Here is a 56,555-nt window from a genome sequence, read left to right as displayed (position 1 = left end):
GCCGGGCGGCGAGGAGGAGTTCCACGCCACCCTCGACCAGCTCGCCGGGCCGGACGTGGAGTGGGAGTTCCAGCACCGGGAGATCCCGCTCCAGGCGCCCGTCGACTCCCCGGCGTTCGCGGCCATGCGGGCGGCGATCGAGAAGTTCGATCCGACCGCGCACGTGGTGCCGTACTGCATGTCCGGCGGCACGGACGCCAAGCAGTTCTCCCGGCTCGGCATCGTCGGTTACGGCTTCTCGCCGCTCAAGCTGCCCGCAGGCTTCGACTACCAGGCCCTCTTCCACGGCGTGGACGAGCGGGTGCCGGTCGAGGCGCTGCACTTCGGCGTCCGCGTGCTCGACGACTTCCTGATGCGGGCGGGCCGCCCGAGCCCGCCCGCGGCCCGCCCACACCGTGCCTGAGCCCTGCTGAAGTCCCTGGCGCAGACCACTCGACCCGCACCGTCCCCCCTCTACAGGAGGCGTAGCCATCATGATGTCCACGGCGCCCTACGGAGCCTGGCCCTCCCCGATCGATGCCGCACTCGCCGCGTCGCGAGACGGCCGGCCCGACTTCCTGGGCACGGTCGGCGACGAAGTGTGGTGGATCGCGCCCCGCCCCGAGGAGGGCGGCCGGCGCGCCCTGATGCGACTGCGCGCCGACGGCGTCGAGGAGTCGCCGCTGGCCGCGCCCTGGAACATCCGCAGCAGGGTCATCGAGTACGGCGGCCGGCCGTGGGCGGGCGCGCCGCGTGAGCACGGCGGTCCGCTGATCGTCTTCAGCGACTTCGCCGACCAGCGGCTGTACGCCTACGAGCCGGACGGCCCGGACGGCGCCGCCCCCCGCCCCCTCACCCCCGTCTCGGCCGTCGGCGGCGGCCTGCGCTGGGTGGACCCGACCGTCCACCTGGACCGGGGCGAAGTCTGGTGCGTACTGGAGGAGTTCACCGGCGAGGCGCCGACCGACCTGCGCCGGGTGCTGGCGGCCGTACCGCTGGACGGCTCCGCCGCCGAGGACCGGGGCGCCGTCCGCGAACTGACCGACGACCGGCACCGGTTCGTCACCGGCGCCCGGCTCTCGCCCGACGGGCGGCAGGCGGCCTGGATCGCCTGGGACCACCCGCGGATGCCCTGGGACGGCACGGAGCTGCGCGTCGCGGAGGTCGCGGAGGGCGGTGGGTTCACGGGCGCGCGCACCGTCCTGGGCGGCCCCGGCGAGGCCGTCGCCCAGACCGAATGGACCGCCGACGGAACGCTGCTGGCCGCCACCGACCGCACCGGCTGGTGGAACCTGCACAGAGTCGACCCGGCCACCGGCGAAGCCGTCGCCGTCTGCCCGCGCGAGGAGGAGTTCGCCGGCCCCCTGTGGGCGATCGGCCAGCGCTGGTTCGCACCGCTGGAGAACGGGACGGTCGCCGTCGTCCACGGCCGCGGCACGACCTCGCTGGGCATACTCGACCCGCGGCGCGGCGAACTCGTCGACGCGCCGGGCCCCTGGACGGAGTGGGCCCCGACGCTGGCGGTCAGCGGCACCCGCGTCTTCGGCATCGCCGCCTCCCCCCGCACCGCCTACGAGATGGTGGAGCTCGACACCTGCACGGGCCGCAGCCGGGTCGCCGCCGCCGAGCACACCGATCCCGTGGACCGCGCCTACTACCCGGAGCCGCTGATCCGCGTCTTCACCGGGCCGGACGGCCGGGACATCCACGCCCACGTCCACCCGCCGCACAGCCCCGACCACGTGGGCCCCGCCGACGAGCTGCCGCCGTACGTGGTGTGGGCCCACGGCGGCCCCACCAGCCGCGTCCCGCTCGTGCTCGACCTGGAGATCGCCTACTTCACCTCCCGCGGCATCGGGGTCGTGGAGGTCAACTACGGCGGCTCGACGGGGTACGGGCGCGAGTACCGCAACCGGCTGCGCGAGAGCTGGGGCGTGGTCGACGTCGACGACTGCGCCGCGGTGGCCGAGGCGCTCGCCGACGAGGGCACCGCCGACCGGGCGCGGCTCGCCATCCGCGGCGGCAGCGCCGGCGGCTGGACGACGGCCGCCTCGCTCACCTCCACCGGCCTCTACGCCTGCGGCACCATCAGCTACCCCGTCCTGGACCTCGTCGGCTGGGCGTCCGACGGCACCCACGACTTCGAGTCGCAGTACCTGCACACCCTGATCGGCCCGCTCGCCGACGTGCCCGACCGCTACCGCGACCGCTCGCCGCTGCACCGCGCCGCCCGCCTCTCCTCGCCCTTCGTGCTCCTCCAGGGGCTGGACGACCCGATCTGCCCGCCGGTGCAGTGCGAGCGGTTCCTCGAAGCGCTCAAGGGGCGCGGCATCGCGCACGCGTACCTCGCCTTCGAGGGCGAGGGCCACGGCTTCCGCCGCGCCGACACCATGATCCGGGCGCTGGAGTCCGAACTCTCCCTGTACGCGCAGACCTTCGGCTTCGACGCCGAGGGCGTACCGGTGCTGCCGCTCGCCGAGTGAGGGCCTGAGCCGTCTCCCGGCCGGGTCGGCGCGCGTGCCGGTCATCGGGCGCCCGGCCAGGGAGACGGCACCGGCGCTGAGAGCCGTACGCACGCGTCGCGGCCGACGACCGGCCCCAACCGGTCGCCGGGCTCCGCGCTATGGATCCTGTTGCCGCCGCGCACCGTCGCTGACCTTGATCATGAGGGCGACGAGCAGCCAGTTCGCGACCATGGACGAGCCGCCCTGGGCCAGGAACGGGAGCGCCTTGCCGGTCAGCGGCATCAGGCCGGTGACACCGGCCGTCACCACGAAGACCTGGAGCGCGAGGGTGACGGCGAGGCCGAGGGCGAGAAGCTTGCCGAAGGGGTCGTTGGCGAGCAGGGAGGTGCGCAGGCCGCGCTGGATCAGCAGCGCGTAGAGCACGATCACGGCCATGGTCCCGGCCAGCCCCAGCTCCTCGCCGACGCTGGTCAGGATGAAGTCGGAGCGGCCCGCGAACTGGATCAGCTCCGGGTGGCCCAGCCCCAGGCCCGTACCGCTGACGCCGCCCGAGCCGAAGCTGAACAGCGCCTGCGCGGCCTGGTCGGAGATGAGGCCCGGCGGCCGCTTGTCGGGCGGCAGATAGATGTCGAAGGGGTGCAGCCAGGCGACGATACGGCCCTTGACGTGCGGCTCCGTCGAACCGACCGCGAACGCGCCGACCGAGGCCATCAGCACACCGCAGATCACCCAGCTGGTGCGTTCGGTGGCGGCGTAGAGCATCACCACGAAGAGGCCGAAGAAGATGAGCGAGGTGCCCAGGTCGCGCTCGAAGACGAGGACGAGGAGGCTGACGATCCAGATCGTGACGATCGGGGCGAGCTGCCGGCCCGGCGGCAGCCGCATGCCCAGGAAGCGGCGGCCCGTCAGGGTGAGCGTGTCCCGGTGCGTGACGAGATACCCGGCGAAGAAGATCGCGATCATGATCTTCACGAACTCGCCCGGCTGGAACGAGAGCGACCCCAGGTGCACCCACCGCTTCGCGCCGTAGGAGTCGCCCGGGAAGAGCGACGGGGCGATGAGCAGCACGAGCGCCGCCGCCATGGTCACGTAGATATAGCGCTGGAGCCGCCGGTAGTCCTTGAGGAACGCGATCACCGCGATGGCCACGCCGACGCCGACGACGGTCCATATCAGCTGGCCCGGCGCCATCGCGCCGGAGTGCCAGCGCTCCTTGTAGGAGTGGTCCAGCCGGTGGATGAGGACCAGCCCCAGCCCCGTCAGCAGCATCGCCAGCGGCAGGATGAGCGGATCGGCGCGCGCCGCGAACCGGCGCACCGCGATATGCGCCACCAGGGAGCAGCACGCCTGCGAGGCGACGAAGCCGGCCAGCCCCTCGGGGAGCGAGCCGGTCAGGCCGAGCCCCGCGTCGGTGTAGCCATACGTCACGATGAACAGGACGAAGAGCAGCAGCAGCGCCTCGGTGCGCCGGGGGCTCTCCGCCGTGGACGCGGCACGGCGCATGCGGCCCCGGTCCCCGTCGGCGGGGCCGGCGGCGGTGGTCGCGTCGCCGGAGGCGCCCGGGTCCGAGCCCGCGGCGGCGGTCACGGCCAAGGGCTCGGTGCTCCGTCCACGCACGGCGTCCTCCCGGTTCTGGCGGTAGTACGGCGCGCGGGAGCCACGGCCGTACGGGCATCTTCCGATCATGGCGGACGGCCGCTGAAGAGAACCTGAGGTTCCTGAGGGCGCCTTCAGGAAAGGGCGGGCCGCGCCCCCGGCCGGTCGGCCGCGCCGGTCGGGAAGAGGGCCACCAGCCGCGCACCGCGATCGCCGTCCGGCGCGGGCTCGACGCGCAGCGTCCCGCCGTGCGCCTGGGCGATCTCCCGGGCGATGGCGAGCCCCAGCCCGGTGCCGCCGCTGCCCCGGTCGCGGGCGGGGTGCAGCCGGGTGAAGCGCTCGAAGACCCGCTCCGCGGACCCGGGCGGAATGCCGGGCCCGTCGTCGGCCACCCTCAGCGACGCCTCGCCGGTCGCCGGGTCCAGGGCCGCGGAGATCCGTACGGCGGAACGCGCGTACCGCTGGGCGTTGTCGACGAGATTGGCGAGCAGCCGCTCCAACTGCGCCTGGTCGCCCCTGACCGGAACCGGCTCGTCGGCGGCGAGCGTGATGGGCACCCGCGGCGAGCGGCGCCGCGCGATCTCCTCGGCGGCCAGCAGCGCCAGGTCGACCGCCTGGTCCGGGCGCTGCACCCGGGCGTCGAGCCGGGCGAGCAGCAGCAGGTCCGTGATGATCTGCTGGAGCCGGTCGGCGTCGCCGAGCGCCTGCCGTACGGACGCGGCGAGCCGGGGGTCGCTGGAGCCGGCGAGCCCCACCTCCAGTTCGGCGCGCAGGGCCGCGATCGGGTTGCGCAGCTCGTGGGAGGCGTCGGCGACGAACTGCCGCTGCCGGCCGACCGCCTCCGCCAGCCGGTCGAGGGTGGCGTTGACGGTGCGGGCGAGCCGCGCGATCTCGTCGCCGCTGCCCGGGTCCGGGACCCGGCGGTCCAGTTCGCTGGCGGTGACGGCGGCCAGTTCGCCGCGGATGGCGGCGACGGGGCGCAGCGCGAGTCCGGTCACCGCCCAGGCGATGCCGACGGTCAGGGCGATCAGCAGGGGCGCGCCGATCAGCAGGGTCAGGGCGAGGGCGCTGGTGGCGTTGGAGACGTCGTTGAGGACGGTGATGCCGTAGACGTAGCGGTCGCCCCGCGGGGAGGGGGCCCGTACGACGACGGCCACGCTGCGCTGCCCGCCGGCGGCCTTCGCGCAGCACAGGACGCGGGTCGAGGAGTCCTGGCCGGCGGGCGGGCGGAAGTCCGCGAGGCCGGCGGAGCGGGCTGCCGGGTCGGGGCCGGTGCCCGCGAGCACCTGCCCGCGCGGGCCCAGGACGAAGACGGAGTCGACGCCGCCGTCGGGTTCGGGGAGACCGGCCGAGGGGTGGCCGCCGCCCGGCCCGGCGCCGAGCCCGGCGGCGGTCTTGCGGGCGGCCAGTTCGGTGCGTTCGGCGGCGTTGTCGAGGAGGTTGTGGCGCAGTACGAGATAGAGCCAGCCACCGCCGACGGCGAGGAGGATGGCCATGGTGAGGGCCGCGGCGACGGTGGCCCGGGCCCGTACGGTGCGGGGGAGGAACCGGCGGAACCGGCGGTGCGCCCGGTCAGCCGCCATCGGGCGTCACCCGGTAGCCGACGCCCCGCACGGTGCGGATGGCCCGGCGGCCGAAGGGTGCGTCGATCTTCTTGCGGAGCGAGCTGATGTAGACCTCGACGATATTGGGGTCGATGTCGCCGGGGGCGTCCCAGACCTCGTGCAGGATGTCCTGTTTGACCACCGGCCGGCCGCCGCCGGCCATCAGGCAGGTCAGGACGGCGAGTTCGCGGGCGGTCAGCTCGATCTCCTGCGTGCCGCGCCGGCAGGCGCGCGCGGCGACGTCCAGGACGAGGTCGCCGGCCTGGAGGGTCGCGGGCCGCTCCCGGCCGGCCCGGCGGCCGAGCGCGCGCAGCCGGGCCAGCAGGACCACGAAGGAGAAGGGCTTGGCGAGGTAGTCGTCGGCCCCGGCGTCGAGCCCCTCGGCCTCGTCGTACTCGCCGTCCTTCGCGGTGAGCATGAGGATCGGCGTGCGGTCCTTCAGCCGGCGCAGCCGTCCGCAGACCTCGTAGCCGTCGAGGCCGGGCAGCATCACGTCGAGGACGAGCGCGTCGTATCCCTGCGCCAGGGCGAGTTCCAGACCGCGCGGGCCGTCATGCGCGACGTCCACCCAGTGGCCCGCGGCGGCCAGGCCCCGCCGCAGGGTGTCGGCCAGCCGCTCTTCGTCCTCCACCACCAGAATGCGCACCCGCAAAGACTACATTCGGGTGGTCCGGGGGCCGGCGGTCGCGGGGGCGGGGGCGGGGGCGGGGGCGGTGGACGCACGGGCGGCGGGCACCACGACGGGGGAGCCGTCGCCGGGGGCCGCGAGGACGTCGGCGTCGATGCCGTACAACGTCCGTACCAGCGCGGCGTCGACGACCTCCCGGGACGGGCCGTCGGCGACGATCTCGCCGTCGCGCATGGCGACGATGGTGTCGGCGTAGCGGGCGGCGCTCATCAGGTCGTGCAGGACCATCACGACGGTGCGGCCCGCGGCGGCCACCGAGCGGACGAGCTCCAGGACCTCGACGGCGTGGCCGAGGTCGAGGGCGCTGGTCGGTTCGTCGAGGAGGACGAGGGGCGTCTCCTGGGCGAGGACCATGGCGAGCCAGCAGCGCTGGCGCTGGCCGCCGGAGAGGCGGTCGAGCCGGCGGCCGGCCAGTTCGGTGGTGCCGGTGGCGTCCAGGGCGGCGCGCACCGCCCGCTCGTCCTCGCGGGACCACTGGCGGAACAGCCCCTGGTGGGGGTGGCGCCCGTACCGTACGAGCCCGGCGACGGTGACCGCTTCGGGGGCCTGCGGGGCCTGCGGCAGCAGCGAGACGAGGTGTGCGGCCCGGCGCTGGTTCAGCTGCCAGATGTCGGCGCCGCCGACCGTCACCGTGCCGGACTCGGGCTGGTGGAGACGGGCGATGGTGCGCAGCAGGGTGGATTTGCCGCAGCCGTTGGGCCCGACGATGGCGACGACGCGGCCGGCCGGCACGGTGAGGTCGACGCCGCGGACGGCGAGATGGCCGGGGTAGCCCGCCTCGACCCGTTCGACGACGAGGTCGTGGGTGGTCTCAGCCACGGTCATGCCTTTCTGGAGGAGCGGCGGGAGGGTTTCGCGGCCCGCGAGCGGCCGTCGCCGCTGATCAGGACCCACAGCAGGAACGGTCCGCCGAGGACGCTGGTGACCACGCCGACCGGGATCTCGACGGGGGCGATGACGCGGCCGAGCGCGTCCGCCGCGGCGATGAGGGCCGCGCCCACCAGCGCGGAGCCCACGATGGGCACCCGGGTGGGGCCGCAGAGGCGGCTCGCGAGGATGGGGGAGGCCAGGGCCACGAAGGCGATCGGGCCGCCGATGCCCACCGCGACGCCGGCCAACGCGACGGCCAGGGCCAGGGTGAGGCCGCGTACGAGCCGGATGTTCACGCCGAGGGCGGCGGCCATGTCGTCGTCGAACCGCATCACGTCGAGGCGGCGGCCGGCGATGAGGGCGAGTGGGATGAGCACGACGAGGCAGAGCAGCAGCGGTCTGCCGACGCCGTAGTCGCGGCCGTTGAGGCTGCCGACGCTCCACAGGAAGACGCCGCCCGCGGTGTTGTCGTTCTGCCGGGACATCACCAGGTTGGTGATGGCGCCGATGAGAGTGGAGACGCCGATGCCGACGACCAGGACGCGGTAGCCGCGGGTGCCCGCCCCGCCCGCGCAGGCGACCACGACGACCGCGGCGGCGACCGCGCCGAGCGGGCCGAGCCACCAGTCGCCGACCATCGCGGTCGAGCTGCCGACCACGGAGGCGACGACGGCGGCGGTCGCGCCCTCGTTGACGCCGATGACGTCCGGGGTGGCGAGCCGGTTGCCGGCCAGGGTCTGGGTGAGGCAGCCGGAGACGCCCAGGGCCGCGCCGACCATCAGCCCGACGAGGACGCGCGGCAGCCGGAAGTCCTGGATCAGCATCACCGTCATGCGGTCGCCCGTGCCGAGCAGCCCGCCGAGAGTGTCGCCGGCGCTCAGCCCCGTCGAGCTGGCGAAGGTGGCGAGGGCGACGATGACGGCGATGACGAGCGCGAGGCCGACGCCGACGAGCGCGGTGCGGCGCGGGAAGAGCCAGGACAGGGTGCCGGTGCGGAGCACGACGCTGTCCGGCGGGGTGAGGGGTGTATCGGGCGCCGTACGGACCTCGGTGTGCGGCTCGGTCATGCGGAGGCCCCCGAAGCGCCGAGGCCGCTCATCCGGTTCGACCGGGCGATCCAGATCAGCAGCGGCCCGCCGAGCAGGGCGAGCAGCACGCTGACCGGGGTCTCCCAGGGGCGGATGACGACGCGCGCCAGGATGTCGGCGGCGATCATCACGTTGGCGCCGATGAGGGCGGAGAGCAGCAGTTGGGGCGCCATGCGGGGGCCGGTCACGGTCCGCGCCGCGTACGGGGCGAGCAGCCCGAGGAAGGCGATGGGCCCGGCGAGCGCCACGGCGGCCCCGGCGAGCAGCGTGACCGCGCCGGCCACCACCAGGCGGATCCGGCCCGGGTGGTGGCCGAGGGCGCGGGCGGTGTCGTCGCCGAGGGCGAGGGCGCCGAGCGGGCGGGCGGAGCCGAGCGCGACGAGGAGGCCGACGGCGACGAGCGGCGCCATGGTGAGCGCGGTGGAGGTCTCGATGCCGGCCAGCGAGCCGATGGTCCAGTAGCGGTACTCGTCGAAGGTGGCTTTGGCGCCGAGGAGTACGTACGAGGTCGCGCCGTGGAAGGTGGCGCCGAGTGCCGATCCGGCCAGTACGAGCCGCAGCGGCGAGGCGCTGGCGGCGCGGCCGGAGGCGGCGAGCAGCAGGACGACGGCGCTGGCGGCGAGTCCGCCCGCCAGGGCCCAGACGAGCATCGCGTAGGAGGAGTCGGCGCCGAAGTAGGTGAGGCCGATGACGACGCCGAGCGCCGCGCCCGAATTGACGCCCAGGAGCCCGGTCTCGGCGAGCGGGTTGCGGGTGACGGCCTGGAGGAGGGCGCCCGCGGTGCCGAGGGCGACGCCGACCAGGACGGCGGCGATGGTGCGCGGCACGCGTACGTCCATGACGGCCAGGTGGAGTTGGGCGTCGGCGCGGGCGGCGGGGTCGCCGAGGAGGAAGTCGAGCGCGCGGCCGATCGGCTGGCTGCCGGTGCCGATCAGCAGGGAGAGCAGGGCGAGCACCAGGAGCCCCAGGACGAGCGCGAGGGCCGTCCAGCGGACCCGGCCGCGCGAGCCGTCGGATATCGGGGGCTCGGGGTCGGGTGGCGCGGGGATCTGGGCCCCGCCCTCTTGCGCAACCAGCATGAGGTTAGCCTAACCTAATGCATGGTGGGGTCTCGGGCGGGTTGTGCCGACGTGTCCGACGCTCCGCCATGCCCTCGTGTCGCACGATGTGTTGTCCCACCTTCTTGTCCTCGAAATGTTGTCCCAGAGCTCGGAGATCCACACATGTCCTCCCCCCGTTCCTCGCGTACCCGGCTGACCGCGGCGACCGCCATAGCCGTCGCCGCCGCGCTCGCCCTCACCGCCTGCGGCTCGGACGGCAAGGACAAGACGGACAGCGCGAAGTCGGACGGCGCCAAGGGCGACCCCCGCCGGGTCACCGACGCCACCGGCGCGCAGGTGGAGGTTCCGGCCGCCCCCAAGAAGGTCGTCGTGCTCAGCGAGATGGACCTCGACAGCTCGCTCGCGCTGGGTGTGAAGCCGGTCGGCCTCACCGCCGGCCGCGGCCAGCAGGGCGCCCCGGAGTACCTCAAGGACAAGGCGCAGGGGATTCCGGTGGTCGGCGCGGTCACCGGGCCGGACGTCGAGAAGGTCCTCGCGGCCCAGCCGGACGTCATCCTGGCGGGCCAGATCAGCGACAAGCAGGTGCTCACGCAGATGCGGACCATCGCGCCGACGGTCGTGACGATCGGCAAGGACAAGGGCTGGAAGTCCGCGCTCTCCCTCACCGGCAAGATCCTCAACAAGGAAGCCGACGCGAAGAAGTTCCTCGCGGACTACGACAAGAAGGCCGGCGAGGTGAAGAAGGCGGTCGGCGCGAACGCCGGCAAGGCGGTCAGCGTCGCCCGCTACTCCGGCAAGGGCACGGCCGTCATGCAGCAGGGCGTCTTCATCAGCGACGTGCTGGGGGACCTGGGCTTCAAGCGCCCCGGCATCCAGAACCAGAAGGGCGCCGGTCACTCCACGCCGATCAGCGACGAGGACATCAAGCAGATCGACGCGGACTGGCTGTTCATCGGCACCCTCGCGGCCAAGGGCAAGGACGCGGACCTCTTCGAGGCGCTGAAGAAGAAGCCGGCGTACCAGCAGCTGGGCGCGGTCAAGGACGGTCACCTCACCGAGATCGACGGCTCGAAGTGGACGAGCCTGGGCGGTCCGCTGGCCGCCATGTCGGTGCTGGACGACATCCAGAAGGCCATGGCCAAGTGAGCTGACCGCGCCACGGGTTGGGGGAGTGGCGGAGCGCCGGTCGATGCGGCGCTCACCACGCCTCGCCGGACTCAGAGCCATGTTAGGTTAGCCTTACCTAACTTCCAGGAGGGGAAACCGTCGTGCAGCAGCCAGAACTCGCCGGACGCGTCGCGCTGGTCACCGGCGCCGGACAGGGCATCGGCGAGGCAGTCGTCCGCGCCCTGATCGAACGCGGAGCCCGGGTCGCGGCACTCGACGCGACCCCCGGCGGCATCAAGGCGCTCGAAGCCGAATTCGGCGCGGCACGCGTCACCGCCCACCTCGCCGACGTCACCGACAGCGCCGCCGTCGAGCGCGTCATGGACGACGTGGAACGCACCACCGGCCCCCTCGACATCCTCGTCAACGTCGCCGGGGTGCTGCACACCGCGCCCGTCGTCGACCTCACCGACGAGGACTGGAACGCCACCTTCGCCGTCAACACCACCGGCGTCTTCCACACCTCCCGCGCCGCCGCCCGCCGCATGAGCGAGCGCCGCGCCGGCTGCATGGTGACCGTCGGCTCCAACGCCGCCGGCGTGCCCCGCACCAGCATGGCCGCGTACGCCGCCTCCAAGGCCGCCGCCACCATGTTCACCAAGTGCCTCGGGCTGGAACTCGCCCGCACCGGCATCCGCTGCAACGTCGTCTCGCCCGGCTCCACGGACACCGCCATGCAGCGCGACATGTGGACCGACCCGCAGGCGCCGCTGCGCGTCATCGACGGCGACCCCTCCACCTACCGCGTCGGCATCCCGCTCGGCCGCATCGCCGAGCCCTCCGACATCGCCGACGCCGTGGCCTTCCTCGTCTCCGACCGGGCCCGCCACATCACCATGCACGACCTTTACGTCGACGGCGGCGCGACGCTGCGGGCCTGACGCCCCGTGATACCCGCCCGGCCGCTCCCGGCGGCCCCCGCCCACGACCCACTCCCGGCGGACCCGGAGCCCGATCGGCCCCGCGCCCGGCCCACCAGGACGCGGCCGGAGCCCACCGGCCCCGCCGCGGCGAGCACTTCCCCCACCCCAGCCGACGCCACGAGCGTCGGAGAGACGGAGCACCAGGTGACCAGGGCGCATGATGTCGCCGAGCGTCCGATACCCGGCACCGCCGGCGGCGGCACGGCCGCCCCGGCGGACCCGGAGCAGTCGGGCCCCGCCCCCGAGAGCGCGCACCGCCCGGCGGACGCCGGGGCCCCGCCCGCCCCCGCCGCGACCATCCGGTCCGCCGTGAGCCGCCCCGCCGCACCCGCCCGGCCGGCGACCGCACGGCCCCGCACCGCCGCACCCGGCACCGGCACCGTGGGCGTGGCCACCGGCCTCCTCGACGCCTACGCCCCCGGCGACGCCCGCTTCTTCGCCTCGCCCACCAGGACCCTGCTCACCCACGGCGTACGGGCCGAAGTGCCGCACGACGACCGGCCGCTGGCACACCGCGTCGCCGAGACGCTCGAAGCCCGGCGCGCCGCGGGCGACCCCGCCCCCCTCGTCGTCGGCGCCGTCCCCTTCGACCAGGACGCGCCCGCCGCCCTCGCCGTGCCCGAGACCGCCCGCTGGGCGCCGCCGCTCGCCGAGGACCCGCTGATCGCGCTCCCCGCCGCCGCCCCCGAGGCCACCCGCTGGCGGATCCGCCCCGTCCCCGAACCCGCCGCGTACGGCGACGCCGTCGCCGAGGCCGTACGCCGCATGCGGCGCGGCGACTTCAGCAAGGTCGTGCTCGCCCGCACCCTCGAACTCACCGCGCCCGAGGACCCCGACGCGCTGGACCTGCCCGGCCTCCTCCAGCGCCTGGCCCGCCGCGACCCCACCGGCTACACCTTCGCCGTACCCTCCGGCCCCGGCCGCACCCTGCTCGGCGCCAGCCCCGAACTGCTGGTCTCCCGCCGCGGCCACCGCCTGGTCGCGAACCCCCTCGCCGGCTCCGTGCCGCGCAGCGCCGACCTCGCCGAGGACGTACGCCGCGCCGCCGCGCTGCTGGAGTCCGCCAAGGACCTGCACGAGCACGCGGTCGTCGTCGACGCCGTACGCGACGCCCTCGCCCCGTACTGCGAGCACCTGGACGTACCCGCGCAGCCCACCCTCGTACGCACCGCCGCGATGTGGCACCTGTCCACCACCGTCAGCGGCCGGCTCGACGAACCCCGGGCCTCCGCGCTGGAACTGGCGTGCGCCCTGCACCCCACCCCCGCCGTCTGCGGCACCCCCACCGGCACCGCCCGCGACGTCATCCGCGAACTCGAACCCTTCGACCGCGGCATGTACAGCGGCGTGGTCGGCTGGGGCGACGCCGACGGCGACGGCGAATGGGTCGTCACCATCCGCTGCGCCGAGGCCGACCGCGGCGCACTGCGCCTCTACGCCGGCGCGGGTATCGTCGCAGCGTCCACGCCGGAAGCGGAGACCGCCGAGACCGGCGCCAAGTTCCGTACCTTCCTGCACGCCGTGGGGGCAGACCAGTGAGCCTCGAAACACCCGCGATACCGGACGCGCCGACCTGGCCCGCCGACTACGCGGAGCGCTACCGCGACGCCGGCTACTGGCGCGGCGAGACCTTCGGGTCGATGCTGCGCGAGCGCGCCCTCAACCACCCCGACCGGGTGGCGATCGTGGACCCCGCGGGCGACGGCCGCCGCTGGACGTACGGGGAGCTCGACGAGCGCGCCGACCGGCTCGCCGCCGGGCTCCTTGCCCGCGGCATCGCCAAGGGCGACCGCGTCGTCGTCCAGCTGCCCAACGTCGCCGAGTTCTTCCAGACCGTCTTCGCGCTCTTCAGGATCGGCGCGCTGCCCGTCTTCGCGCTGCCCGCCCACCGCGAGAGCGAGATCCGCTACTTCTGCGAGTTCACCGAGGCCGTCGCCTACGTCATCCCCGACGTCAACGCCGGCTTCGACCACCGCGAGCTGGCGACGAAGGTACGCGCCGACGTCCCCACCCTGCGCCATGTGTTCGTAGCGGGAGACCCCGGCGAGCACACCGCGCTCGCCGACGTGGAGCGCGAGCCCGTCGCCGTCGAGGACGGCCCCCGCCCCGACGACCTCGCCTTCCTCCAGCTCTCCGGCGGCTCCACCGGCGTCCCCAAGCTCATCCCGCGCACCCACGACGACTACATGTACTCGCTCTGGGGGTCGAACGAGATCTGCGCGGTCGACGAGGACAGCGTCTACCTCTGCGCGCTCCCCGCCGCCCACAACTTCCCCCTCAGCTCGCCCGGCACGCTCGGCGCCCTGTACGCCGGCGCCCGCGTCGTCCTCGCCCCGCAGCCCAGCCCCGACGTGGCCTTCCCGCTCATCGAGCGCGAAGGCGTCACGATCACCGGAGTGGTGCCGCCGCTCGCGATCGTCTGGACCGAGGCCGCCGCCACCACCCGCTCCGACCTGAGCAGCCTCGACGTGCTGCTCGTCGGCGGCGCGAAGTTCAGCGAGGAGGCCGCCCGGCGCGTCGGGCCCGCCATCGGCTGCACCCTCCAGCAGGTCTTCGGCATGGCGGAGGGGCTGGTCAACTACACCCGGCTGGACGACCCCCAGGAGACCATCGTCACCACCCAGGGCCGCCCGATCTCCGCCGACGACGAGATCCGCATCGTCGACGACGAGGACAACGACCTCCCCGCCGGCGGCACCGGCCACCTGCTGACCCGCGGCCCGTACACCATCCGCGGCTACTGGCGGGCCCCCGCCCACAACGCCAAGTCCTTCACCCGGGACGGCTTCTACCGCACCGGCGACGTGGTGCGCATGACCGAGGACGGCTACCTCGTCGTCGAGGGCCGGGCCAAGGACCAGATCAACCGGGGCGGCGAGAAGGTCGCCGCCGAGGAGATCGAGAACCACATACTCGCCCACCCCGCCGTCCACGACGTGGCCATCGTCTCCATGCCCGACGACTACCTCGGCGAGCGGACCTGCGCCTACGTCATGCTGCGCGACGGCGCCGAGCCGATCCGGTCCGTCGCCGTGAAAAAGTTCGTACGGGAGCGCGGGCTCGCCGCCTACAAGATCCCCGACCGTGTGGAGTTCGTCGACGCCTTCCCGCAGACGGGCATCGGCAAGATCTCCAAGAAGGACCTACGCGCCGCCATCGCCGAGCGGCTCAGAGCGCAGACCACCACGCGCTGAGCCCCCGGCCGGGCGCCCGTACCGCGCAGCGGGCCGGGCGCCCGGCGGCACCGCAGCGCACGACCCAGCACCTGAAAGGCACCCCCATGGCACTGCCGGCCATCGCCCCCTACCCGATGCCCACCGCGGCCGACCTCCCGGTGAACCGCGTCCAGTGGACCGTCGACCCCGACCGCGCCGTCCTGCTCGTCCACGACCTGCAGAACTACTTCCTGGACGCCTTCACCGCCGACGCGTCGCCGGTCACCGAACTCCTCGCGGGCGTCGAACGGCTGACGAAGGAGTGCCGGGAGCGCGGCGTCCCCGTCGTCTACTCGGCGCAGCCCGGCGGCCAGAGCCCCGACGAGCGCGGGCTCCAGCAGGACTTCTGGGGGCCGGGCCTGCCCGACGACGAGCGGCTGAAGGCCGTCGCCGACCGCGTCGCGCCCCAGGACGGCGACACGGTGCTGACCAAGTGGAAGTACAGCGCCTTCGTCCGCACCGACCTCGCCGAGCGGATGGCCACGCAGGGCCGCGACCAGATCGTCGTGGTCGGCGTGTACGCGCACATCGGCGTGCTGATGAGCGCCTGCGACGCGTGGATGCGCGACATCCAGGCGTTCCTCGTCGCCGACGCCGTGGCCGACTTCTCCGAGGCCGACCACCACATGGCGCTGCGCTGGGCCGCCGCCAAGTGCGCGGTCGTCACCACCGCCGACCGCATCTTCGAAGGACGCTGACCCCCATGGCGCTCACCATCCAGCAGATCCGGGCCGACGTGGCCGACGTGCTCGGCGAGGACCCCGCCGACATCCCCGACGACGAGAACCTCGTCGACTACGGCCTCGACTCCGTCCGCATCATGACCCTCATCGAGCGCTGGCGCCGCGACCACGGCGCCGAGGTCACCTTCGCCGACCTCGCCGAAGCGCCGGGGATCGACCGCTGGTGGGCGCTGCTGGGGGAGCCGGCATGACCGTACGCACCCCCGAGCGGACCCCGGCGACGCCCGCCGCCCCGGAGCCGGAGGGGCTCGCCCTCACCTCGGCCCAGGCGGGCATGTGGTTCGCCCAGGCCCTCGACCCCGACAGCCCGGCCCAGAACACCGCCGAGTGCATCGAGATCCACGGCCCCCTCGACCCGGCCCTGTTCGCCCAGGCCCTGCGCCGCACGGCCGGTGAGGCCGACGCGCTGTGCGTACGGCTCGTGGAGAGCGCCGACGGGCCCCGCCAGCTGCCGCTGACCTTCGCCCCCGTGCCCCGCGCCCTCGCGCCCGCCCCCCTCGCGGCAGCCGCCCCGTCCGCCGCCGGGACCTCCGCGCCCGGCGCCTCGGACGCCTTCCTCGGACTGCCCGTCGGCAGGCAGCGCGGCGCAGGGGACCACAGCTGCGAACTCCCCTTCCCGCTGCGGGTCTTCGACGCCCGCGGCGAGGCCGACCCCGACGCCGCCGCGCGCGCCTGGATGCGCGCGGACCTCGACGTCCCCTTCGACCTCGCCGCCGGACCCCTCTTCGCCCACGCCCTCTTCCGGGTGGCCGACGACCGCTGGCTCTGGTACCAGCGCGTCCACCACGCCGTCATGGACGGGTACGGCTACTCCCTCCTCGCCCGCCGCGTCGCCGAGACCGTGACCGCCCTCGCCGCCGGCGAGGACCCCGGCCCCAGCCCCTTCGGGCGCCTCGCCGAACTCGTCGCCGACGACGCCGAATACCGCGGCTCCGACGCGTACGAGAAGGACCGCGCCCACTGGACCGAGGCGTTCGCGGACCGGCCCGAGGCCCCCTCGCCGGCCGGGCGCACCGCGCTGCCGTCGCGCACCTTCCTGCGCCGCACCGCCCACCTCGCCCCGGAGGCCACCGAACGGCTCCGCGCCTTCGCCACCGCCGTACGGGCCACCTGGCCGGACGTCCTGCTCGCCGCGCAGGCCCTGTGCACCGCGCGCACCACCGGCGCCGGCGAGGTCGTGCTGGGCCTGCCGATGATGGGCCGGATGGGCTCCGTGGCGCTGCGCATCCCCGGCATGGTCATGAATGTGCTGCCGCTGCGGCTGACCGTCGGCTCTGAGGCGACCCTGGCCGAACTGACCCGCCAGGTCGTCCTCGCCATCCGGGCCGCCCGCCGCCACCAGCGCTACCGCTACGAGGACATCCGCCGCGACCTCGGCCTCCTCGGCGAGGGCCGGGCGCTGGTCGGACCCCTCGTCAACGTCATGCCCTTCGACTACGCGCTGACCTTCGCCGGCGCGCGCTCGGACGCCCACAACCTCTCGGCCGGCCCCGTCGACGACCTCACCGTCAACGTCTACGACCGCACCGACGGCCGCGGCCTGCGCATCGACTACGACGGCAACCCCGCCCTCTACACCGAGGACGGACTCGCCACCCACCAGCGGCGCTTCCTCGACCTGCTGACCCGTATCGCGGACAGCGACCCGCACACCCCGCTCGCCGCGTTCCCGCTCGCCACCGCCGAGGAGCGCGAGCAGATCCTCGGCGAGTTCAACGACACCGCGGTGGCCGTGCCGCCGACCACCCTCATCGGGCCCATCGAGTCCCGCGCGGCCCGCACCCCCGGCGCCACCGCCCTCGTCTTCGGCGCGGAGTCGCTCACCTACAGCGAACTGAACGCCCGCGCCAACCGCCTCGCCCGCCGCCTCGCCGCCCTCGGCGTCGGCCCCGGCAGCCTCGCCGCCGTCGCCGTGCCGCGCTCCGTCGACCTGGTGGTCGCGCTCCTCGCCGTCCTCAAGGTCGGCGGCGCCTACCTGCCGCTCGATCCGGACTACCCGGCCGACCGGCTCGCCTACACCCTGGACGACGCCGCGCCGGTCTGCGTCCTGACCGACGCCGCCACGCGCCCCGCGCTGCCCCCCACCGAGCTGCCCGTCCTCGTCCTCGACGACCCCGCCTTCCGCGCGGAGCTGGCCGGGTGCGCCGCCACCGACCCCGGCCGCGCGCTCACCCCGCAGCACCCCGCGTACGTCATCTACACCTCCGGCTCCACCGGCCGCCCCAAGGGCGTCGTCGTCCCGCACTCCGCGATCGACAACCGGCTGCGCTGGATGCAGGCCGAATACCGGCTCGCCCCCGACGACCGGGTGCTCCAGAAGACGCCGTCCGGATTCGACGTCTCCGTCTGGGAGTTCTTCTGGCCGCTGCGAGTGGGCGCGACCCTGGTGCTCGCCGAGCCCGGCGGCCACCAGGACCCCGCCTATCTGGCCCGTACGATCCGCGAACAGCGCATCACCACCGCGCACTTCGTGCCGTCGATGCTCCAGGTCTTCCTGACCGAGCCCGGAGCCGGCGCGTGCACGAGCCTGCGCCGCGTCTTCTGCAGCGGCGAGGCGCTGCCGCGCGAGTGCGCCGACCAGTTCCACCACCTGCTGCCCGGCGTACCGCTGCACAACCTGTACGGGCCGACCGAGGCCGCGGTCGACGTCACGTACCACGCCTGCGCGGCGGGCGAGGAAGGGCCCGTGCCCATCGGCAGGCCCGTCTGGAACACCCGGCTGTACGTCCTGGACGCGGCCCGCGGACTCTGCCCGCCCGGCGTGCCCGGCGAACTGCACCTCGCGGGCGCGCAGCTCGCCACGGGCTACCTCGGCCGCCCCGACCTGACCGCCGAGCGGTTCGTCGCCGACCCCTTCGGGGCGCCCGGCGACGTCATGTACGCGACCGGCGACCTCGCCCGCTGGCGCCCGGACGGCGGCGTCGAGTACCTCGGCCGCACCGACCACCAGGTCAAGCTGCGCGGCCTGCGCGTCGAACTCGGCGAGATAGAGGCGGTGCTGAGCGCCGACGAGTACGTCGCCGCGGCGTGCGTCCTGGTCCGCGAGGACACCCCCGGCGACCAGCGCCTGGTGGGTTATGTGACTCCGGCCTCGGTGGATGCCGCCGCCGAGGCCGGCCCGCTCGAAACCGCCGGCGCCGTCGACGTGGCCGCGGTGCGCGACCGCCTGGCCGCCCGGCTGCCCGACTACATGGTGCCCAGCGCCCTCCTGGTCCTGGACGGCTTCCCGCTCAGCGCCAACGGCAAGCTGGACCGCAAGGCGCTGCCCGCCCCCGAGATCGCCGCCACGGCCGGGCGACCGCCCCGCGACCACCGCGAGGAGACCCTGACCCAGCTCTTCGCGGAGGCGCTCGCGCTGCCCCGCGTCGGGGTCGACGACAGCTTCTTCGACCTCGGCGGCAACTCCCTGCTCGCCGCCCGGCTCGTCGCCCGGGTCCGGGACACCCTCGGCGCCCGGCTCGCCATCGGCGCGCTCTTCCAGGCCCCCACCCCCGCCGCGCTCGCCGAGCGGCTGCACGAGGCGGGCGACGCCGAACAGGCTCTGGACGTGGTGCTGCCGCTGCGTACGAGCGGCGGGCGCGCCCCGCTGTTCGTCGTGCACCCGGCGGGCGGCATCAGCTGGTGCTACTCCGGGCTCCTCGCCCATCTCGGCCCCGACCAGCCGGTGTACGGGCTCCAGGCGCGCGGCCTCACCCCCGCCACGGCCACAGGCCGGCTCCCCGCCACCATGGACGAGATGGCCGAGGACTACCTGGCCCATATCCGGGAGGTGCGGCCGCACGGCCCGTACCGCCTGCTGGGCTGGTCGGTGGGCGGCGTCATCGCGCACACCGTCGCCGTGCGGCTCCAGGAGGAGGGCGAGGAGGTCGAACTGCTCGCCATGCTCGACGCCTACCCGTCCGACCAGTGGCGCGGCCGGGCCGGGCCCAAGGAGGCGGACGCGCTCGGCGCGCTGCTGCGCATGGCGGGGTTCGAGTTCGACGCCTCCGGGACGCTCACCCGTGAGCAGGTCACCACGACGCTGCGCACCGAGGGCAGCGCACTGGCCAGCCTCTCCGACCACACCCTGACGGCCGTCGTCGACATCGTCGTCAACAACGCCACCCTGATGCGGGAACACCGCCACCGCGTCTTCGACGGCGACGCGCTCTTCTTCACCGCCACGGCGCCCCGCGCCGAGGACTGGCTGACGAGGGACGCCTGGCGGCCGTATGTCACCGGCAGTCTGATCAACCGCGACATCGACTGCCTGCACCCGCAGATGACGCAGCCGGGCCCGATCGCCGCGGTCGCCGAGGCGGTGGCCGGCCACCTGGGGGAGCGGGGCTGACACCCGCGCGCGCCGGTCCCCGACGCCGGTATCCGCGCGCGACGGTGCGCCGGTGCGTCATCCGTACGGGCCAACGCGCCGTCGCGCGGCGCGCGCGGAAGAGGCCGCCCAGCGGCCCCGCCGGGCGGAATGGCCGGCTCCGGCCCATCCTGGAGGCGGGCGGCAGGCCGCTGGGCCCGGACACGGGCCGTCGGCCCGCGGCCCGCGCTCCGACGGGAAGGGTCACGCGATGAGCTCCAAGACCTCGACGAAGACGAGCGGCGGTACCTCGGGCGGCCGGGTCAGGGAGCTGGCGACGCCGGGCCGCCTGGTGCTGCTGGTGATCGCGGTTCTCGCGATCGTCTTCGTCTTCGAGAACACCCGGCAGGTCAGGATCCGGCTGCTGCTGCCCGAGGTGACGGTCCCGCTGTGGATCGCGCTGGCCGTGATGCTGGTGATCGGCTGGCTGGTGGGCCGCTTCGTCACCTTCGGCCGCAAATAACGGGACTGACCGTAAAAGGAAGGGACGGCCCTCACCTCCAGCGGCACTGAGTGCCACACTGGATGTGTGCTGAAACGATCTATTGACGGAACGGCTCACGCCTGGGCGGCGCTCGGCGGGGACCCCGCCCTCCCGGCGACCATCAGCTACCAGGGCCCCGATGACGTGCTCCCCGCGCGGCTGCCCGTACGGGAACTCGCGCGCTCGACCGTGGCCGTCGCCTCGCTCGCCGCGGCCGAACTCTCCGCCGCCCGCGGCGGCGGGCCCCTCCCCGCCGTCCGGGTCGACGACGGAGCCGTGGCCACCGCGTTCGTCAGCGAGCGCCACCTGCGGATCGACGGCCGCGGCAGCTCGGTCTTCGCGCCCCTGTCCCGGTTCTGGCGCACCGCGGACGGCTGGCTGCGCACCCACGCCAACTACCCGCACCACCGCGCCCGGCTGGTCGCGGCCCTCGGCCTGGACGCCGCCGCGGACGACGAGCGGCTGGTCGAGCAGGCCGCCGCCGAACTCGCGGGCCGCGAGGCCGAGCAGGTGCAGGAAGCGGTCTACGCGGCGGGCGGGCTCGCCGTCGCCGTCAGGGGGCCGCGGAGCTGGGCCGAACACCCGCAGGGCGTGGCGGTCGCCGGCCGCCCCCTGCTGTCCCTGGACCGGATCGGCGAGGCCCCGGCCCGTACGCTCGCGCCCGCGCCGTCCCGGCCCGCCGAGGGGCTGCGCGTCCTCGACCTCACCCGCGTCATCGCCGGGCCCGTGGCCACCCGCACCCTCGCGCTGCTCGGCGCCGACGTACTGCGCGTCGACGCCCCGCGGCTCCCGGAGAGCCAGGCCGCCCACTCGGACACCGGCTTCGGCAAGCGGTCCACCGTCCTCGACCTCGGCGACACCGCTGACCGGACAGTCTTCGAAGAACTGCTGGCAACCGCCGATGTGGTCGTCACCGGCTACCGGCCGGGCGCGCTCGACCGGCACGGCCTCTCGCCCGAAGCGCTCGTCGAGCGCCGCCCCGGCCTGATCGTCGCCCAGCTCAGCGCCTGGGGCCCGGACGGCCCCTGGTGCGACCGGCGCGGCTTCGACTCCCTCGTGCAGGCCGCGAGCGGCATCGCCGCCATCGAGGCGGACCGGGACGGCCACCCCGGCGCGCTGCCCGCCCAGGCGCTCGACCACGGCACCGGATATCTGCTCGCCGCCGCCGTGCTGCGCGCGGCCACCCTCCGGCAGGCGTCGGGCGGCGCGTATCTGGCCCGCCTCGCGCTCGCGCGGACGGCGGCCTGGCTGGTCAATGACCTGAGGCCGGACGCCGGTGAGCCGACCGGCGCGTACGATCCCACGCGCCGGCTCGCCGAGGCCGACGGCCCGCTGGGGCGTGTGCGGTACGCGCTGCCGCCCGTCTCCTTCGACGGCGGCCCGCGCGACTTCCCCTCGCTGCCCGGGCTGTGGGGCACCGACAAACCCGCTTGGCGGTGATCGGGCTCCTTCCTAGGATGGTCCGATGTCCGACGACGCCTATCTCATGACCGGGCCCCAGGTGGGCATCCGCCGTATCGAGCACGGCGACGGGGAGCGGTTCACGGCCTTGGCGCGGGCCAGCGTCGAGCTGCACCACCCGTGGCTGACGCCGCCCACCACGGACGCGGCGTGGGAGACGTTCTTCGGCCGGCTGGACGTCCCCGACCGCGAGGGCTTCGTCGTCTGCGAGTCGGCGACGGGCGAGCCGGCCGGGTTCGTCAACATCAACAACATCGTCCACGGCCTCTTCCGGTGCGGGGCCGTGGGTTACGGCGCGTTCGCGCCCAGCGCGGGGCGCGGCCGTATGACCGAGGGCATGGGGCTCGTACTGCGCCACGCCTTCGGCCCGCTCGGCCTGCACCGGATCGAAGCGAACGTCCAGCCCGCCAATGAGCTCTCGCTGGCGCTCGTGAAGCGGCTCGGATTCCGGCTGGAGGGGTTCTCGCCGGACTTCCTCTTCATCGACGGCGCGTGGCGCGACCACGAACGCTGGGCCATCACCAGCGAGATGATCCCGGCGGGCCCGGCCCGGTAGCTCAGCTCCCCAGCAGGTGCACCAGCCCGTCGGCCAGCTCCGTGCGCCAGCACAGATAGTCGTGCCCGCCGTTGAACTCGCGGTAGCGCACATCGTGGCCGCCCGCCTCCAGCACGTCCCGCAGGTGGCGGTTGGCCGGGAGCAGCACCCATTCCTGTTCCCCGGCCGAGAGGTGGAAGCGCACCGGCAGCTTCTCCGCGGACGCCGCGATGACGCCCGTCAGCCACTGGGCGTCCGGGCCGTCGGGCCACCAGAAGGAGCCGGACTGGGCCAGCGCGTTGCCGAAGCGGTGCGGGGCGCGGACGGCGGCGTGGGCGGCCATCAGGCCGCCCAGGCTCTGCCCGGCCAGGACCGTACGGGCCGGGTCGGCCGTCAGCGGCCAGCGGGCCTCCGCCCACGGCAGCAGCTCGTCGGCGAGGAAGTCCACGAAGCCGTCGTTGCAGGTCAGCTCCGTCCAGCGGGCGTCGCTGCCCAGGGACTCCGGGAACAGCGCGAGCAGCGGCGGAACGCGGCCGTCCGCGATCAGGTTGTCGAGCAGCGTCGCGGTCCCCAGCCCCGGCTGCCACATCTCGCCGTCGAAGAGGACGAGTACGGGCAGGTCGCGGTGGCCGCCGCCGGGCGGCGCGTACGCCCGTACCCGCCGTTCGTTGCCGAGGACGCCGCTCGCGAACGTATGCGTGGACACCGTGCCGGCCGGCACGCCGGGGCGCGGCAGCCAGTCCGACTGGGCCGGCGCGTCGGGGAGTTCGACGACGGAGACCGGCTCGCCGCCCCACCGAGGGGGAAACGAACGGGGGTTGAGGGGGTCGCGGCGGCCCTGGCCGCGCAACCACGCACCGTACGAGCTGCCTTCGAGCTCCGGCGGCCCCTGCCCGTCGTCCACGCAGAGCGTGTAGGTGGCCCGCCAGTCGCGGCGCATCCGCACCGACCAGTGCCAGATGTCGGTGCCCGGCACGCGGTCCATGAGGTTGCGGTCGAGCGCGCGCGGGTCGGCGACCTTGTTCGGCAGCACCAGCACCGCGCGCGTCGCCTCCCGGCCCCGCCACAGGAAGGTGACCACCGCGTGGTCGGCCGAGCCGGCCGGATCGGGCTCGATCAGCGGCGTGCCCGGCAGCGCACGCCAGAATCCGGCCGCGTCCGGGTGCGGCCCGAGGGAGGCGATCAGCGGGCTGCTCGCGCGTTCCACGGGCGCGGGCCGGGGGATGGGCGGCGGGCGCTTGGCCGTACCGGTCGGCGGGGCGGACACCGGCATGAACACGACCTCCGGGGCGGGGCGAACGGGTTAGGTTCACCTTACCCGTTGTGCTCCAGGCGCCCCGGCGGCCTCATCGCCCGTTGCGGCCGACCTTCTTCACGTCCATGTCAGTGGCTTCGCAGTGCAGCTCCGCATAGCCGTAACCGGCCGCGTCGAGCGTCTGGACCGCCCGCTCCTCCGCGAGCAGCGACGCCAGATCGTCGCCCTCCTCGGAGTCGGCGGTGACCAGATAGCGGAAGGCGAAGGACGTCAGATCCGACTGGTACCGCAACGTCCCGCCCTCGGTGAACCGCCACCGCGTCGGTCCGTGCGCGTCCGCCTCGGCCAGCAGCCGCTCACGCGCCTGCGGGTCCAGGTGGTCGAACCGCCCCCGCACCGTCACCCGGTAGGTGTGTTCCGTCGCCACCGCTTCCCGCCCCTCGGGTTCTGGTTTCCTTGGATCTTGGCCCGGAACCCAGGCTAACCACCGCTCTTTGCGCAACCCTGACCGGGGGCGGCCCTGTTCACCGGCGCCGGAAGCGTGTTCCATGGTCATCGGGGGGCGCCGGGCACGGCGTGCCGGAGCGCCACCGCGAGGCGGCGCCAGACGAGGAGCGAGGTTGCCGTGGCCACGACCATCCGACGTGCCGTCCTGACCCTTCCCGCCGCACCGCTCGGGCCCGAGAACCCGCTGCCGGCCCTGCTGCCGCGCGGACCGCACGGCGAGGCGCACCGGCTCGACGCCCGGCAGCGCGCCGCCCTCCCCGCCGACATGGCCCTCCAGAGCGGCTACGCGCCGCTGCGCTCCGTCCTGCCGGTCCGGCTGCGCGACGGCTACACCCGCCACCGCGCCCCCGCCGGCCTCGACACCCTCGTCATCGAGAACGACCGGCTGCGCGCCACCGTCCTGCCCGGCCTCGGCGGGCGCGTCCACTCGCTGTTCCACAAGCCCACCGGGCGCGAACTCCTCTACACCAACCCGGTCCTCCAGCCCGCCGACTTCGCGCTCAACGGCGCCTGGTTCTCCGGCGGCATCGAATGGAACATCGGCGCCACCGGCCACGGCCCGCTGAACACCGCCCCACTGCACGCCGCCCGGGTCCCCGCCCCCGACGGCGGCGAGATGCTGCGGCTGTGGGAGTGGGAGCGGCTGCGCGACCTCGTCTTCCAGATCGACCTCTGGCTCCCCGAGGGCGCCGACTTCCTGTACGCGGGGGTGCGCGTGCGCAACCCCGGCGAGCGGACCGCGCCCGTCTACTGGTGGTCCAACACCGCCGTCCCCGAGGACGCGGGCACCCGCGTCCTCGCCCCCGCCGACGCCGCCTGGCACTTCGGCTACGACAGATCCCTGCGCCGCGTGCCCGTCCCCGGCTCCGGAGACGCCGAGTGCACCTACCCGCTGAGCGGCGAGCACCCCGCCGACTTCTTCCACGACATCGAGGACGGCGCGCGCCGCTGGATCGCCGCGCTCGACGGGCAGGGCCGCGGCCTCGTACAGACCTCGACCGCCGCACTCCGCGGCCGCAAGCTCTTCCGGTGGGGCTCGGGCGCCGGCGGACGCCGCTGGCAGCGCTGGCTGACCGAGCCCGGCACCGGCGGCTACGCCGAGATGCAGGCGGGCCTCGCCCGTACCCAGCTGGAGCACGTACCCCTGCCGCCCGGCGGCGCGTTCGCCTGGCTGGAGGCGTACGGGCCGCTGTCCGCGGACCCCGCCGCGACCCACGGACCCGACTGGGCCGCGGCGCGCGCCGAGACCGAGCGCCGGCTCGAAGCCGCGCTGCCGAGCGCCGACGTGGACGTCGCGTACACCGCCTGGCTGCCGTACGCGGACACCGAACCCAAGGAGGCCCTGGCCACCGGCTCGGGCTGGGGCGCGCTGGAAGCCGAACGCGCCGGACACCGGCTGCCCGGCACCCCCTTCGACGCCGCGACGCTCGGCCCGCAGCAGGCCCCGTGGCTCGAACTGCTGCGCTCCGGCGGCCTGCCGCCGCACCCCCGGCACCTGCCGCCCGGCTCCTCGCTCGTCGGCCCGTACTGGCGCGAGCACCTGGAGGCGGCGCGGCCGACCCCGGACGTCCGCTACCACCTCGGCGTCGCCCAGTGGCACGCCGGCGACCGCTCCCAGGCCGCCCGCAGCTGGGAGCACTCGGCCAAGGACCACTGGCCGTCGCTGCGCTGCCTGGCCGTCGCCGACCAGGAGTGCGGCCACCCCGAACGGGCCGCCGAACGCTGGCTCCAGGCGTTCCGGGACGCCGGTGACCGCTGCGACGACGGCGCCGAGCAGCGGGCCGCCCTCGCCGCGCTCGGCCAGGAGGCGATCACCGCGCTGCTCGCCGTCGGCCGCGCGCGGGACGCCGCGGACGTACTCGACGCGCTGCCCCGCACCACCCGTGACCGCGGTCGCTTCCGGCTGCTGGCCGCCCGCGTCCTGCTCGCCCGCGCCGACGCGCCCGCCGCACGGGAGATCTTCGACCGGGGCTTCGAGGTGGACGATCTGCGCGAGGGCGACGAGGCGCTCGGCGACACCTGGTACGCCATCGCCGAGCGCCTCGTGGCGGGCGGTGGGCCGGTCACCGACGACGTGCGCGAGCGGGCGCGGGCCGAGCACCCGTTGCCGAGGGACTACGACTTCCGGATGCGGCCCGTGTGACGGGAGCGCTCCGATGATGGCGCAGAAGGTGCTTATCGGGCACGGAGCCGGGAAATAGTCTCGTAGACGCTCCGTACGCCCGTCAGGTGTCCGTCTCTCGCGTGCCCCTCGGGCATGTGTCCCGTCGTCAGGAGTACCGGCCATGTCCGCGCACCCCCGTCAGCAGCGCTCCGACGACAGCGCGCGGCGGCGCGGCCGGCTCAGGCCGGCGGTGGCCGCCGGGGGCGGCGGCATCCTCAAGCCGCTGCCGCCCGACCTCTTCAACGTCCGCGGCACCAACGCCGAGACGGTGCCCGCCGCCCTGCGCCGCACCGGCTACCACACCCCCAATGACCGGTTCTTCGTGCGCAACCACACCACGACGCCCCGGCTGGACGCCGATAGCTGGCACCTCACGGTCTGGGGCGGCGGACTGCGCGGCGCGCCCGTCCGCTTCAGCTACGCCCAGCTGCGCGCCCTGCCCGCCGTGACCCGCGCCGCCTGTCTCGAATGCGCCGGCAACGGCCGCAGCTACTTCACCAGCCAGCAGGGCGACGACGTCATCGGCACCCCCTGGACGCTCGGCGCGGTGGGCGCGGCCCGCTGGCGCGGCGCCCGCCTCGCGGACGTACTGCGCCTCGCGGGCATCCGGCCCGAGGCCGTCGACGTGATGCCGCGCGGCCTGGACGACCCCTTCGTCAGCGACGGCGTCGACCACGGCCGGGTGCGCCGGCCGATGCCGGTGGCCAAGGCGCTGGACGACGTGATCCTCGCCTACGAGATGAACGGCGAACCCCTCCCGTACGACCACGGCTACCCGGTCCGGATCATCGCCCCGTCCTGGGTGGGCGTCGCCTCCGTCAAATGGGTCGGCGACATCGAGGTCTCCGATCGGCCGCTCAGCTCCCCGTGGACCACCGAGTTCTACCGCCTCTTCGGGCCGGACCACCCGCCCGGCGGCGCGCCGATGACCGTGCTGCCCGTCCGCAGCGCCTGGGAGATCGACGCCGGAACGGCCCTGCCCGCCGGGGTCACGCACCGGCTCACCGGGCGCTCCTGGTCGGGCGGCGGGGGAGTGGCGCGGGTGGACGTCAGCACGGACGGCGGCGTGTGCTGGAGCGCCGCCCGGCTGTGCGACGAGCCGTGCGGGGGCGGCTGGGTGCGCTGGGAGACCGACTGGCGGCCCCGCGGCACGGGCCCCGCCGAACTCCTCGCCCGGGCCACGGACACGGCGGGCCGCACCCAGCCCGACCGGTCCGTGCCCAACACCCAGGGCTACTTCTTCGACGCCGTCGTGCGCTGCCCGGTGACCGTGGTCTAGAGACCGCCGTCGGCTACGCCCGTCACCGCGCCGGCTTGCGGTCGACGTACTCGAAGATGGAGCCGTCCGGGTGGCGGGCGACCAGGTTGCGCCCGATGGGCGTCGGCACCGGCCCCGCGATGACCTGCGCGCCCACCGCCCGCAGATCGTCGACGGCGATGTCCACGTCCGCCACCGCGATCGTCGCGGTGATCTTGCGGAGGATGGAGAGCTCCGCCTCCGGGCCGCTCATCAGGAAGAAGCAGCCGACGGCCGCGACCGAGACGCCGCCGCGCTGGAAGCGCTGCGCCTCGGCCCCCGTCAGCCGTTCGTACACACCGATCGCGGCGTCCAGATCGTTCACGCACACCCGCAGCGAGGTCCCCAGAATGTCCATACGGGCCAGCCTAGTTGGGGACGATCACACGCGGCAGAGGAGCTCGCCGTGCAGAACGCCGAACCAGCTGTCCGCCCGCCCGCCCCACTCGCGCCACGCCTCGGAGATCTCGGCCAGCTCCCCCTCCGAGGCGTGCCCGCCGTCCACCGCGATCCGGGCGTACGAGGAGGTCACGGTGCGGTCCGCCCACAGCCCGCTCCACCACGCGAGCTCCTCGGGCGTGGCATAGCACCAGGTGTCCGCCGACGCCGTGACCTCGGTGAACCCCGCCTGCCGCGCCCAGGACAGCAGCCGCCGGCCCGCGTCCGGCTCACCGCCGTTGGCGCGGGCCACCCGCCGGTAGAGCGCCAGCCACCGGTCGAGGGCCGGCGGCTGCGGATACCAGGTCATGGCGGCGTAGTCGGCGTCCCGTACGGCCACGATCCCGCCCGGCTCGCAGACCCGCCGCATCTCGCTCAGCGCCCGCACCGGATCGCCGACGTGCTGGAGCACCTGGTGGGCGTGGACGACGGAGAAGGAGTCGTCCGGGAAGTCCAGCGCGTGCACGTCGCCGACGGCGAAGTCGACGTTGTCCAGGCCGCGTTCGCGCGCCACGCCGCGCGCCTGCTCCAGCACCCCGGCCGCCGCCTCCAGTCCCGTCACGCGGCCCTGCGGTACCAGCTCCGCGAGGTCCGCGGTGATGGTGCCGGGCCCGCAGCCGACGTCGAGGATCCGCATGTGCGGCCGGAGGGAACCGAGCAGGTAGCCCGCGGAGTTGGCGGCGGTGCGCCAGGTGTGCGAGCGGAGCACCGACTCGTGGTGCCCGTGGGTGTAGACGGCGGTTTCCTGCGGCATGGCGCCCTCCTCGGCTTGGGTGAAGCGGTGCCGTCACCGTACGCGCGGATCTCGAATCGCGAGAGTGGCGTCTCATTATTCGGGCGGATGGTGATGGGCGGAAGGGGGTGCCGGCCGCTCCCGGCGGCCGGCCGCCATCCCCCTCCCGCCCATCGGTCACTCCTCCACCAGCCGGTAGACCACCAGCGCCTCGTTCTCCTTGTCCAGCGTCAGCTCCTGCGGACTCGGCATGACCTCACCGTCGAAGGCCAGATGCGTGCCGCGCCGTATCCCGCCGATCCACAACTGCCGCTCCCGCGCCGAGCCGAGCACCGGCGAGTGTTTCAACGCCCCCGTCAGCGCCGCCGTGATCAGGCGCGTACGGGCCAACCGGCCGCCGTACACGGCCCGTACGTCCAGCACCCCGTCCGCCAGGTCGTGCCGCCGCACCGGGGCCAGGCCGAGACCGCGGTAGGTGCAGTTGCCCACGAACAGCAGCCACAGCGAGCGCCGCCGCCCGTTCACCGCCACCTCGATGGGGGTCGCCGTGCGCAGCACGTGCACGGCCGCCAGCACTCCCGCCGGCCAGGCGCCGACCCGCGGCGCCCAGCGCTCCCGCACCCGCACCAGCTCCGGATACGCGCCGATGGAGAAGGTGTTGAGGAAGTACTCCCCGTCCCCGAAGCGCGCCAGGTCGACGGCGACCGCCTCCCCGCGGTTCACCGCGCGGCACGCGTCGGCGACCGTCTCGATGCCCAGGTCGTACGCGAAGTGGTTGCGCGTGCCGCCCGGCAGCACCGCCAGCGGCAGCCCGTGTCGGACGGCGGCGGTGGCGGCGGCGTTGACGGTGCCGTCACCGCCGAACACGCCCAGCGCGCCGCCGAGTTCACGCGCCCGTACCGCGGCCGCGTCCACCGCCTTGACCAGCGGCTCGCCCTCGTCCGCGGAACACTCGACGACCTCCGCGCCGGGCAGTGCCTCGCGCACCTCCTGGGCCCGGTCCGGGCGGGTCGACGTCCGCTGCCCGGAACCGGCGTTGGTGACCACCACCAGCCCGCGCCCCTCCGGCAGCGCGGGGGCGTCGGCCTGCGGCCGGGCCGGGGGCGCGAGCTGGGAGCGGGTCGGCGCGAGGCCGCGCACCGCGTAGGCCGCGCCGGCGCCGAGCGCGGCGCCCGCCAGCACATCGCCCGGATAGTGGACGCCGGTGTAGACGCGGGAGAAGCAGACGGAGGCGGCGAGCGGCGCGAGGGCCAGCCCCCACCAGCGGTTCTCGAACGCGACGCCGGTCGCGAAGGCCACCGCCGAGGCCGCGTGCCCCGACGGGAAGGAGGTCGTGAAGGGCTGCCGGGTGAGCTGCCGTATCACCGGCACCGAGTCCAGCAGGGGCCGCCGCCGCCCCACCGACCTCTTGCCCAAGGTGTTCACGGTGGCCGAGGCCGCGGCGAGCGAGACCGCACCGCGCAGCGCGGCCCGCCGGGCGGGCCGGCCCCCGAGCGCCGCGGCGCCGGCGGCGATGCCCAGCCACAGCACGCCGTGGTTCGCGCTGCGGGTGAGCCCCGGCAGCACGCGGTCACCGCCCGGCCAGTGCCGGGAGGCGACCTGGTGGAAGACCGTGCGGTCCCATGTACTCAACGGATTTCGCATGCGCGACGTGTACCCCGGCGCGCCGCTCCGATGCGGCACCGACACCGGCACCAGCTCCGGCGTCGGCCCCGGCTCGGGGCCCCGCGGCTCCCGTGCCGCGTGTTCAGGCCGAGGCGATGCCCGACCAGGTGTTGGGCGGGGCGCGGTTGATGTCGACCAGCGCCGAGCCGTGATCCTGCTCCTGGAGGAGGTCCCCGATGCTGATCACGCCGAGTGGCCGCCCGTTCTCGACGACCGGCAGCCGCCGCACGGCGTGCTCGCGCATCAGGCGCACGGCCGCCCGTACCTCCTCCTCCGGCCCGACCGTCACCGGTTCGCGGGTGCACACGGAGTGGCAGCTGACGGTGAGTGGGTCCACGCCTTCGGCCACGGCGCGCAGGGCGATGTCACGGTCGGTGAGCACGCCGAGGAGCCTCCCGTTCTCGGCGATCAGCACATCGCCGATGTCCTGCGAACGCATCAGCTGGGCGGCCTCGACCAGTGAGGCGTCTGGGGAGACCGAGGCGATCGCCGGAGTCATGACGTCCTTTACGAACTGGACCATCTCTGTTCGACCTCTCATCGGATTCTCGGTGGTTCCCTTCCGTGCTGTCCTGCCGCGGTACCCGCGACGCGCGGGCGAGCACGTCAGAGCCGGATTGCGTGAAGCGGGTACCCGACACGGCGGGATCGACACGACAGGATCGCGACGGCCCGCCGGGGTCGCACCCGCCCGGGCTCGCGGGGAGAATGGCGGCATGGCTGAAACTCGGCACAACCCGCTGCTCACCCGCCACACCGAGGCGCTCGACCTGTTCACCGAGCGGCTGCGCGCGGTCCGGCCCGACCAGTGGGACGCGCGGACGCCCTGCGCCGAGTGGACCGTCCGCGACCTCGTCAACCACCTCACCGTCGAACAGCTCTGGGTGCCGTCGCTGGTCCGTGACGGCCTGTCCATCGAAGCGGGGGGCGACGCCTTCGACGGCGACCGGCTGGGCGACGACCCCGTCGCGGCCTGGGACCGGGCCGCGGCGGCGGCCCGGGCGGCGTTCGCGGAGCCGGGCGCGCTGGAGCGTACGGTCCAGCTGTCCTACGGCGAGAGCCCGGCTGCCGACTACTGCGCGGAGATGATCACTGACGCCGTGGTGCACTCCTGGGACCTGGCGCGCGCCACCGGCGGCGATGAGCGGCTGCCGGGGGAGCTCGTCTCCTTCGCGGCCCGTCAGGTGGCACCGCACGCGGCCGACCTGGCGAAGACCGACTACTTCGCGGAGCCCGTGGAACCGCCGCCCGGCTCGGACCCCCAGACCAAGCTCCTGTGCCTGCTGGGCCGCCGGCCCTGACCCGGACGGGCCGTCCGGCGGGGCCGGTTCCGTCACCGGCCCCGATTCCGTCACCGGCCCCGATCCGGACGGACCCTGCGGCGGTCCGGGCAGCCGACCTTCTCGACCCGGTCGGCCCCGCTCAGCAGCCGGACTTCTTCATCCGGCCTGCCCCGCTCAGCCGCCGGCCTTGTCGAACTCCTGGGTGAACGCCTCACGGAACGCCTTGAGGTCGTCCGGCTTGCGGCTGGTGATCAGCGTGTTGGGCCCGCCGGTGCACACCTTGACCTGCTCGTCCACCCACGTGCCGCCCGCGTTGCGGATGTCGGTGGCCAGACTCGGCCAGGAGGTGAGGGTCCGGCCGCGCACCACATCGGCCTCGATCAGCGTCCACGGAGCGTGGCAGATCGCCGCGACCGGCTTCCCCGCGTCGAAGAAGCCCTTGATGAACGCGACGGCCCGTCCGTCCATGCGCAGCGCGTCGGGGTTGGCCACACCGCCGGGCAGCACCAGCCCGTCGTACTCCGCCACTTCGGCCTCGTCCAGGGTCCGGTCCACGGCGAACGTGTCCGCCTTGTCGAGGTGGTCGAACGCCTGGATGCGGCCGGACTCCGTCGACACCAGTTCGGGCGTGCCGCCCGTGTCGAGCACGGCCTGCCAGGGGTCGGTCAGCTCGATCTGCTCCACCCCTTCGGGCGCCACCAGAAAAGCGATCCGCATGATGCTCACTTCCTTACGCGGTGCGTGTGTGGATCTCCTGCGAACGTCGGGTCCCCTACGAACGTAGGCGAGGCGCGGACTTCCCGACACTCGGCGGTGTCCGGACCTCGCAGGCACGGGTGTCCGCGACGGCGGAGAAGGAAACCCCGTTTGGACCCCGCGCGGCGGGGCACCCGAAAGTATGTGCTTCGGACTGGAGGCACGCCCGTGGGAGCGGAGTTTCGCTCCAGGCGTGTCCTGTCCGCCTCGTGTCGAGCGCTCCCGCGGTGCCACCACCCACTCACCGCCGAGGGAGACCAGCGATGGCCACCGCGATCACGGTACGCACGCACCGCCGCCACCCCCATGACGACGCCCCCGACACGATGGACGACTTCCGACGCATCATCGCCATGCCCGACGGCCCCGAGAAGGACGAGCTGAGGCAGCGCGTCGTACGCGCCTGGATCCCGATGGCCGAACGCCTGGCGCGGCAGTTCCGCAACCGCGGCGAGTCCGTCGAGGACCTTCAGCAAGTGGCCCTGCTCGGCCTCGTCAAGGCGGTCAAGAGGTACGACCCGGACCGCGGCACCGCCTTCGAGAGCTTCGCGGTGCCCACCATCGTCGGCGAGGTCAAGCGGCACTTCCGCGACCACATGTGGGGCCTGCACGTCCCGCGCCGCGTCCAGAACCTCCGCAACCGGGTGCGCACCGCCACCCACGAGCTGACCCGCTCGCTCGACGGGCACGGCCCCAGCGTCGCCGCCCTGGCGAGCCACACCGGCCTCACCGAGGAGGAGGTGCTGGTCGGCCTGGAGGCGATGGAGAGCTTCACCACCCTCTCCCTCGACGCCGAACTGCCCGGCGCCGAGGACGGCTACTCGCTCGCCGACACCCTCAGGTCGCCCGAGCACGGCTTCGACCTCGTCGTGGACCGCGAATCCCTCAAGCCCAAGCTGCGCGCCCTGCCCGAGCGCGAGCGGAACATCCTCTACATGCGGTTCTTCTGCGACATGACACAGAGCCGCATCGCCGATCAGCTCGGCATCTCCCAGATGCACGTCTCCCGGCTGATCAGCCGCACCTGCACCCGCCTGCGCCGCCAGGTGCTCCAGGAGGCCGCGTGAACCCGGAGCACCCAGAGGCACGCGGGGAACCCGGGGAATCCCGGCGGCGTCAGGAGGCGGCCCCGGCGGCGTCCCGGCCCCGGGAGGGTTCGACGGCGGCGACGGCCAGCGCCACATGCCGGGATATCCGGTCCACCACCCCCGCCTCCGCCATCTCGAACGCGTGCCGCCCGCCCGAGCGCAGGAGCGTCAGCGCGCCCCGTACCGGTGACGCCGGGCCCGTGCGCAGCGGTACGCACACCAGCGAGGTGACCTCCGCCCGGACCAGCAGCGCGGCCCCCTCCCGGTCGCGGCCGAAGAGTTCGGGATCGTCCGGGTGCACCTGGAGCGCCGAGGTCCCCGCGGCCGTCGCCTCGACCACCAGCGGGCAGTCGGCCGGGTCCCCTTCGGCCACCGCGGCGCGGAGCCCCTCCGCCTGGGCCGGGCCCAGTACCGCCACCCGGTGCAGCGTCCCGCCGTCGTTGAGGTCGGCCACCACCCAGTCCGCGAACCGGCCCTGCAGTACCCGCGCCACCCGCTCCAACAGCTCGGCCGGGCCGCTCGCGTGCCGGTCCAGCAGCGCGGTCGCCATCGTGTCGAGGAGGTCCATCAGCTCCGCGTGCCGGGTCACTTCCGTCAGGTACGGGCCCGCCGCGGAGTTGTGGGCCGCGGCCTCCGCGGCGGTCGGCGCGGGGCCCGGCTGTTCGCCGTCGGCGGCGGGCTGGAACACGGCCAGCACCGCGTTCCGCAGCTCGCCCGAGGGCCGCAGCGCCGTCAGCGTCACCCGCAGCGCCGCGCCCGCGCGGCCGCCGGGCAGGTGCACCAGCAGGCTGCGGGCCCCCTCGCCGCGGGCGACCGCCGCGACCTGACCGCGCAGCGCCGCCCGGCCGTCGTGCCGCAGCGAACCCGTCAGCCGCCGTCCCGTCGCGAACCCCGGACGCATCCCGAACAGCTGGGTCGCCGCGAAGTTGAGCCGCCGGACGACCGTCTCGCGGTCGAGCAGCGCCACCGCCATCGGCATCCGCTGGAACAGCGCGCGCAGCAGCTGCTGTTCCTGCCCGCTCTGCCCGCGCACGCTCTCCGTGCCGTGCGCCGCGGCGGCCAGCTTCTCGTACCGGGGCCACAGGACGTCCGCCGCGTGCTCCAGTTCGAACAGCGCGGCGTCCAACGCCGACAGTCGTTCCTGCGCGGGCAGCGCCCGCGCAGAGCGTAATTCGTCGACGCGGCTGCGGAAGTCCGCCAGTTCCGCCCCGAATTCCTCAGCCCCGGTCATGGGCATACGTTAGCCCGCTCGGGTGACGGCCAGCCGAGCAGATCCGGCCGGTTGTTTTCCCCCCTGCCCGCCCTCCGCTTGTTTCCGGGGAGCGGAGGGCGGGCAGCGGACAGGTAGGGCACGGGAGGAACAAATCGAACCGAAGGGACTGATCCAGCCCATGCCGGACCGTATGAGCACCTCATTGGCGCAGGTCGCCGTCGCATCCGAGTACGGCGCGGGATCGCTCGACCGCGGCCTCGCGCACCTCGCCGAGCAGGCCGCCTGGTGCGCCCCCGACAGCTGCGGAGCCACCGTCACCGCGGTCACCGACGGCACCGACGAGGCGTCCACGGCCGCCACCCACCCGGACCTGTCGACCCTGGTGTCGGCGCAGTTGGAGTCCGGCGAGGGACCCATACCGGCGGCCCTCGACACCGGCCGGGAAGCCGCCGCGGACGATCTCCTCCACGACCGCCGCTGGCCCGGCTTCCGCGCCCGCGCCCTGGACGTGGGCGTGCGCTCCAGCGCCACCCTGATCTTCAGCCGCGAGGCCCTCACGGTCACCGTCAGCGTCTACGGCTTCCGTCCGGGCCCGCTGCGGCAGGAAGTCCACGAGGCCACGGAGATGCTCGGCGACCTCGCCCTGACCAACTTCGTCCGCGACCGCCGCTACCGCCGCGCGCTCGCCGAGGTCGACCAGCTCGACACGGCGCTGCGCCGCCGGCCCGTCGTCGACCAGGCGTGCGGCATCGCGATGTACGTCCTGGGCTGCGACGCGGAGGAGGCGTTCGACCTGCTGCGCCGCCACTCCCAGCGGTCCAACCGCAAGCTCGCGGAGCTCGCCGAGTTCGTCGTGCGCACTCGCGGCCACGGCCTCGAAGGCGAGCTGCGCAAGCTCCGCCGGGACGCCGCTCCGGGCGCGGCCGAGGCCCCGCCCGCCGCCGGGCCCACCGCGGCGGCCCGTCCGACGGGGCCCTGACCGGCGCGTCTCCTCCGGCCACGTGTCATCCCGCGCCCGTACCCGCGGGGTCTGCGAAGGTGGACGGGTCCGCACTCTGCTGACGGCCCGTCCACCCACTCGCAGCCGGAGGTCCGGATGCAGCCCATCGCCCCGGCTCTGTCCGCGCCCGGGAGCGGGCTGCCCATCCTGGCGGAACTGGCCGAGCACCTCGCCGCCGCGGCCGGCCGCAGCGAGCCCGAACCGGCCGGGGGAGGCCCCGCGCTGCACGCCGCCGCCTGCGGATACTTCGCCCGGCGCGGCCTGTGGACCGACCCGGGCCAACTGATCGCGGCCCCCGGCGCCCAGCCCCTGCTGCTCGCGCTGTTCGCCTCCCTCGGCGGCGATGTGCTGCTGACCCGCCCGTGCGCGGCCTGGTACGCGCCCGTGGCCCGCCTCGCCGGCGGCGCCTCTTACCACGTGCCCGTGCCCGCCGAGTGCGGCGGCGTCCCCGATCCGTTCGCGCTGCTGGAGACCGTACGGCGGATCCGCGGCGAGGGCGGCAGGCCGCGCGCCCTGGTGCTGTCCGTCGCCGACGACCCCACCGGTACCTTCGCGCCGCCCGAGACCCTGCACGAGGTGTGCGAGGCCGCCGGAGCCGAGGAACTGCTGATCATCAGCGACGAGACCTGGCGGGACACCCGGCACGACGCGCACGGCACCATGCTGATCGGCCCCGCCGAGATGTGCCCCGACCACACCGTCGTCCTCACCGACCTCGCGGGCTCCCTCACCCCCACCGCCTGGCCCGCCGCCCTCGCCCGCCTCCCGGACACCGAACAGGGCCGGGCCCTGCGCGCCCGTACGCTCTCCGCCTGCACGGCCGTACGGGCGCTGCTCGCGCCCCCGGTCGCCGCGGCCACCGCCCACGCGCTCGACGAGCCGGCACCGGTGCGGGCCCGGACGGCCGCCGCCGCCCGGCTCTTCGGGGCGCTGGCCACCGCCGCGTACGGCCGCCTCACCCTCGCGGGCGCGCTCTGCCGGCCACCGCAGGCCGGCCCGTTCCTCTACGCCGACCTCGGCGAGCTGCGCACCGCCCTCGCCGCGCGGGGCATCACCGACTCCGTCGAGCTGGAGGACCACCTCAGCGCGCGGCTCGGCTGCCATGTCCCCGGCGGCCACCGGTTCGGCGACGCCCCCGACGCCCTGCGCGCCCGTTTCTCCCCGCTGGCGCTGCTGACCGGCGACGTGGCCCGGCAGCGGGCCCTGGACGCCGCCGAGCCGCTGGAGTCGCCGGACGTCGCCCGGGCGATGGCCGTCTTCGGGGTGGCCCTCGGGGAGCTGGCGGGGGGCTGAGCGGGGGCGGTGCCGCGGTCTCAGCGGTGCCGTGTTGGCTGAGCGCGGGAGACGCCGCGGTCTCAGCGGTGCCGTACCGCTGGACGCGGGCGTCGCCGCCTCAGCGGTGCCGCATCCTGCGCCACACCGCCGGGGCCGCGCCGACCAGCAGCGTCAGCCCGACCGCCGTCGCCACGCCCTCCCACGGCCGGGGGAAGAGGGAGCCGCCGAGGATGCCGATCAGCTGGTACGTGGCGGCCCACGCCAGGCAGGCGGGGATGTCGCCGCGGACGAAGCGGCGCAGGGGCATCCGCGACAGCAGGCAGGCCAGCATCACCGGGATGCGGCCCGCCGGCATCAGCCGGGAGAGCACCAGCACCGCCACCCCGTGCTCCTCCAGCTTGGTCCGCGCCTGCGCCAGGCGCTCCGGCGCGGCCCGGTCGCGCAGCCGTTCCAGCCAGCGCGAGCCGTTGCGGGAGCGGACGCCGCGCTGCCCGAGCCAGTAGAGCGCGACATCGCCGAGGAACGCCCCGAAGGAGGCCACCCCGAAGACCACCAGCAGGGCGAAGGGGTCCGTCTGGTGGATGGCGACCACCGCGGCCGAGCTGACGACGGCCCCCGTCGGAACCACGGGCACCAGCGAGCCCAGGAACACCAGCAGGAACAGCGACGGGTAGCCCACCGCCTGCTGCGTCGACTCCGGCGGCACCTGGCGCGCCAGCTCCGCCAGGGCCATGGGGCCGTTCACCCGGCGCCCTCCAGCCGTACGCTCTCGCCGTGCTCCAGCCGGTGCACGGCGGTCCGCGGGGCCAGCCGGGCCGCCTGCCGCACGAAGTCGTCGCCCGGCGCGTGGAATTCGTGCGGGCGCACCGCGTCCATGCCGATCGGCCAGTACGTGCCCCAGTGCACCGGCACCGCGTCGCGCGCCGACAGGCGGGCCAGCGCGAGCGCCGCCCGGCCCGCGTCCAGATGGCCGTGGCCCAGGAACGGGCCCCAGCCGCCGACCGGGAGCAGCGCCACGTCCACCGCCCCGACGGCCTCCGGCATCTCGTCGAAGAGCCCGGTGTCGCCCGCGAAGTACGTGGCCGCCTCGCCCCGCACCACATAGCCGAGCGCGGGCGCCCGGTGCGGCCCGTACGGCAGCCGGCGGCCGTCGTGCGCGGCGGGCACCGCCCGCACCACGATGTCCCGCACGCGGATCTCGTCGCCCGCCGCCACCTCGGTGACCAGCAGCCCCCGGGCCGCCGCCACCTTCCGCAGCCCCGGCACGGCGCGGCCGGCGCCGCGCGGCACCACGAGCCGGGTGCCGGGCGCGAGCCGGCGCAGCGAGGCGGGGTGCAGATGGTCGGCGTGCAGATGCGAGACGAGGGCGATGTCCGCGGCCGCGGCGGCGGGCGGCGGCACCGGGCCCCGGCGGCGGCGCAGATGCGCGAGGCGGCGGGCGAAGAGGGGGTCGGTCAGCACCCGCACCCCGGAGTCCTCCACCGTCGTGGTGGCATGACCCCACCAGGTGATCTCGACCGGCACCCGTCGCCTCCCATCGTCCGCGCGTTCCGCTTGAGCGTAGTTCAGTCCGGTTCGCGCATGAATCCGCCCGCCTCCGCCGGATCGGGAGGGCGCGGCGGGGACTGTGAACAGGAAGTAGGGTGTGCCGAGTTGGTGGAACGGCGGTTCGATTGGTGGGCATTTCGCAGTGGTGGACGTCTCGCGCCCGGCGGTCCGGAGCGCGCAGAGCGCGGAAGGCTATGACAGCGCCCGGCCCCGGCTCGTGCCGCACCTCAACGCCTTCTACGAGGTCGCGGTCGAGCTGGCGGCGGCGGGCGGGCGGCAGTCGCCGCGGGTGCTCGACCTCGGCGCCGGCACGGGTCTGTTCGCCTGCGGGCTGGCCTCGGTGCTGCCCGAGGCCACCTTCGACCTCGTCGACTCCTCGGAGCAGATGCTGGCCGCGGCCCGGCCCGCGCTCGACCTGTTCGCGGTGGGGCACACCCCGCACGTACGCGACCTGCGGGACGCGCTGCCGCCCGGCCCGTTCGACATCGTGGTCTCCGCCCTCGCCATCCACCAGCTGCCCCGGCCCGACCAGCGGCGGCTCTACGGGCGGGTCCGGGAGGTCCTCGCGCCGGGCGGGGTGTTCGTCAACGCGGAGCAGGTCGCCGGGCCCGAGCCGGGGCTGGACGCGCTGTACGGCGAGGTGTGGCTGCGCGAGGCGGCGGACCGGGGAGCCAGCGAGGGGGAGATCGACGCGGTGCGCGAAGAGCTGGTGCTCGGCGCGCCCGCCCCGGTCGCGGACCACCTGGCGTGGCTCGCGGAGGCGGGCTTCCAGGGCGCGGACTGCTTCTACAAGCGTTACGGCTTCGCCGTGTTGGCCGGGTGGGGCTGAGCGCTGCGCGAGCGGCGGGGAGTTTCCTCCATGATGAAGTTAGGGTACCCTAACTTCATCATGGAGGGGGTGGGCATGTCAGTGACCGCGGCGACCGGCATACCGGCGGCCGAACGTGAACGGGCCGCCAGGCCATGGCTGTTGATGGTGCTGGCCTGCGGAGCGCAGTTCCTCGTCGTGCTCGACGCGACGATCATCTCCGTCGCGCTGCCGCCCATCGCCCGGGACCTCGGCTTCACTGCCTCCTCCATCGGCTGGGTCGTCACCGCCTACACCCTCGCCTTCGCCGGACTGCTGCTGCTCGGCGGGCGGCTGGCCGACCTCTTCGGCACCCGCGCGATGTATCTGACCGGCCTCGGCGTCTTCACCGCCGCCAGCGTCTGGTGCGGAGCCGCCGGCGGGGCCGGCTGGCTCGTCGCCGCCCGCGCCGTGCAAGGGCTCGGCGGGGCGCTCCTCATGCCGACGACCCTCACCATCGTGCACCGGGCGTACGCCGAACCGCATCGCCGGGCACGGGCCCTGGGGCTGTGGAGCATGGTCGGCGCGGTGGGAGCCGCGGCCGGCACCCTGTGCGGCGGGGTGCTGACCGACACCCTCGGCTGGCGCTGGGTGTTCCTCGTGAACGTGCCGGTCGGCGTCGTCATCCTCGCGATCGCCGCGCTCACGCTCGCCCGCCGGGCCCGTACCGAAGCCGGGCGGCAGCCCCTGGACATCACCGGCGCGCTCCTCGTCACCAGCGGCCTCGTCGCGCTGGTCTACGGCGTGGTCTGCTTCGGCGGCGACGGGGGAGCGGCCCGGGGCGGCTGGTTCCTGGGGGCGGCCGCGGTGCTGCTCGCCCTCTTCCTCATCAGCCAGCACAAGTGGGCGCGCAGCCCGCTCGTACCGCTGCGGATCTTCACCCACCGCTCCGTGAGCAGCGCCAACGCGGTCATGTTCGGCCTGGGCCTCGGATATCTGGCCAGCCCCGTGCTGATCTCGCTCTACCTCCAGAACGTCCAGCACTTCTCGCCGCTCCGCGCCGGGCTCGGCTTCCTGCCCGCCGCCTTCGCGGTGATGATCGGCGCCCAGCTCGCCGGCCGGCTCACCCCGCGCTGGGGCGCCCGGCGCACGGCCTTCACCGGCCTCGTCCTGGTGTCGGCCGGCTTCCTGCTGCTGTCCCGGCTCGGCCCGCACACCTCTTTCTTCCCCTCCGTCGTGCTGCCCGTCGCGCTCTTCGGCCTCGGCGCCGGCCTCGCCTTCACCCCCATCACCGTGGCCGCCACCGGCGGCGTGGACCCCACCATGACCGGCCTCGCGTCCGGCCTGCTCAACACGGTCCGGCAGGTCAGCACGGCGCTGGGCATCGCCGGCTTCTCCGCGGTGGCCAATAACCGCACCGGCGGGGACGGCTACGGCCTCGCCTTCCTCCTGGCGGGCATCATCGCGGCGCTCGCCGCCGCCGGGGCCGCCACCCTGATGCCGGGGCGAGCGCCCCGCGTCACCCCGCGTACTCGCTGAGGTCGATGGAGTGCACCAGCAGCGGGAAGCCGTAGAGCGGGTGCGTCGTCTCGCGCTCCTGCTCCATGCCGAGCTTGCGCATCACGTTCTCGGACGCGGTGTTGCCCGCACGGTGAATGCTGATCACCCGGTCCAGCCCCCGGTCCTGCAGGGCGAACTCCAAGGTGGCCTGAGCCCCCTCCGAGGCGTACCCCTGCCCCCAGAATTGCTGCCCCAGCCGCCATCCGATCTCCACCTCGTGCTCCATCTCCGGGAGGAACGACGGCACGGACAGCCCCACGAACCCGGCCAGCTCACCGGAGGCGAGCAGCTCGACGGCGAACAGCCCGAAGCCCTCGTCGTCCCACTCCTCCTCCCACCGTTCGATGGCCTCGGCCGTCTCAGCCCGGTCCCGGACCGAACCGTCGCCGATCCAGTTCATGACATCGGGATCGGCGTTGATGTCGGCCATCGGGCCGAGGTCGTCCTCGTGCCAGCGGCGGAGCAGAAGTCGGGGCGTACGGATCTCAGTCACGGCGCTCATCCTGCCCAGGGGACGCACCGGAAAGCCAACCGGCGCCCGCGCCGACGGCCGGCGGCCGGTCCTGCGAGCGCTGTGACAGGCTGTAATGCGAGTCCGCGTGCGCGATGCGGGCGGCAGACGTGAGGTGAGTACGGCGTGCAGGTGCCCCGATGGCGGACCGTGGGCACAGCCCTGTTCAGGGTGCTGGTCGTCTGGGCGGTCGGCACCGTCACCATGGTCGTGCTCGCCGCCGTCCTCCCCGACTTCCAGCTCCAGTCCGCCGACGGCGACAGCGCCACCCGGATCGCGATCACGGCCGCGGCCGGCGCCGGGGCGTTCGGCCTGCTCAGCGCCCTGGTCTGGCCCGTGCTCGTACGGGCCCTGCTGCTCGTGCCCGCCTTCGTGCTCGGCCTCCTGGTCTTCTTCCTCAACGCCTCGCTGCTGCTGATCGCCCTCGACCTGGCCCCCGTCGGCAACGGCACGGTCGGCCCGGAGACCGCCGTCGTGGTCGCCGCGGTGATGTCCGCCGCCTCCTCCGCCACCAGTACCTTCCTCACCGTCCACGACGACGGCGCGTACCGGCGGCGGCTCGCCCGCCTCGCCGACCGCCGAAGACGCCGCCGGGACGCCGAGGCAGCCGGCGCCGCCGGGGACCCGGCCGGTCCGCCGCCGCCCGGCACGGTCTTCCTCCAGCTCGACGGCGTCGGCCACGACGTGCTGCGCGACGCCCTGCGCGAGCGGCCCCGCGCCGGCGGCCGGCGCCGGCCGCCGCTGATGGAGACCGTCGCCGGATGGGCCGCCACCACCCACCGCCTCACCCCGTGGCGCACCGACTGGTCCAGCCAGACCGGCGCCAGCCAGCTCGGCATCCTGCACGGCTCCAACGAGGACGTGCCCGCCTTCCGCTGGTACGAGAAGGAGAGCGGCGAGGTGATGATCAGCAACCGGCCGACCAGCGCCGCCGAGCTCCAGCGCCGCGCCGCCGCCCGCAGCGGCCACGGCGGGCTGCTCACCGACGACGGCGCCAGCCGCGGCAACCTCTTCACCGGCGGTGCCGACCAGCTCGCCCTGGTGCTGTCCATCGCCGCCCGGCGCGGCCGGAACAACCGCTCCCGCTCCGGCTACTTCGCCTACTTCTGCGACCCCGCCAACGCCACCCGCACCGCCGCCGCCTTCGTCGCCGAGATCTTCCGGGAGATCGGCCAGTCCCTCGCCGCCAGGGCGCGCCGCGACCGCCCCCGCGTCAAGCGCGGCGGCCTGTACCCCTTCATCCGCGCCTTCGCCACCGTCGTCGAGCGCGATGTGGTGGTGGCCGCGGTCATCGGCGACATCCTCTCCGGCCGCACCGCCGTCTACGCCGACCTGGTCGCGTACGACGAGGTCGCCCACCACTCCGGGCCGCGCAGCCGCGACACCCACCAGGTGCTGCGCCGCCTCGACCGGTCGCTCGCGCTGATCGCCAAGGTCATCGACCACGCGCCGCGCGACTACCGCCTCGTGCTCCTGTCCGACCACGGCCAGAGCCCCGGCGCGACCTTCGCCGCCCGCTACGGCCTCACCCTCCAGGACCTGGTACGGGCCGGCTGCGGCCTGCCCGTGCCGCGCCGCGCCCGGCGCACCCGCAGCGGCGCCGAGGCGCGGGCGGCGGCCCGCGCCGCACTGCGCCGCCCGGAGGCCCCGGAGGAGGAAGAGGACCGCCCCGGCAGGTCGAGGGACCCCGTCGTCCTCGGCTCCGGCAACCTCGGCCTCGTCTCCTTCCCCGACCTCCCCGGCCGCGCGAGCCGCGAGGAGATCGAGCGGCACCACCCGGCCCTGCTGCGCACCCTCGCCGATCACCCGGGCATCGGCTTCCTGCTCGTACGCTCCGCCGAACACGGCCCCGTGGTGCTCGGCCGCGGCGGGGCCGAGCACCGGCTGGACAGCGGGGAGGGAGCCGAGCGCAGCCCGCTGAACGCCTTCGGCCCGGGCGCGGTCGAGGCCGTGCGCCGCACCGCCGGCTTCCCGCACGCCGCCGACATCATGGTCAACTCCGCCTGCGACCCGGAGACCGGCGCGGTGCACGCCTTCGAGGAGCAGATCGGTTCGCACGGCGGCCTGGGCGGCGAACAGGGCCACCCCTTCCTGCTGTGGCCCCGGGAGCTGACCCCGCCGGTGGCCGACGGGGCGGAACTGGTGGGCGCGGAACGCGTCCACGAGGTGCTGCGCCGCTGGCTCGACGAGGCCGGCGCCGTGCGGCGGGAGGCCGGTCCGCCGTTGGACGAGCAACTGGCCGCCGGACGCGTCCCGTAGTTCCTTATGCAGTTCCTGTCCTTCTTTTCCCCCGGTTTCTCCGTAATGCACACTGGTCCGACCGCACGTCCGGCGGGCCCTATAATCCCCCCATGGCACAGAAGGTAGTTACCACCTACGTTGACGATCTGACCGGCGAAGAGTCGGCGGAGATCGCGAAGCACACCATCCTTGTCGACGGCGCCGGGGTCGAACTCGACCTCACCGACGAAAATTACGACAAGCTGCTGGAGCTGCTTCAGCCCTATCTGCACGCGGACGGCGCCCGGCGGGTCCGGGGGAGCGTGGGAGCGGGCAAGGGCAAGCCCCGCAAGGCACCGGCCGCCGGGGAGAATACCGCGGAGATCCGCGCCTGGGCGAAGGCGAACGGACACGACGTCAACGACCGCGGCCGAGTGCCGGCGTCGGTGAAGGAAGCCTACGAAAAGGCCGGCCACTGAGTCCGTGGCTTTATCGGAATGCCGGGCCCCAGGGTAAATGACCTTGGGGCCTTTGCTATTGGCGCGCTCCGGCCGCCGAAATCCGGTGAGTACGGCCCCGGGCCCGCGATCCGGTGCGTACGTGATTCGCCGGGCCGCCATCGCCGCCGAGGCCGCGATGGCGGACGAATCGTCGTCGCGCGCGGCGATCGCTGAACGTTTTGCGGCCCCGGGCAGCGCCTCGCGCAAGGAAACGCGGTGATTTGTCCGTGTGGCGTGGTTCGGTGAGCATGTTCTGTCACCCGGAACCATACGGGGGCCTGCACGACGAGAGGCGCACCACCTCATGCACGACACCGACGGCACCCACACCCGCCGTTTCGGGCTCCCCACCGCGACCGCCCTGGTCATGGGGAACATCATCGGCGGCGGCATCTTCCTGCTGCCCGCCTCGGTCGCCCCGTTCGGCACCGTCAGCCTGGTCGCCTTCGGCGTGCTGACCATCGGGGCCATCGCGCTCGCGCTCGTCTTCGGCCGGCTCGCGCAGCGCGACCCGCGCACCGGCGGACCGTACGTCTACGCGCGTTCGGCCTTCGGCGACTTCGCCGGGTTCCTGTCCGCCTGGTCGTACTGGACGATGACCTGGGTGAGCAACGCCGCGCTCGCCGTGGCCGGGGTCGGCTACTTCCATGTACTCGCGGGCGGCCGGCACTCCATGGGCGCGGACCTCACGGTCGCCCTCGTCATGCTCTGGCTGCCCGCGCTCGCCAACCTCGCGGGCACCCGCTGGGTCGGCGCGATCCAGCTCGTCTCCACCGTGCTGAAGTTCGTACCGCTGCTCTTCGTCGCGGTCGCGGGCCTCTTCTTCTTCGACCCGCACAAGCTGGGCGCGTTCAACGAGGGCGGCGGCAGCGCCGTCGGCGGGCTCTCGGCCGCGGCCGCGATCCTGCTCTACAGCTACGTGGGCGTCGAGTCGGCGGCGATGAGCGCCGGCGAGGTCCGCGACCCGGAGCGCAACGTGGGCCGGGCCAGCGTGCTCGGCGTGATCGGCGCGGCCGTCGTCTACCTGCTCGGCACGGTCGCCGTCTTCGGCACGGTCGCCCACGACAAGCTCGTCACCTCCACCGCCCCCTTCTCCGACGCGGTCAATGTGATGTTCGGCGGCGAGTGGGGCGGCACGCTCATCGCGGTCGCCGCCGTCGTCTCCATCGTCGGAGCGCTCAACGGCTGGACGCTGATGAGCGCGCAGGCCCCCTACGCCGCCGCGAAGGACGGGCTGTTCCCGGTCTCCTTCGCGCGCAAGCGGCGCGGGGTGCCGACGTTCGGCGTGCTGGTCGGCACGGTCCTCGCCTCGCTGCTCACCGTCATCAACTACGTCTCGGGCTCCGGCGGCGTCTTCAAGATCCTCGTCCTGATCACCACCTTCTCGGCCACCGTGCCGTACCTGCTCGCCGCCGCCGCGCAGCTCTACTTCCTGCTGACGGGGCGGCGCGAGCGGGTCCGTACGGGCTCCTTCGCGCGGGACGTCGTGCTCGCCGTCGGAGGTTTCGCCTTCTCCTTCTGGCTGGTCGCGGGCGCCGGCTACGCCGCGATCTACCAGGGCGTGCTCTTCCTCTTCGCCGGCATCCTGGTCTACGTCTGGATGGCGGCCCGCCGTCAGACCGTCTCGCCGCCGTCGATCACCAAGTCCGCGCCGACGGTGGACGCGGCCTCCTCCGACGCCAGGTAGAGAACGGCGGCGGCGATCTCGCCCGGGGCGGCGGCCCGCCCGGTGGGTATCTCCCGCCGCATGCGCTCGGTCTTCTGCTCCGGGCTCTCGCCCGGCAGCGTGGACATGGGGGCGTCCACCTTGCCCGGGCTGACGGTATTGACGCGGACGCCGTCGGCGATGTGATCGAGGGCGGTGCTGTGGGTCAGCGCGGTCAGGGCGGCCTTGCTCGTGACGTACGCGCCGAGGCCCGCCTTGCGACTGTGCGCGCCGAGGTTGGACGAGACGTTGACGATGGCGCCGCCGCCATGGGCCCGCATATGGGCGATCTCGTGCTTGAGGGAGAGGAAGACCCCGGTGACGTTGGCGTCCAGGGCCCGCCGGAAGTCCTCCTCGGGGATGTCGGCGACCGGGGCCGGCGGCACGAACAGACCGGCGTTGTTGACGGCGACGTCGAGCGAGCCGAAGCGGGCCACGGCCTCCTCGACCAGGTGCGCCACGTCCTGCGAGACTGTCACATCGGCGGTGACGGCGGCGGCCCCGCCGGCACCGCCCTCGGCCTCGATGAGCGCCACGGTCTCCTTGAGCGGCTCGGCCCTGCGGCCGGAGACGACGACGTTCGCCCCTTCGCGGGCGAAGGCGAGGGCGATGCCGCGCCCGATGCCGGTGCCGCCGCCGGTGACGAGGACGGTCTTGCCGGTGAAGCGTGCGGTCATGGTGATGGCTCCCGATAGAGACACAGAAATATGAGAATGAACGGTCTTGAATAAGGGCGTGAGAAACGAAGGGGGAGGCCCCCTGGGCGGTTCCGGTCCGGCGTCCTCAGGCCAGCAGCGGGTCCGGCGTCCTCAGTCCAGCAGCGACAGCGCCTGCCCCGCCGCGTCCCGCAGCCTGGCCGGGTCGCCGCCCGCCTTGCCGACCACCCGCATGCCCTGGAGCAGTACGAGCAGCATCCGGGCGAGCGCCGCCGGGTCCCGGTCGGCCGCGATCTCCCGCTGCGCCCTGGCGCGCATCAGCGCCGAGGTGAGCGCGGTCTCGATGGCGTTCCAGTTGGCCTCGACCCGGCGGGCCGCGGCCGTATCGTGCGGGGCCAGTTCCACGGCCGTATTGGCGACGAAGCAGCCGCGCCGCAGCTCGTCGCAGGCGGACTCGTCCGCGAAGCGCCGCACCAGCGCCCGCACGGCGGGCAGGGCCGGCCCCGGCTGGGACAGCTCCTCGACCATGAGTGGGGTCCGTTGCTCCCCGTACCGTTCGAGCGCCTTGAGGTACAGCTCGCGCTTGCCGCCGAAGGTGGCGTAGATGCTCGCCCGGGCGACGCCGAGGTGCTCCACGAGGTCCGCCACCGTCGTCGCCTCATAGCCGCGCAGCCAGAACAGCTCCACGGCTGACTGCAACGCGGCGTCCGGGTCGAATTCCTTGGTCCTGGCCACGTCGGGAACTCTAGGGGTATTGAGAACGCTCGGTCAAGAATCCCGGCGTGCGGTCTGGTGGGTGCGGCGTCGGGCCCGATGGGCGCCTCGCGGGCGGCCAGGTGCCCATCGGGGCCGAACTAGGCTTCGGGCATGGGGAGTTCACCGTCTGTGACTGTGACCCCACCGAGGGGTACGCGCGCTTCGATTCCGCCTGCACGTCCCGAAGGGTCGGCCCGGCGCCAACTCGTGCTCCAGAGACGCTGATCCGGCCGGTTGCTCCCCCGCGTCATGCGCCGGGGAGCAACCGCCGTACGGCTCACGCCGCTGAGCTCCGTCCTGGGTGTGCCCGCCGTCCGTCACCTCGGCTCGATCGGCGCGGTCACTTCAGTTCGACCTGGAAGACCTTGTCGGAACCGGCCGGCTGGTGGCCGTTGAGGTCGGCGTTGGTGGTGGAGAGCCACAGGGTGTTCTTGCCGGGCACCGTCTCCACGGTGCGCAGCCGGCCGTAGCTCTTGGTGTAGTACGCCTTCGGGGTGCCCGCGTCGGCGCCGTCGACCGGGATGCGCCACAGCCGCTGGCCCTTGAGGGCCGCCATGTACAGCGCGCCGTCGGCGTAGGCGATGCCGCTGGGGGACGCCTCGCCGACCTTCCACTGGCGCTTGGGGTTGGTCATCCCCGAAGCGGAGCACTGCCCCTCGCACTTGGGCCAGCCGTAGTTCTTGCCGGGCTCGATGAGGTTGAGCTCGTCGAACTTGGCGTCGCCCAGCTCCGCCTCCCAGAGCCGCCCCTGCGGGTCCCAGGTGAGGCCCTGCGGATTGCGGTGGCCGTAGGAGTAGACGAGGGTACCGAACGGGTTGCCGGGGGCGGGTTCGCCGTCGGTCGTCATGCGCAGGATCTTGCCGTTGAGCGAGGACTTGTCCTGTGCGAGGTCGGGTGTCTGGGCCTCGCCCGCGGTGGCGTAGAGATACCCGTCGGGGCCGAACTTCAGCCGTCCGCCGTTGTGGTACTTGTTCTTCTTGATGCCTTTGACGAGCACCTTGTAGTCGCTGAGCTTGGAGCCGTCGAACGTCATGCGCGCGACGCGGTTGCCCTCCGCCGCGGTGTGCATGAAGAAGACGTAGTGGTCGCTCTTCCAGTTCGGCGAGACCGCCGCCCCGAGGAGGCCGCCCTCGCCGCCCGTGGTCACCGCGTCGGGGACCTTGCCGATCTGCTTCTTGGCGCCCGCCTGGGTGAGGGTGAAGACCTTGAAGGAGTCGCGCTCGGTGATCAGGGCCGAGCCGTCGGGGAGCCAGCTCAGGCCCCAGGGGATCGTCCAGTCGGAGGAGACGGTCTTGACGCTGCCAGGGGCGGAGTCGGCTGCCGCGTCGGCGGCGGCCGCCGCTCGCGGCCCGGGCGTTCGGGGTTCGGCGGTACGGGACTCGGCCGCGCCGCCGGGGCCGGCGGCCGTCAGCAGCAGACCGGCGGCCAGCGCCGTCGCGGCCGCGGAGGCCGTCAGGGCGTGGCGGGCGGCTCCGTTACGTGTGCGCATGGGGGATCTCCGATGGGGAAGCGCGGCCCGGGCCTCGGGATCGGCGCGGCCGCCATTGCCGGTGCGGGAGTTCGACGACAGGGGCTGGGCCGGGGAAGGCCGGACACCAGTGGAGGTCGGGTGATTGGAAGGTTTCCTTCTGGTTCGGCGGTTCGGCGGGAACGTACAGCTCTGTCGTGCGCAGGTCAAGGGAGTGGAAGGTAGGAGGTCTCTTTCCGTCCTGTTCGCGAATATCGATGGCCTGGAATTTCCGCCGGGTGCGGGGCCTCGCCCCGTATTGCCCGCTGAGTGGGGAAAGGCCCGGTACCGGGTCCTCGGCGGCTGTTTGCCGCTCTCTGTCGGCCCGCGCGGTTCCGCCGATAGCGCGCGATAGATCGGACCAATGTGCCCGGCCCTCTTGACCGTGTCCCGTCGACTCGCGATTCTGCATCGGAAGGGAAAGCGGCGGACGGCGGCCGTCGCCAACGCCCGTCGGCCAGGAGGCGGTTCGGGGACAGCGCCTCGCGCGGCGGGACTCGACGCCCTGCGTCCGCTCGCGGATGCAGGGCGGCCACGCCGCACGTCCGCTCGCGAACGTTGCGGACCCCACGCCGCGGACCGCCCCCGACCCGGAAGGCAGGCCCCTCCCGATGAACGCAGCCCCCGCGCCCGTACGGACATCACGGACATCACCCACGCTCATACCGGCAGCGCCCGCACGCATACCGAGCCCTCCCGCGTACGCACCGACAGCGCCCGCACCGGGGGCCCGTACGCGCGTACCGGCACCCCCCGCGCCCGTACCGAGCTCCCGTTAGCGGCGCCGCCATGAGCAGCGGACTCCGCAGCGCCCTGGCCGTCGCCGTGCTGGCACTGGCCACGCTCGCCTCGCCGGTCGCCGGCGGCACCGGCGCCGAAGCCCCGGCGCACCCGGCCGCGGCCGTCGCTACGGCCGCCCCGCGCGCCGCCGCCGACTGGTCCTCGGCGGTCGTGGACTCGACCATCGCGCGCTACACCCCGGACACGATCGGCGGCTGGTCCTACCCCGTGGGGCTCTACCTCTACGGTCAGTACCTCGTCTACCGGCGTACGCACGAGCCCCGCTACCTCTCGTACATCAAGACGTACGTGGACCGGTTCGTCGACAGCGACGGAAAGATCGGCCAGGGGTTCAACAGTCTGGACAGCATGCAGGCCGGGCGGCTGCTGGTCGTCCTGCACCACGAGACCGGCCAGGACCGCTACCGGATCGCCGCGCGGAAGATCCGCAAGCGGCTCGACACCTACCCGCGCACCGCCGACGGGGGGCTGTGGCACGCGACGGCCGCCAGCAGGGCGCATCAACTCTGGGGCGACGGGGTGTACATGGTGAACCCCTTCCTGGTCGAGTACGCGCGCGAGTTCGGCGACCGGACCTACGCCTACGACGAGGCGGCCCGGCAACTGACCGTCTACGGCGGCCACTTGCAGGAGTCCGACGGGCTGCTCAAGCACGCCTACGACGAGTCGGGGGCGGCGGGCTGGGCGGACCGGGACACCGGGCGCTCGCCGGAGAGCTGGTGCCGGGCCGTCGGCTGGTACTCCATGGCGGCCGTCGACGTCCTCGACGCCATCCCCGCGGACCATCCCCGGCGCGCGCGGCTGCTGGCCGTCCTGCGGCGGCTCGCCGCCGGGCTGGAGAAGTATCAGGACCCCGCCACCGGCCGCTGGTTCCAGGTCGTCGACAAGGGCGACCGGCCCGACAACTGGACCGAGACCTCCTGTTCGAGCATGTTCACCTTCGCCCTCGCGCGCGGCGCGCGCCAAGGCTACCTGGACGCGCGCTACGCGGACGTCGCCGAGCGCGGCTTCCAGGGGGTGCTGGAGCGCATCTCGCTCGGCGGCGACGGGCGGACCGAGCTGTCCGGCATCTCCGTGGGCACCAACGTCGGCGATTACGGCTTCTACGTCAAACGCCCCCGCGCGACCAACGACTTCCACGGCCTCGGAGCCTTCCTGATCATGTACGAGCAGCTGCGGCACCCAGCGGAAGCCGCGGCGCGCCCCGGCCTGCGGACAGGAGCGACGGCATGAGAGGGAGAGTGCTCACCAGGGCCGCCGTGGCCCTCGCGCTGCTGCTGGGGCTGCTGACGCTGCCCGGCGCGGCGCGCGCCGAAGTGGAGCACCCGCGCCAGGAGTTCCTGCGCGGCTCGGTCTCCGGCCTCTTCCTGCACTGGGGCGAGCGCACGTACCCGCAGCACACCGACTGCGCGCAGTGGGAGTCCGACGTCACCAAGGGCGGCTGGTCGCCGGAGTACTGGGTGCGCGAGGCCCAGAAGCTGCACACGCAGTACCTCGTCCTCGCCACCTTCCACAGCCGGCTCGGCTACGCCCGTGCCTGGCCGTCGAAGATCCCCGGCTCGTGCAGCACGAAGCGGGACTTCCTCGGCGAGCTGATCACGACGGCCCAGGCGAAGGGCCTCAAGGTCATCCTCTATATGACCGACGACCCCCAGTGGCACGACCAGGGCGGCCACGAATGGCTCGACTCGGCCGCGTACTCCCGCTACAAGGGCCGCGACATCGACCTCACGGAGCGGGACGGCTTCGGGGAGTACTCCTACGACAACTTCCATGAAGTCATGGACCGTTACCCGCGGCTCGGCGGGTTCTGGATCGACAACGACAACGACTACTGGCTCGACCACGGCCTCTACCAGCAGATCCGCGAGAAGCGCCCGGAGTACACGCTCAGCAACAACAACGAGGACACGCCGATCATGGACATGATCAGCAACGAGCAGAAGACCGGCATGTCCCCGGCGTACGACTACCCCCAGGCCGTCTACACCGCGGCCCCCCGGCTCATCGAGGCCGACTTCAAGCTCCCCTCCAAGGGAGCCTGGTGGTACGACGGCACCGACCCCGCCGTCGACCGGGCGCTCACCCTCGGCCGCCTCGTCACCAACACGGGCTCCTCCATCAAGGCCCTGATGGCGGAGACGGCGCAGGTCGACGGGCGCTTCCCGGCGAAACAGGAGGCGTTCAACGACTTCGCCGACGGCTATCTCGACGCGATCTGGCCGTCCCTGCACGGCACCGAGGGCGGCGGCTACCTCCACGGCGGCTTCCAGCCGGGGCAGTGGAACGACGGCGCGTACGGCGTCACGACCGTCAGCAGGACCGACCCCGACCGGCACTACCTCCACGTCCTGACGCCACCGAAGGCCGACACCCTGCGCGTCCGCGACAACGGCTACCGCGTGGCGGGCGTGAGCGACCTGCGCACCGGCGAGCCGGTCCCCTTCACCCAGTCCGGCGGTGCCCTCACCCTCAGCCGCGCGGGCGGCTGGGATCCGTACGACACCGTCTTCCAGGTGCGGACCGCCGGCCGTACGGGCATCCTCCCCGCCGCCTCGTACCGGATGAGCGCCGACGCCGCCGCGAGCGGCCACGCGCCCTCGGCGGCGGCCGACGGCGACTACCGCACCTACTGGGACAGCGCCGCCACCCTGCCCGTCTCGCTCCGCTTCGACCTCGGCGCCGACCGGACCGTGCGCTACCTCGCCCTCAACCAGCGCGAGGACTCCGTGAGTTACGCGCGGTCCGCCACCGAGCAGTCCGCACGGATCAAGGACTACCGCGTGTACGCGAGCGAGGACGGCAGGAACTGGGGGAGCCCGGTGAAGACCGGCACCCTGCCCAGTCACCGGGCGGTCGCCTTCATCGACCTTCCCGCGACCACCGCCCGGCACATCCGGCTGGAGGTCCTCAGCACCCACGCCGCGGACTCCGACAAGACCCGCTACAAGCGCCTGCGCGTGGACGAGGCATGGCTGGGCACCGCCTACGCCACGCCCGCGTCCGGACACCGGAAGGAGGCGAACCCATGACACGCCGCGCACGGCCGCCCGGTCCGCACGGGCACGCGGGGTTCTCGAACTGACCCACCCGCCCTACGGCTGACGCAGCCGAGCCCCCCATCGAAAGGCAGGCACAGCACATGAACGACGCCCAGGAACAGACGGCCCCCGCCGCCCGCACCCACGCCGACAGCACCGGCCACACCGTCTGGACCACCCCGGACTACGAGATCATCGAGACCGGACTCGAAGTCACCGCCTACTCCCTGTCCGCTCGCTGAGCGCCCCGCCATGCTGCTGCGCGTGCTCGGCACCGCGGCGGGCGGCGGGCTGCCCCAGTGGAACTGCGCGTGCCCCGGATGCTCCGGGGCACGCCGCCATCCGCAGCGCGTCCGCCGCCACGCCTCCCTCGCCGTACGGGCCGACGACGCCCGCTGGTACCTCGTGGGCGCCACCCCCGACATCGGCGACCAGATCGAATCGCACCCCGAACTCCACCCCGGGCCCGGCCCCCGCGACACCCCGGTCGCGGGCATCGTGCTCACCGACGCCGAACTGGACCACACCCTCGGCATCGCCCGGCTGCGCGAGGCCCGCGCCCTGGACGTACTGGCCACCGGCCCCGTGCAGGGCGCCCTGCTGGACCGGCTGCGGCTGGGCGACATCCTCGGCCCGTACACCGGGATCACCTGGCGGCCACTGCCGCGAAGCCCTCAACCACTGGTGGCGGGCGGCCCGTTGGAGATCAGCGCCATCCCGGTGTCCGCCAAGCGGCCGCGCTACGCCGCCGCCGACGCGCCCGCCGAGGACTGGGTCGTCGCACTGCGCCTCACCGACCGCTCCACGGGCGGCACCCTCGTGTACGCACCCGCGCTGGCCGCCTGGCCCGACGCCCTCCAGCGGGCCGCCGCCGAGGCCGACTGCGTGATCGTCGACGGCACCTTCTGGGACGACGAGGAGCCCCGCCGCGCCGGATTCTCCGAGCGGACCTCGACCGGCATGGGCCATCTCCCGATCGACGGACCGGACGGCACGGCCCGCCTCCTGCGTACGCTCGGCGCCCGCTGCCTCTACACCCACCTCAACAACACCAACCCCCTGGGTGACCCGGCCGCCGAGGAGTACAAACTCCTGGCGGAATGGGGCATCGAGGTGGCCGCCGACGGAATGGTGATCGAACTGTGAGCACGCCGAAGGACGTCAGCGCTCCGAAGGACGCGAGCACCCTGGAAGAGCGGCTGCGCGATGTCGTGGGGCGGCGCTACCACGACCGCCACCCGTTCAACCGCCGTATGCACGACGGCGAACTGACCCCGCCCGAGCTGCGCCGCTGGATCCGCAACCGCTTCCACTACCAGCGCTGCATCCCCGTCAAGGACGCCCTGATCACCGCCAAGTTCGACAGCCCCGAACTGCGCCGCATGTGGGTGCGGCGGATCCAGGACCACGACGGCGGCGCCGAGGGCGAGGGCGGCATCGAACGCTGGCTGCGGCTGGGCGAGGCGGCCGGGCTGAAGCGTGACCAACTGCTGGACACGGGCGGGGTGTTGCCGGGCGTGCGGCTCGCCGTGGACGGTTACGTCAACTTCTGCCGGCTGCGCTCCCCGCTGGAGGCCGTCGCCGCCTCGCTCACCGAACTGTCCGCGCCGGACATCATGCGCACCCGCATCGACGCCTTCGAACGGCACTACCCCTGGATCGAGGCCGACGGGCTCGCGTACTTCCGCACCCGCGTCGGCCAGGGCGGCCGCGACAGTAAGGAAGCGCTGCACCTCGTCCTGGAGTGGGCCCGTACGGACGAGCAGCGGGACCGGGCGGTGGCCGCGCTCGCCTTCAAATGCGACGTGCTGTGGTCCCTGCTGGACGCCGTGGACCACGCGGACGGCGACGAGGAGCCCACGGCGTGAACGGCTGGCGGCCCGCGCTCGTCCCGGCGGCCATGCTGCGCCACGACCCGGTGCGCGACACGGAACTCCTGCTCCTGCCCGAGCGGGTGGTGGTCCTCAGTGGATCGGCCGCGGACATCCTGCGGCTGTGCGACGGCGGCCGCGACGTGCCCGCGATCGTCGAGGAGCTGACGGCGCGCCACCCCGGCGCGCCCGTGGCCACCGAGGTCCCGCGCTTCCTCGACCGGGTACACGGGGAGGGCTGGCTGCGATGACCCCCGCCCCGCGCCCCTGGGCGCTGCTCGCCGAGCTGACCCACGGCTGCCCCCTGCACTGCCCGTACTGCTCCAACCCCCTCGAACTCACCCGTAGATCAGCCGAGTTGACCACCGATCAGTGGCGGAGCGCGATGCGCCAGGCCGGTGCGCTCGGAGTGGCGCAGACCCACCTCTCCGGCGGCGAGCCGCTGCTCCGCGCCGACTTGGAGGCGATCGTCGCCGCCGCCGACGCCGCCGGTGTCTACACCCAGCTCGTCACCAGCGGCGTCGGCCTCACCGCCGCCCGGCTGGCCGCCCTGAAGGACGCCGGGCTGCGCAGCGTGCAACTGTCCGTGCAGCACGCCGACGCGGCGGCCTCCGACCGGATCGGCGGCCGCAAGTCCTTCGCCGACAAGGAGCGGGCCGCCGCCCTCGTACGGGCCGCCGGGCTGCCGCTCGGCCTCAACGTGGTGCTGCACCGCGCCAACCTCGACGCCGTCGACGCCCTTGTCGACCTGGGCGCGGCCTGGGGCGCCGACCGGATCGAGCTGGCCAACACCCAGTTCTACGGCTGGGCGCTGGAGAACCGGGCCGCCCTGCTGCCCACGCGCGACCAGCTCGACCGCGCGCGACAGACCGTGGAGCGCCGCCGCCGGGCGGGCGGCCCGGAGCTGGTGTGGGTCGTGCCCGACTACTTCGACGGCGAGCCGAAGCCGTGCATGGGCGGCTGGGGCGCGCTCTCCCTCACCATCGCCCCCGACGGCACCGTGCTGCCCTGCCCGGTCGCCGCCACCCTGCCCGGCCTCGACGCGCCCAGTATCCGCGACCATTCGCTGGAGTGGATCTGGGACCACTCCAAGGCGTTCAACGCCTACCGCGGCACGGACTGGATGCGGGACCCGTGCCGCGGCTGCGCCCGCCGCGCGGAGGACTTCGGCGGCTGCCGCTGCCAGGCGTACGCGCTGACCGGGGACGCCACCCGCACGGACCCGGCCTGCGCGCTCTCCCCCGACCATCACCTCGTACGCGCCCTCGTCGACGACGCGCCGGGCGACGGGGCCGTGCCCGTGCCCGGCTTCGTCTACCGCGGGCCGGGGGCGGGACCGGCCCGGCCCGCGTCCTCGCCCAGCGAGGCCGACCACCGGGCGTAGAGGAGGCCGAACGGGCCGCCCGCGACGGACAGTTCGCGGGGGGTGCCGTCCTCCACGACCCGGCCCCGCTCCAGGACCAGCACGCGGTCGGCCGCCAGAACCGTGGACAGCCGGTGCGCGATGATCACCGCGGTACGGTCGGCGAGCAGCGCGCCCAGGGCCCGCTGCACCGTCAGCTCGGTCGGGATGTCCAGGCTCGACGTCGCCTCGTCCAGCAGCAGCACGGTGGGGTCGGCGAGGAAGGCGCGGGTGAGCGCCACCATCTGCCGCTGGCCCGCGGAGAGCCGGTTGCCCCGCTTGCGGACCTCGGTGTCGTACCCCTCGGGCAGCCCCGAGATGAACGCGTCGGCGCCGATCGCCTCGGCCGCCGCCCGGATCTCGGCCCGGCTCGCGCCGGGCCGCGCCAGCGCGATGTTCTCCGCGATCGAGCCGGTGAACAGGAAGTTCTCCTGCGTCACCAGCGTCAGCTCGCGCCGCAGCTCCGCGTCGGCGACCTCCCGCAGATCGACGCCGTCCAGCAGCACCTGACCGTTCGACGGATCGTAGAAGCGGGCGGCGAGCTTGCCGATGGTGGACTTGCCCGCGCCCGTCGCGCCCACCACGGCGACCGTCTGCCCGGCCGGGATGGTCAGGTCCAGCCGGTGCAGCACCACCGGCCCGCCTGCCGAGTAGCGGAAGTCCACCGCGCGGAAGACCAGTTGACCGCGGCCGGGGCGGCCGGGCGCGAGCGCCACCGGGGCCGCCGGCTCCGGTACCGAGGACGGCGTGGCGAGGAAGCCGGAGATCTTCTCCAGCGCCGCGCTGGCC

51 protein-coding genes (2 of these 51 only partly in view) are annotated in these 56,555 nt (G+C 74.1%); 30 read left to right on the top strand and 21 right to left on the bottom strand.

Going from position 1 to position 56,555, the window contains the following annotated elements:
• Together AC07AB_RS06265 and AC07AB_RS06260 are read left to right on the top strand one after the other, a co-directional pair.
• Nucleotides 1-403, top strand: the final stretch of a protein-coding gene (locus tag AC07AB_RS06265; protein WP_478560856.1) for a M20/M25/M40 family metallo-hydrolase. The gene continues 989 nt to the left of window position 1, outside the view; only the last 403 of its 1,392 coding nucleotides appear in the window; its start codon lies beyond the left edge, outside the window; its stop codon occupies nt 401-403.
• Nucleotides 404-473: 70 nt separating this feature from the next.
• Nucleotides 474-2,462, top strand: coding sequence for a prolyl oligopeptidase family serine peptidase (locus tag AC07AB_RS06260; RefSeq protein WP_478560853.1), 1,989 nt, complete (start codon nt 474-476; stop codon nt 2,460-2,462).
• A 138-nt stretch (nt 2,463-2,600) separates the two neighbouring features.
• On the opposite strand, the gene AC07AB_RS06255 is transcribed toward AC07AB_RS06260, so the two are convergent.
• From AC07AB_RS06255 to AC07AB_RS06230, 6 genes are all read right to left on the bottom strand, one after another.
• Nucleotides 2,601-3,947, bottom strand: a complete 1,347-nt coding sequence (locus tag AC07AB_RS06255) for an FtsW/RodA/SpoVE family cell cycle protein (protein ID WP_478561580.1) — start codon at nt 3,945-3,947, stop codon at nt 2,601-2,603.
• 227 nt (nt 3,948-4,174) lie between these two features.
• A complete protein-coding gene (locus AC07AB_RS06250) occupies nt 4,175-5,623 on the bottom strand; it encodes a sensor histidine kinase (protein ID WP_478560850.1) in 1,449 nt (482 codons plus the stop codon).
• A complete protein-coding gene (locus AC07AB_RS06245) occupies nt 5,613-6,290 on the bottom strand; it encodes a response regulator transcription factor (RefSeq protein ID WP_478560848.1) in 678 nt (225 codons plus the stop codon). Before AC07AB_RS06245 ends, AC07AB_RS06250 begins: the two co-directional genes overlap by 11 nt.
• A 9-nt stretch (nt 6,291-6,299) precedes the next feature.
• On the bottom strand, nt 6,300-7,157 hold the full coding sequence (locus AC07AB_RS06240) for an ABC transporter ATP-binding protein (protein ID WP_478560845.1): 858 nt from the start codon (nt 7,155-7,157) through the stop codon (nt 6,300-6,302).
• Nucleotides 7,154-8,269 carry a FecCD family ABC transporter permease gene (locus tag AC07AB_RS06235; protein WP_478560842.1) on the bottom strand — a complete coding sequence of 372 codons (1,116 nt, stop codon included), beginning with the start codon at nt 8,267-8,269 and terminating at the stop codon, nt 7,154-7,156. Before AC07AB_RS06235 ends, AC07AB_RS06240 begins: the two co-directional genes overlap by 4 nt.
• On the bottom strand, nt 8,266-9,369 hold the full coding sequence (locus AC07AB_RS06230) for a FecCD family ABC transporter permease (protein WP_478560839.1): 1,104 nt from the start codon (nt 9,367-9,369) through the stop codon (nt 8,266-8,268). Before AC07AB_RS06230 ends, AC07AB_RS06235 begins: the two co-directional genes overlap by 4 nt.
• 144 nt (nt 9,370-9,513) lie before the next feature.
• Here AC07AB_RS06230 and AC07AB_RS06225 point away from each other — a divergent pair, with 144 nt between their 5' ends.
• The 10 genes from AC07AB_RS06225 (at nt 9,514) to AC07AB_RS06180 (ending at nt 22,248) form a co-directional block, all read left to right on the top strand.
• Nucleotides 9,514-10,497, top strand: coding sequence for an ABC transporter substrate-binding protein (locus tag AC07AB_RS06225; RefSeq protein WP_478560836.1), 984 nt, complete (start codon nt 9,514-9,516; stop codon nt 10,495-10,497).
• Nucleotides 10,498-10,619: 122 nt separating this feature from the next.
• A complete protein-coding gene (locus AC07AB_RS06220; protein WP_478560833.1) occupies nt 10,620-11,399 on the top strand; it encodes a 2,3-dihydro-2,3-dihydroxybenzoate dehydrogenase in 780 nt (259 codons plus the stop codon).
• A gap of 339 nt (nt 11,400-11,738) precedes the next feature.
• Nucleotides 11,739-12,980 (top strand): isochorismate synthase DhbC, encoded by a 1,242-nt coding sequence (gene dhbC, locus AC07AB_RS06215; protein WP_478561578.1) that lies wholly within the window; start codon nt 11,739-11,741, stop codon nt 12,978-12,980.
• Nucleotides 12,977-14,635 carry a (2,3-dihydroxybenzoyl)adenylate synthase gene (locus AC07AB_RS06210; RefSeq protein WP_478560830.1) on the top strand — a complete coding sequence of 553 codons (1,659 nt, stop codon included), beginning with the start codon at nt 12,977-12,979 and terminating at the stop codon, nt 14,633-14,635. Before dhbC ends, AC07AB_RS06210 begins: the two co-directional genes overlap by 4 nt.
• Nucleotides 14,636-14,721: 86 nt before the next feature.
• A complete protein-coding gene (locus AC07AB_RS06205) occupies nt 14,722-15,354 on the top strand; it encodes an isochorismatase family protein (protein WP_478560827.1) in 633 nt (210 codons plus the stop codon).
• A gap of 5 nt (nt 15,355-15,359) precedes the next feature.
• The gene (locus AC07AB_RS06200) at nt 15,360-15,590 is read left to right on the top strand and encodes a phosphopantetheine-binding protein (RefSeq protein WP_478560825.1); all 231 of its coding nucleotides are present in this window, start codon (nt 15,360-15,362) and stop codon (nt 15,588-15,590) included.
• Nucleotides 15,587-19,729, top strand: coding sequence for an amino acid adenylation domain-containing protein (locus AC07AB_RS06195; protein WP_478560822.1), 4,143 nt, complete (start codon nt 15,587-15,589; stop codon nt 19,727-19,729). The genes AC07AB_RS06200 and AC07AB_RS06195 overlap by 4 nt, the downstream gene beginning before the upstream one ends.
• Before the next feature lie 229 nt (nt 19,730-19,958).
• Complete coding sequence (locus AC07AB_RS06190) at nt 19,959-20,210, top strand: LapA family protein (RefSeq protein WP_478560819.1); 252 nt, start codon at nt 19,959-19,961, stop codon at nt 20,208-20,210.
• A gap of 66 nt (nt 20,211-20,276) precedes the next feature.
• Nucleotides 20,277-21,671, top strand: coding sequence for a CoA transferase (locus tag AC07AB_RS06185; protein WP_478560816.1), 1,395 nt, complete (start codon nt 20,277-20,279; stop codon nt 21,669-21,671).
• A 25-nt stretch (nt 21,672-21,696) separates the two neighbouring features.
• Nucleotides 21,697-22,248 (top strand): GNAT family N-acetyltransferase, encoded by a 552-nt coding sequence (locus AC07AB_RS06180; protein WP_478560813.1) that lies wholly within the window; start codon nt 21,697-21,699, stop codon nt 22,246-22,248.
• Nucleotide 22,249: 1 nt separating this feature from the next.
• On the opposite strand, the gene fes is transcribed toward AC07AB_RS06180, so the two are convergent.
• Together fes and AC07AB_RS06170 are read right to left on the bottom strand one after the other, a co-directional pair.
• On the bottom strand, nt 22,250-23,500 hold the full coding sequence (gene fes, locus AC07AB_RS06175) for an enterochelin esterase (RefSeq protein ID WP_478560810.1): 1,251 nt from the start codon (nt 23,498-23,500) through the stop codon (nt 22,250-22,252).
• A 73-nt stretch (nt 23,501-23,573) separates the two neighbouring features.
• Nucleotides 23,574-23,909: a DUF6204 family protein gene (locus AC07AB_RS06170; protein ID WP_478560807.1), complete on the bottom strand. Its 336-nt coding sequence runs from the start codon at nt 23,907-23,909 to the stop codon at nt 23,574-23,576.
• 198 nt (nt 23,910-24,107) lie between these two features.
• Between AC07AB_RS06170 and AC07AB_RS06165 the strand changes: the two genes are divergently transcribed.
• Complete coding sequence (locus tag AC07AB_RS06165; protein WP_478560804.1) at nt 24,108-26,132, top strand: DUF5107 domain-containing protein; 2,025 nt, start codon at nt 24,108-24,110, stop codon at nt 26,130-26,132.
• A 142-nt stretch (nt 26,133-26,274) separates the two neighbouring features.
• Nucleotides 26,275-27,432, top strand: a complete 1,158-nt coding sequence (locus AC07AB_RS06160; RefSeq protein ID WP_478560802.1) for a sulfite oxidase — start codon at nt 26,275-26,277, stop codon at nt 27,430-27,432.
• Between the two features lie 22 nt (nt 27,433-27,454).
• Here AC07AB_RS06160 and AC07AB_RS06155 read toward each other — a convergent pair whose 3' ends face one another.
• The 4 genes from AC07AB_RS06155 to AC07AB_RS06140 form a co-directional block, all read right to left on the bottom strand.
• Nucleotides 27,455-27,808, bottom strand: coding sequence for a VOC family protein (locus AC07AB_RS06155; RefSeq protein ID WP_478560799.1), 354 nt, complete (start codon nt 27,806-27,808; stop codon nt 27,455-27,457).
• Between the two features lie 24 nt (nt 27,809-27,832).
• Complete coding sequence (locus AC07AB_RS06150) at nt 27,833-28,642, bottom strand: class I SAM-dependent methyltransferase (protein WP_478560796.1); 810 nt, start codon at nt 28,640-28,642, stop codon at nt 27,833-27,835.
• A gap of 156 nt (nt 28,643-28,798) precedes the next feature.
• Nucleotides 28,799-30,265, bottom strand: coding sequence for a phosphatase PAP2 family protein (locus tag AC07AB_RS06145; protein WP_478560793.1), 1,467 nt, complete (start codon nt 30,263-30,265; stop codon nt 28,799-28,801).
• A 103-nt stretch (nt 30,266-30,368) separates the two neighbouring features.
• Nucleotides 30,369-30,809 carry a CBS domain-containing protein gene (locus tag AC07AB_RS06140; RefSeq protein ID WP_478560790.1) on the bottom strand — a complete coding sequence of 147 codons (441 nt, stop codon included), beginning with the start codon at nt 30,807-30,809 and terminating at the stop codon, nt 30,369-30,371.
• Nucleotides 30,810-31,002: 193 nt separating this feature from the next.
• Between AC07AB_RS06140 and AC07AB_RS06135 the strand changes: the two genes are divergently transcribed.
• A complete protein-coding gene (locus AC07AB_RS06135; RefSeq protein WP_478560787.1) occupies nt 31,003-31,587 on the top strand; it encodes a TIGR03086 family metal-binding protein in 585 nt (194 codons plus the stop codon).
• 156 nt (nt 31,588-31,743) lie between these two features.
• Here AC07AB_RS06135 and AC07AB_RS06130 read toward each other — a convergent pair whose 3' ends face one another.
• Complete coding sequence (locus AC07AB_RS06130; protein WP_478560784.1) at nt 31,744-32,286, bottom strand: type 1 glutamine amidotransferase domain-containing protein; 543 nt, start codon at nt 32,284-32,286, stop codon at nt 31,744-31,746.
• Between the two features lie 302 nt (nt 32,287-32,588).
• Here AC07AB_RS06130 and AC07AB_RS06125 point away from each other — a divergent pair, with 302 nt between their 5' ends.
• Complete coding sequence (locus tag AC07AB_RS06125) at nt 32,589-33,392, top strand: SigB/SigF/SigG family RNA polymerase sigma factor (RefSeq protein WP_478560781.1); 804 nt, start codon at nt 32,589-32,591, stop codon at nt 33,390-33,392.
• Between the two features lie 49 nt (nt 33,393-33,441).
• On the opposite strand, the gene AC07AB_RS06120 is transcribed toward AC07AB_RS06125, so the two are convergent.
• Nucleotides 33,442-34,644: a PAS domain-containing protein gene (locus AC07AB_RS06120; RefSeq protein WP_478560778.1), complete on the bottom strand. Its 1,203-nt coding sequence runs from the start codon at nt 34,642-34,644 to the stop codon at nt 33,442-33,444.
• 172 nt (nt 34,645-34,816) lie between these two features.
• Here AC07AB_RS06120 and AC07AB_RS06115 point away from each other — a divergent pair, with 172 nt between their 5' ends.
• Both AC07AB_RS06115 and AC07AB_RS06110 read left to right on the top strand, forming a co-directional pair.
• Entirely contained in the window at nt 34,817-35,605 is a 789-nt protein-coding gene (locus tag AC07AB_RS06115) for an ANTAR domain-containing response regulator (RefSeq protein WP_478560776.1), read from the top strand.
• Nucleotides 35,606-35,722: 117 nt separating this feature from the next.
• The gene (locus tag AC07AB_RS06110) at nt 35,723-36,919 is read left to right on the top strand and encodes an aminotransferase class I/II-fold pyridoxal phosphate-dependent enzyme (protein ID WP_478560773.1); all 1,197 of its coding nucleotides are present in this window, start codon (nt 35,723-35,725) and stop codon (nt 36,917-36,919) included.
• A gap of 100 nt (nt 36,920-37,019) precedes the next feature.
• On the opposite strand, the gene AC07AB_RS06105 is transcribed toward AC07AB_RS06110, so the two are convergent.
• Together AC07AB_RS06105 and AC07AB_RS06100 are read right to left on the bottom strand one after the other, a co-directional pair.
• On the bottom strand, nt 37,020-37,634 hold the full coding sequence (locus AC07AB_RS06105; protein ID WP_478561575.1) for a DedA family protein: 615 nt from the start codon (nt 37,632-37,634) through the stop codon (nt 37,020-37,022).
• An 8-nt stretch (nt 37,635-37,642) separates the two neighbouring features.
• A complete protein-coding gene (locus tag AC07AB_RS06100; protein WP_478560770.1) occupies nt 37,643-38,425 on the bottom strand; it encodes an MBL fold metallo-hydrolase in 783 nt (260 codons plus the stop codon).
• Between the two features lie 166 nt (nt 38,426-38,591).
• On the opposite strand from AC07AB_RS06100, the gene AC07AB_RS06095 reads away from it, so the two are divergent.
• Nucleotides 38,592-39,278, top strand: coding sequence for a class I SAM-dependent methyltransferase (locus tag AC07AB_RS06095; protein ID WP_478560767.1), 687 nt, complete (start codon nt 38,592-38,594; stop codon nt 39,276-39,278).
• A gap of 75 nt (nt 39,279-39,353) precedes the next feature.
• A complete protein-coding gene (locus AC07AB_RS06090) occupies nt 39,354-40,775 on the top strand; it encodes a DHA2 family efflux MFS transporter permease subunit (protein ID WP_478560765.1) in 1,422 nt (473 codons plus the stop codon).
• Here the strand turns inward: AC07AB_RS06090 and AC07AB_RS06085 are convergent.
• Nucleotides 40,756-41,289 (bottom strand): GNAT family N-acetyltransferase, encoded by a 534-nt coding sequence (locus AC07AB_RS06085; RefSeq protein ID WP_478561572.1) that lies wholly within the window; start codon nt 41,287-41,289, stop codon nt 40,756-40,758. The two genes, AC07AB_RS06090 and AC07AB_RS06085, sit on opposite strands and share 20 nt — an antisense overlap.
• 144 nt (nt 41,290-41,433) lie before the next feature.
• Between AC07AB_RS06085 and AC07AB_RS06080 the strand changes: the two genes are divergently transcribed.
• The 3 genes from AC07AB_RS06080 (at nt 41,434) to AC07AB_RS06070 (ending at nt 45,714) form a co-directional block, all read left to right on the top strand.
• Nucleotides 41,434-43,566: a phage holin family protein gene (locus AC07AB_RS06080; protein WP_478560762.1), complete on the top strand. Its 2,133-nt coding sequence runs from the start codon at nt 41,434-41,436 to the stop codon at nt 43,564-43,566.
• A 92-nt stretch (nt 43,567-43,658) separates the two neighbouring features.
• Nucleotides 43,659-44,006, top strand: a complete 348-nt coding sequence (locus tag AC07AB_RS06075) for a histone-like nucleoid-structuring protein Lsr2 (protein WP_478560759.1) — start codon at nt 43,659-43,661, stop codon at nt 44,004-44,006.
• Nucleotides 44,007-44,331: 325 nt separating this feature from the next.
• The gene (locus AC07AB_RS06070) at nt 44,332-45,714 is read left to right on the top strand and encodes an amino acid permease (RefSeq protein ID WP_478560756.1); all 1,383 of its coding nucleotides are present in this window, start codon (nt 44,332-44,334) and stop codon (nt 45,712-45,714) included.
• Here AC07AB_RS06070 and AC07AB_RS06065 read toward each other — a convergent pair.
• The 3 genes from AC07AB_RS06065 to AC07AB_RS06055 all read right to left on the bottom strand — a co-directional run bounded on the left by AC07AB_RS06065 (nt 45,642) and on the right by AC07AB_RS06055 (nt 48,633).
• Nucleotides 45,642-46,409, bottom strand: coding sequence for an SDR family NAD(P)-dependent oxidoreductase (locus tag AC07AB_RS06065; RefSeq protein WP_478560752.1), 768 nt, complete (start codon nt 46,407-46,409; stop codon nt 45,642-45,644). The two genes, AC07AB_RS06070 and AC07AB_RS06065, sit on opposite strands and share 73 nt — an antisense overlap.
• A 132-nt stretch (nt 46,410-46,541) precedes the next feature.
• Nucleotides 46,542-47,123 (bottom strand): TetR/AcrR family transcriptional regulator, encoded by a 582-nt coding sequence (locus tag AC07AB_RS06060; protein ID WP_478560749.1) that lies wholly within the window; start codon nt 47,121-47,123, stop codon nt 46,542-46,544.
• Between the two features lie 361 nt (nt 47,124-47,484).
• Nucleotides 47,485-48,633: a PQQ-dependent sugar dehydrogenase gene (locus AC07AB_RS06055; protein WP_478560747.1), complete on the bottom strand. Its 1,149-nt coding sequence runs from the start codon at nt 48,631-48,633 to the stop codon at nt 47,485-47,487.
• An 807-nt stretch (nt 48,634-49,440) separates the two neighbouring features.
• On the opposite strand from AC07AB_RS06055, the gene AC07AB_RS06050 reads away from it, so the two are divergent.
• From AC07AB_RS06050 to pqqE, 7 genes are all read left to right on the top strand, one after another.
• On the top strand, nt 49,441-50,685 hold the full coding sequence (locus tag AC07AB_RS06050) for a glycoside hydrolase family 88/105 protein (RefSeq protein WP_478560745.1): 1,245 nt from the start codon (nt 49,441-49,443) through the stop codon (nt 50,683-50,685).
• Nucleotides 50,682-52,484, top strand: coding sequence for a discoidin domain-containing protein (locus AC07AB_RS06045; protein WP_478560742.1), 1,803 nt, complete (start codon nt 50,682-50,684; stop codon nt 52,482-52,484). Before AC07AB_RS06050 ends, AC07AB_RS06045 begins: the two co-directional genes overlap by 4 nt.
• Before the next feature lie 110 nt (nt 52,485-52,594).
• Nucleotides 52,595-52,735: a pyrroloquinoline quinone precursor peptide PqqA gene (gene pqqA, locus AC07AB_RS06040; RefSeq protein WP_478560739.1), complete on the top strand. Its 141-nt coding sequence runs from the start codon at nt 52,595-52,597 to the stop codon at nt 52,733-52,735.
• Nucleotides 52,736-52,745: 10 nt separating this feature from the next.
• Entirely contained in the window at nt 52,746-53,639 is an 894-nt protein-coding gene (pqqB, locus tag AC07AB_RS06035) for a pyrroloquinoline quinone biosynthesis protein PqqB (protein ID WP_478560736.1), read from the top strand.
• A complete protein-coding gene (gene pqqC / locus AC07AB_RS06030) occupies nt 53,636-54,361 on the top strand; it encodes a pyrroloquinoline-quinone synthase PqqC (protein WP_478560734.1) in 726 nt (241 codons plus the stop codon). Before pqqB ends, pqqC begins: the two co-directional genes overlap by 4 nt.
• Nucleotides 54,358-54,615, top strand: a complete 258-nt coding sequence (gene pqqD, locus AC07AB_RS06025; RefSeq protein ID WP_478560731.1) for a pyrroloquinoline quinone biosynthesis peptide chaperone PqqD — start codon at nt 54,358-54,360, stop codon at nt 54,613-54,615. The genes pqqC and pqqD overlap by 4 nt, the downstream gene beginning before the upstream one ends.
• Nucleotides 54,612-55,748, top strand: coding sequence for a pyrroloquinoline quinone biosynthesis protein PqqE (gene pqqE / locus AC07AB_RS06020; RefSeq protein ID WP_478560728.1), 1,137 nt, complete (start codon nt 54,612-54,614; stop codon nt 55,746-55,748). The genes pqqD and pqqE overlap by 4 nt, the downstream gene beginning before the upstream one ends.
• Here the strand turns inward: pqqE and AC07AB_RS06015 are convergent.
• A protein-coding gene (locus AC07AB_RS06015) for an ABC transporter ATP-binding protein (RefSeq protein ID WP_478560725.1) crosses the window boundary here: on the bottom strand, nt 55,679-56,555 show its 3' portion. It continues 1,064 nt past the right edge of the window; only the last 877 of its 1,941 coding nucleotides appear in the window; the start codon falls outside the window, past its right edge — the gene reads right to left on this strand; it ends in the stop codon at nt 55,679-55,681. The genes pqqE and AC07AB_RS06015 overlap by 70 nt on opposite strands.

This window comes from Streptomyces sp. NPDC044033, assembly GCF_056434425.1.
Note: the sequence above shows the minus strand (reverse complement) of the source record. Positions and strands in the feature narration are given on the sequence as shown.

What these genes read in the sequence shown, in the direction of transcription:
- AC07AB_RS06180 (WP_478560813.1), top strand. Translation starts at nt 21,697, where the DNA reads ATGTCCGACGACGCCTATCTCATGACCGGGCCCCAGGTGGGCATCCGC.
- AC07AB_RS06190 (WP_478560819.1), top strand. Translation starts at nt 19,959, where the DNA reads ATGAGCTCCAAGACCTCGACGAAGACGAGCGGCGGTACCTCGGGCGGC.
- AC07AB_RS06135 (WP_478560787.1), top strand. Translation starts at nt 31,003, where the DNA reads ATGGCTGAAACTCGGCACAACCCGCTGCTCACCCGCCACACCGAGGCG.
- AC07AB_RS06055 (WP_478560747.1), bottom strand. Translation starts at nt 48,633, where the DNA reads ATGCGCACACGTAACGGAGCCGCCCGCCACGCCCTGACGGCCTCCGCG.
- AC07AB_RS06110 (WP_478560773.1), top strand. Translation starts at nt 35,723, where the DNA reads ATGCAGCCCATCGCCCCGGCTCTGTCCGCGCCCGGGAGCGGGCTGCCC.
- AC07AB_RS06160 (WP_478560802.1), top strand. Translation starts at nt 26,275, where the DNA reads ATGTCCGCGCACCCCCGTCAGCAGCGCTCCGACGACAGCGCGCGGCGG.
- AC07AB_RS06250 (WP_478560850.1), bottom strand. Translation starts at nt 5,623, where the DNA reads ATGGCGGCTGACCGGGCGCACCGCCGGTTCCGCCGGTTCCTCCCCCGC.
- AC07AB_RS06230 (WP_478560839.1), bottom strand. Translation starts at nt 9,369, where the DNA reads ATGCTGGTTGCGCAAGAGGGCGGGGCCCAGATCCCCGCGCCACCCGAC.
- AC07AB_RS06200 (WP_478560825.1), top strand. Translation starts at nt 15,360, where the DNA reads ATGGCGCTCACCATCCAGCAGATCCGGGCCGACGTGGCCGACGTGCTC.
- pqqE (WP_478560728.1), top strand. Translation starts at nt 54,612, where the DNA reads ATGACCCCCGCCCCGCGCCCCTGGGCGCTGCTCGCCGAGCTGACCCAC.
- AC07AB_RS06125 (WP_478560781.1), top strand. Translation starts at nt 32,589, where the DNA reads ATGGCCACCGCGATCACGGTACGCACGCACCGCCGCCACCCCCATGAC.
- AC07AB_RS06075 (WP_478560759.1), top strand. Translation starts at nt 43,659, where the DNA reads ATGGCACAGAAGGTAGTTACCACCTACGTTGACGATCTGACCGGCGAA.
- AC07AB_RS06260 (WP_478560853.1), top strand. Translation starts at nt 474, where the DNA reads ATGATGTCCACGGCGCCCTACGGAGCCTGGCCCTCCCCGATCGATGCC.
- AC07AB_RS06045 (WP_478560742.1), top strand. Translation starts at nt 50,682, where the DNA reads ATGAGAGGGAGAGTGCTCACCAGGGCCGCCGTGGCCCTCGCGCTGCTG.
- AC07AB_RS06145 (WP_478560793.1), bottom strand. Translation starts at nt 30,265, where the DNA reads ATGCGAAATCCGTTGAGTACATGGGACCGCACGGTCTTCCACCAGGTC.
- AC07AB_RS06240 (WP_478560845.1), bottom strand. Translation starts at nt 7,157, where the DNA reads ATGACCGTGGCTGAGACCACCCACGACCTCGTCGTCGAACGGGTCGAG.
- AC07AB_RS06050 (WP_478560745.1), top strand. Translation starts at nt 49,441, where the DNA reads ATGAGCAGCGGACTCCGCAGCGCCCTGGCCGTCGCCGTGCTGGCACTG.
- AC07AB_RS06090 (WP_478560765.1), top strand. Translation starts at nt 39,354, where the DNA reads ATGTCAGTGACCGCGGCGACCGGCATACCGGCGGCCGAACGTGAACGG.
- AC07AB_RS06105 (WP_478561575.1), bottom strand. Translation starts at nt 37,634, where the DNA reads ATGGCCCTGGCGGAGCTGGCGCGCCAGGTGCCGCCGGAGTCGACGCAG.
- pqqA (WP_478560739.1), top strand. Translation starts at nt 52,595, where the DNA reads ATGAACGACGCCCAGGAACAGACGGCCCCCGCCGCCCGCACCCACGCC.
- AC07AB_RS06255 (WP_478561580.1), bottom strand. Translation starts at nt 3,947, where the DNA reads ATGCGCCGTGCCGCGTCCACGGCGGAGAGCCCCCGGCGCACCGAGGCG.
- fes (WP_478560810.1), bottom strand. Translation starts at nt 23,500, where the DNA reads ATGCCGGTGTCCGCCCCGCCGACCGGTACGGCCAAGCGCCCGCCGCCC.
- pqqB (WP_478560736.1), top strand. Translation starts at nt 52,746, where the DNA reads ATGCTGCTGCGCGTGCTCGGCACCGCGGCGGGCGGCGGGCTGCCCCAG.
- AC07AB_RS06115 (WP_478560776.1), top strand. Translation starts at nt 34,817, where the DNA reads ATGAGCACCTCATTGGCGCAGGTCGCCGTCGCATCCGAGTACGGCGCG.
- AC07AB_RS06120 (WP_478560778.1), bottom strand. Translation starts at nt 34,644, where the DNA reads ATGACCGGGGCTGAGGAATTCGGGGCGGAACTGGCGGACTTCCGCAGC.
- AC07AB_RS06130 (WP_478560784.1), bottom strand. Translation starts at nt 32,286, where the DNA reads ATGCGGATCGCTTTTCTGGTGGCGCCCGAAGGGGTGGAGCAGATCGAG.
- AC07AB_RS06070 (WP_478560756.1), top strand. Translation starts at nt 44,332, where the DNA reads ATGCACGACACCGACGGCACCCACACCCGCCGTTTCGGGCTCCCCACC.
- AC07AB_RS06150 (WP_478560796.1), bottom strand. Translation starts at nt 28,642, where the DNA reads ATGCCGCAGGAAACCGCCGTCTACACCCACGGGCACCACGAGTCGGTG.
- AC07AB_RS06235 (WP_478560842.1), bottom strand. Translation starts at nt 8,269, where the DNA reads ATGACCGAGCCGCACACCGAGGTCCGTACGGCGCCCGATACACCCCTC.
- AC07AB_RS06225 (WP_478560836.1), top strand. Translation starts at nt 9,514, where the DNA reads ATGTCCTCCCCCCGTTCCTCGCGTACCCGGCTGACCGCGGCGACCGCC.
- AC07AB_RS06065 (WP_478560752.1), bottom strand. Translation starts at nt 46,409, where the DNA reads ATGACCGCACGCTTCACCGGCAAGACCGTCCTCGTCACCGGCGGCGGC.
- AC07AB_RS06195 (WP_478560822.1), top strand. Translation starts at nt 15,587, where the DNA reads ATGACCGTACGCACCCCCGAGCGGACCCCGGCGACGCCCGCCGCCCCG.
- AC07AB_RS06155 (WP_478560799.1), bottom strand. Translation starts at nt 27,808, where the DNA reads ATGGACATTCTGGGGACCTCGCTGCGGGTGTGCGTGAACGATCTGGAC.
- AC07AB_RS06140 (WP_478560790.1), bottom strand. Translation starts at nt 30,809, where the DNA reads ATGGTCCAGTTCGTAAAGGACGTCATGACTCCGGCGATCGCCTCGGTC.
- AC07AB_RS06205 (WP_478560827.1), top strand. Translation starts at nt 14,722, where the DNA reads ATGGCACTGCCGGCCATCGCCCCCTACCCGATGCCCACCGCGGCCGAC.